34 protein-coding genes and 2 pseudogenes (1 of these 36 cut by a window edge) are annotated in these 57,671 nt (G+C 60.6%); 15 read left to right on the top strand and 21 right to left on the bottom strand.

Annotation, left to right across the window (positions count from 1 at the left end):
- From ACIQAL_RS03105 to ACIQAL_RS03085, 5 genes are all read right to left on the bottom strand, one after another.
- Positions 1-249, bottom strand: partial view of a DHA2 family efflux MFS transporter permease subunit gene (locus ACIQAL_RS03105; protein WP_401142233.1) — the beginning only. It extends 1,284 nt beyond the left edge of the window; only the first 249 of its 1,533 coding nucleotides appear in the window; its start codon is at positions 247-249; the stop codon falls past the left edge of the window.
- 76 nt (positions 250-325) lie between these two features.
- Positions 326-1,615, bottom strand: a complete 1,290-nt coding sequence (locus ACIQAL_RS03100; protein ID WP_401142231.1) for an HlyD family efflux transporter periplasmic adaptor subunit — start codon at positions 1,613-1,615, stop codon at positions 326-328.
- A 10-nt stretch (positions 1,616-1,625) separates the two neighbouring features.
- Complete coding sequence (locus tag ACIQAL_RS03095) at positions 1,626-3,122, bottom strand: efflux transporter outer membrane subunit (RefSeq protein ID WP_401142228.1); 1,497 nt, start codon at positions 3,120-3,122, stop codon at positions 1,626-1,628.
- Complete coding sequence (locus ACIQAL_RS03090) at positions 3,119-3,592, bottom strand: MarR family winged helix-turn-helix transcriptional regulator (protein WP_401142225.1); 474 nt, start codon at positions 3,590-3,592, stop codon at positions 3,119-3,121. Before ACIQAL_RS03090 ends, ACIQAL_RS03095 begins: the two co-directional genes overlap by 4 nt.
- Positions 3,593-3,741: 149 nt before the next feature.
- Positions 3,742-4,350 carry a tRNA-(ms[2]io[6]A)-hydroxylase gene (locus ACIQAL_RS03085; protein ID WP_401142406.1) on the bottom strand — a complete coding sequence of 203 codons (609 nt, stop codon included), beginning with the start codon at positions 4,348-4,350 and terminating at the stop codon, positions 3,742-3,744.
- Positions 4,351-4,544: 194 nt separating this feature from the next.
- On the opposite strand from ACIQAL_RS03085, the gene ACIQAL_RS03080 reads away from it, so the two are divergent.
- On the top strand, positions 4,545-5,420 hold the full coding sequence (locus ACIQAL_RS03080) for a universal stress protein (protein WP_401142222.1): 876 nt from the start codon (positions 4,545-4,547) through the stop codon (positions 5,418-5,420).
- 296 nt (positions 5,421-5,716) lie between these two features.
- On the opposite strand, the gene ACIQAL_RS03075 is transcribed toward ACIQAL_RS03080, so the two are convergent.
- Positions 5,717-6,190 carry a DUF1289 domain-containing protein gene (locus ACIQAL_RS03075; protein ID WP_401142220.1) on the bottom strand — a complete coding sequence of 158 codons (474 nt, stop codon included), beginning with the start codon at positions 6,188-6,190 and terminating at the stop codon, positions 5,717-5,719.
- 438 nt (positions 6,191-6,628) lie between these two features.
- Here ACIQAL_RS03075 and acnB point away from each other — a divergent pair, with 438 nt between their 5' ends.
- Entirely contained in the window at positions 6,629-9,229 is a 2,601-nt protein-coding gene (gene acnB / locus ACIQAL_RS03070; RefSeq protein ID WP_166593245.1) for a bifunctional aconitate hydratase 2/2-methylisocitrate dehydratase, read from the top strand.
- 190 nt (positions 9,230-9,419) lie between these two features.
- Here acnB and ACIQAL_RS03065 read toward each other — a convergent pair whose 3' ends face one another.
- A complete protein-coding gene (locus tag ACIQAL_RS03065) occupies positions 9,420-14,276 on the bottom strand; it encodes an NAD-glutamate dehydrogenase (RefSeq protein ID WP_401142216.1) in 4,857 nt (1,618 codons plus the stop codon).
- A gap of 605 nt (positions 14,277-14,881) precedes the next feature.
- On the opposite strand from ACIQAL_RS03065, the gene ACIQAL_RS03060 reads away from it, so the two are divergent.
- Entirely contained in the window at positions 14,882-15,241 is a 360-nt protein-coding gene (locus ACIQAL_RS03060; RefSeq protein WP_401142213.1) for a hypothetical protein, read from the top strand.
- Here the strand turns inward: ACIQAL_RS03060 and ACIQAL_RS03055 are convergent.
- The 4 genes from ACIQAL_RS03055 to ACIQAL_RS03040 all read right to left on the bottom strand — a co-directional run bounded on the left by ACIQAL_RS03055 (position 15,220) and on the right by ACIQAL_RS03040 (position 32,273).
- Positions 15,220-19,758: a neuraminidase-like domain-containing protein gene (locus tag ACIQAL_RS03055; RefSeq protein ID WP_401142211.1), complete on the bottom strand. Its 4,539-nt coding sequence runs from the start codon at positions 19,756-19,758 to the stop codon at positions 15,220-15,222. The genes ACIQAL_RS03060 and ACIQAL_RS03055 overlap by 22 nt on opposite strands.
- Positions 19,759-19,797: 39 nt before the next feature.
- Positions 19,798-24,003 carry a neuraminidase-like domain-containing protein gene (locus tag ACIQAL_RS03050; protein ID WP_401142208.1) on the bottom strand — a complete coding sequence of 1,402 codons (4,206 nt, stop codon included), beginning with the start codon at positions 24,001-24,003 and terminating at the stop codon, positions 19,798-19,800.
- A gap of 121 nt (positions 24,004-24,124) precedes the next feature.
- Positions 24,125-27,148, bottom strand: a complete 3,024-nt coding sequence (locus tag ACIQAL_RS03045; protein WP_401142206.1) for an Ig-like domain-containing protein — start codon at positions 27,146-27,148, stop codon at positions 24,125-24,127.
- 79 nt (positions 27,149-27,227) lie between these two features.
- Positions 27,228-32,273, bottom strand: a complete 5,046-nt coding sequence (locus ACIQAL_RS03040) for a Tc toxin subunit A (RefSeq protein WP_401142203.1) — start codon at positions 32,271-32,273, stop codon at positions 27,228-27,230.
- Positions 32,274-32,611: 338 nt separating this feature from the next.
- On the opposite strand from ACIQAL_RS03040, the gene ACIQAL_RS03035 reads away from it, so the two are divergent.
- The 8 genes and pseudogenes from ACIQAL_RS03035 to ACIQAL_RS03000 all read left to right on the top strand — a co-directional run.
- Complete coding sequence (locus tag ACIQAL_RS03035; RefSeq protein WP_074757176.1) at positions 32,612-33,571, top strand: MoxR family ATPase; 960 nt, start codon at positions 32,612-32,614, stop codon at positions 33,569-33,571.
- A gap of 4 nt (positions 33,572-33,575) precedes the next feature.
- Complete coding sequence (locus ACIQAL_RS03030) at positions 33,576-34,520, top strand: DUF58 domain-containing protein (protein ID WP_166593251.1); 945 nt, start codon at positions 33,576-33,578, stop codon at positions 34,518-34,520.
- Positions 34,517-35,011: a DUF4381 domain-containing protein gene (locus ACIQAL_RS03025; RefSeq protein ID WP_166593252.1), complete on the top strand. Its 495-nt coding sequence runs from the start codon at positions 34,517-34,519 to the stop codon at positions 35,009-35,011. Before ACIQAL_RS03030 ends, ACIQAL_RS03025 begins: the two co-directional genes overlap by 4 nt.
- Positions 35,004-36,071 (top strand): vWA domain-containing protein, encoded by a 1,068-nt coding sequence (locus ACIQAL_RS03020; protein ID WP_401142200.1) that lies wholly within the window; start codon positions 35,004-35,006, stop codon positions 36,069-36,071. The genes ACIQAL_RS03025 and ACIQAL_RS03020 overlap by 8 nt, the downstream gene beginning before the upstream one ends.
- 8 nt (positions 36,072-36,079) lie before the next feature.
- Positions 36,080-37,798, top strand: coding sequence for a VWA domain-containing protein (locus tag ACIQAL_RS03015; protein ID WP_401142403.1), 1,719 nt, complete (start codon positions 36,080-36,082; stop codon positions 37,796-37,798).
- Positions 37,795-39,480 carry a BatD family protein gene (locus tag ACIQAL_RS03010; protein ID WP_401142198.1) on the top strand — a complete coding sequence of 562 codons (1,686 nt, stop codon included), beginning with the start codon at positions 37,795-37,797 and terminating at the stop codon, positions 39,478-39,480. Before ACIQAL_RS03015 ends, ACIQAL_RS03010 begins: the two co-directional genes overlap by 4 nt.
- 111 nt (positions 39,481-39,591) lie before the next feature.
- Complete coding sequence (locus ACIQAL_RS03005) at positions 39,592-40,848, top strand: exonuclease SbcCD subunit D C-terminal domain-containing protein (protein ID WP_341959316.1); 1,257 nt, start codon at positions 39,592-39,594, stop codon at positions 40,846-40,848.
- A pseudogene (locus tag ACIQAL_RS03000) lies at positions 40,845-41,495 on the top strand (AAA family ATPase); the annotation flags it as partial. The gene ACIQAL_RS03005 and the pseudogene ACIQAL_RS03000, both read left to right, overlap by 4 nt.
- Before the next feature lie 712 nt (positions 41,496-42,207).
- Here the strand turns inward: ACIQAL_RS03000 and ACIQAL_RS02995 are convergent.
- A pseudogene (locus ACIQAL_RS02995) lies at positions 42,208-42,270 on the bottom strand (hypothetical protein); the annotation flags it as partial.
- 692 nt (positions 42,271-42,962) lie between these two features.
- Here ACIQAL_RS02995 and ACIQAL_RS02990 point away from each other — a divergent pair.
- Together ACIQAL_RS02990 and ACIQAL_RS02985 are read left to right on the top strand one after the other, a co-directional pair.
- On the top strand, positions 42,963-44,486 hold the full coding sequence (locus ACIQAL_RS02990; protein WP_401142400.1) for an SbcC/MukB-like Walker B domain-containing protein: 1,524 nt from the start codon (positions 42,963-42,965) through the stop codon (positions 44,484-44,486).
- The gene (locus tag ACIQAL_RS02985; RefSeq protein ID WP_401142195.1) at positions 44,486-45,100 is read left to right on the top strand and encodes a glutathione S-transferase; all 615 of its coding nucleotides are present in this window, start codon (positions 44,486-44,488) and stop codon (positions 45,098-45,100) included. The genes ACIQAL_RS02990 and ACIQAL_RS02985 overlap by 1 nt, the downstream gene beginning before the upstream one ends.
- A 271-nt stretch (positions 45,101-45,371) precedes the next feature.
- Here the strand turns inward: ACIQAL_RS02985 and ACIQAL_RS02980 are convergent, their stop codons facing one another.
- From ACIQAL_RS02980 to ACIQAL_RS02940, 9 genes are all read right to left on the bottom strand, one after another.
- On the bottom strand, positions 45,372-45,602 hold the full coding sequence (locus ACIQAL_RS02980; protein WP_401142192.1) for a hypothetical protein: 231 nt from the start codon (positions 45,600-45,602) through the stop codon (positions 45,372-45,374).
- On the bottom strand, positions 45,599-45,790 hold the full coding sequence (locus ACIQAL_RS02975; RefSeq protein WP_401142190.1) for a hypothetical protein: 192 nt from the start codon (positions 45,788-45,790) through the stop codon (positions 45,599-45,601). Before ACIQAL_RS02975 ends, ACIQAL_RS02980 begins: the two co-directional genes overlap by 4 nt.
- Positions 45,791-46,230: 440 nt before the next feature.
- Positions 46,231-46,413 (bottom strand): hypothetical protein, encoded by a 183-nt coding sequence (locus ACIQAL_RS02970; protein WP_166593263.1) that lies wholly within the window; start codon positions 46,411-46,413, stop codon positions 46,231-46,233.
- A gap of 189 nt (positions 46,414-46,602) precedes the next feature.
- Positions 46,603-47,769: a lactonase family protein gene (locus ACIQAL_RS02965; protein ID WP_401142187.1), complete on the bottom strand. Its 1,167-nt coding sequence runs from the start codon at positions 47,767-47,769 to the stop codon at positions 46,603-46,605.
- A gap of 256 nt (positions 47,770-48,025) precedes the next feature.
- Positions 48,026-48,316: a DUF5629 family protein gene (locus ACIQAL_RS02960; RefSeq protein WP_401142184.1), complete on the bottom strand. Its 291-nt coding sequence runs from the start codon at positions 48,314-48,316 to the stop codon at positions 48,026-48,028.
- Between the two features lie 230 nt (positions 48,317-48,546).
- Positions 48,547-49,872 carry an MFS transporter gene (locus ACIQAL_RS02955; protein WP_401142182.1) on the bottom strand — a complete coding sequence of 442 codons (1,326 nt, stop codon included), beginning with the start codon at positions 49,870-49,872 and terminating at the stop codon, positions 48,547-48,549.
- 340 nt (positions 49,873-50,212) lie between these two features.
- On the bottom strand, positions 50,213-51,793 hold the full coding sequence (locus tag ACIQAL_RS02950; RefSeq protein ID WP_401142179.1) for an aldehyde dehydrogenase (NADP(+)): 1,581 nt from the start codon (positions 51,791-51,793) through the stop codon (positions 50,213-50,215).
- 73 nt (positions 51,794-51,866) lie between these two features.
- A complete protein-coding gene (gene araD1, locus ACIQAL_RS02945; RefSeq protein ID WP_401142177.1) occupies positions 51,867-52,859 on the bottom strand; it encodes an AraD1 family protein in 993 nt (330 codons plus the stop codon).
- A gap of 12 nt (positions 52,860-52,871) precedes the next feature.
- The gene (locus ACIQAL_RS02940; protein ID WP_401142175.1) at positions 52,872-54,185 is read right to left on the bottom strand and encodes an MFS transporter; all 1,314 of its coding nucleotides are present in this window, start codon (positions 54,183-54,185) and stop codon (positions 52,872-52,874) included.
- A 220-nt stretch (positions 54,186-54,405) separates the two neighbouring features.
- On the opposite strand from ACIQAL_RS02940, the gene ACIQAL_RS02935 reads away from it, so the two are divergent.
- Together ACIQAL_RS02935 and ACIQAL_RS02930 are read left to right on the top strand one after the other, a co-directional pair.
- On the top strand, positions 54,406-56,160 hold the full coding sequence (locus tag ACIQAL_RS02935) for an IlvD/Edd family dehydratase (protein ID WP_341959350.1): 1,755 nt from the start codon (positions 54,406-54,408) through the stop codon (positions 56,158-56,160).
- 248 nt (positions 56,161-56,408) lie between these two features.
- The gene (locus tag ACIQAL_RS02930) at positions 56,409-57,131 is read left to right on the top strand and encodes a FadR/GntR family transcriptional regulator (protein WP_401142172.1); all 723 of its coding nucleotides are present in this window, start codon (positions 56,409-56,411) and stop codon (positions 57,129-57,131) included.
- Positions 57,132-57,671 lie beyond the last annotated feature (540 nt).

The following is a 57,671-nucleotide window of genomic DNA, read 5'->3' as shown; positions in this document are numbered from 1 at the left end:
GAGCTTCACTTCGCCGAAGCGACGGCTCAGCCAGCCGGTCAATGGCAGCGCGATGGCGTTACTGACCGCAAACGAGGTGATAACCCAAGTGCCCTGGTCCGAACTCACCCCCAGGTTGCCGGAAATCGTCGGCAACGCGACGTTGGCAATGGTGGTGTCCAGCACCTGCATGAACGTCGCCAGTGACAGGCCGATGGTGCTCAAGACCAGGCTGGGCGGCGTGAAAGAAGCGGGAGCGTTGTTACTCATCGCGAATCCTTTGACTCTTCAAAATGGTCCCGTCGCGAGAGATGCCTCCAAGGGATGGAACCAAGGGATTGGCGGGTCAGCGCTGGGCAGCCTTGTCCGGGCCGGAGGCGCTGTTCTCGTGAATCAGGCGCCCGATCAGGGTGTCGGCTTCGGCCAGTTGCTTGACGTACACGTCCGTGGTGAACGACGCCTGCTTCGGCGGCTGTTGCGCCAGCACCGGGCCGTTCTGGTCGTGCAGGTTCACGTCAACGACGGTGGACAGGCCGATACGCAGCGGGTTTTGCTTCAGTTCGTCAGGGTTGATGTGAATCCGCACCGGCACCCGTTGCACGATCTTGATCCAGTTACCCGTGGCGTTCTGCGCGGGCAGCAGGGCAAACGCGCTGCCGGTCCCGGCGCCGACGCTGTCCACGGTGCCGCTGTATTTCACGTCGCTGCCATAAAGGTCCGCTTCGATGTCCACCGGCTGGCCGATGCGCATCTTGCCCAATTGGGTTTCCTTGAAGTTGGCGTCGATCCACACCTGATCCAGCGGGATCACCGCCATCAGCGCCGTGCCCGGCTGGACGCGCTGGCCCAGCTGCACCGTGCGCTTGGCCACGTAACCGGTGACCGGCGCGATCAGCGTGCTGCGGGCGCTGTTCAGGTAAGCCTGACGGAACTGCGACGCAGCCGCTTTCACATCCGGGTGCGACGCCACGTTGGTGTCGTCCACCAGGGCCGTGCTGGTCACCAGTTGCTGCTGGATGTTGTTCAGGGCGTTTTGCGCACTGGTCAGGTCATCCTGCGCGTGGGACAGCTCTTCTTGGGAAATCGCCCCGCCCGCTGCCAGGTTGCGACGACGGTTGTAGTTGTCCTGAGCCCGTTTGACCTCGGCACGCTGGGCGGCCAATTGCGCCTTGATGCCGTCCACATTGCTGTAGAGACCGCGCACCTGACGCACGACCTTGCCCAGATTCGCTTCGGCGCTTTGCAGCGCGACTTCGGCATCGTTCGGGTCGAACTGCACCAGCACCTGCCCTTCGCGAACCAGATCGCCATCGTCGGCGCCGATACTGACCACCGTGCCTGTGGTTTGCGGAGTGATCTCCACCACGTTGCCGTTGACGTAGGCGTCGTCGGTGCTTTCGTACCATTGGCCGTAGATTTCATACCAGGCCCAGACGCCGATACCGGCGAGGATCACGATGATCAACAGGCCGAACATCAACAGCTTGCGTTTCCGCGGGTTTTTCTGCGGCTGACCCGGCGCGGCCTTCTGGTCTTTCTGATCCTTCTGACCGTTCTGGTTCTGCTGGTCGCCCGGCTTCTGAGCGTCGTTCTTTTGTTCGTTTGCAGTGTTGTTTTCGCTATCGGCGTTGGCCATGACGATTACCTTAATGGGTCAGCGATGCAGTTGACGGGACGGCCGGGGCGGCGTTTTCGCCGGGCTTGCTCTCTTCGAAGCCTCCCCCCAGTGCCTGCATCAACTGGATCGAAAGATCGATTCGTTCCGCGTTGAGATCAGCCAGTTGGCGTTGCGATTGCAGCAGTTGCTGCTCGACGCTCAACACATCGAGGTAGTTGCCGATCCCCGAGGAATAACGCTGAACGACGGTGTTGTAGGACTTCTGAATGACGTCGGTGGCCTGCTGACGGGCGTCGATCTGCCCGCTGATCGAACGCAATTGGCCGATGTTGTCGCTGACATCACCCAAGGCACGCACCAGGCTTTTGTTGTACTGCGCGACGGCCAGGTCGTAGTCGGCGTCTCGGGCGTCGAGGTCGGCGCGACGACGACCGCCGTCGAAGATCGGCAACGAGACGGTCGGCGCGACGTTGAAGAAGCGGCTCGCCGAACCGAACATCGCGTCACCCAGCAGCGACTCCACCCCCGCCGACGCACTGAGGTTCAGGTTCGGGTAGAAGTTGGTCTTGCTGACCGCGATGTCCTTGTTTGCCGCCTCGACCCGCCAGCGCGCGGCCACCAGATCGGGGCGACGGCCGAGCAATTCAGCCGGCACCACCGACGGCAAGGCAACGACCGCAGGTTTCAGCACGGTCGGACGGGCCAGCTCTTCGCCGCGATCCGGGCCTTTGCCCATCAGTACGGCCAGGGTGATTTTGGCGGTGCGCAGGCGCTTGTCGGCGTCGACCAAGGCTTCGCGGGAGCCGGCTTCCAGGCTCTCGGTCTGCTGGTATTGGTACTCGCTGTCGATGCCGGACTTGAAGCGACGGGCGCCCAACTCCAGCAATTGCCGCGTGCGTTTCAGGTCGTCGGCCGCCAGGTCGCGAACGATGTAGGCCTGACCCAGATCGCTGTAGGCGCGGGCGACGTCGGCCGCGAGGGTCAACTGCGCGGCGCGCTGGTCGATTTCAGAAGCGCGGGCCTGGCCCAACGCCGCTTCCCAGGCGGCACGCTGGCCGCCCCACAGGTCAAAGTTGTAATTAAAGCTCGCGCCCAAACTCCGCAGCGTGCTGTAACGGTCGCCGGTGCCGGTCGGGTCCTGATCCTTGGCCAGACGCGAACGGCTGACACTGGCATTGGCATCGACGGTCGGCATGCGCTCGGCGTCGGCGGCATAAGCGGCAGCACTGGCCTGATGGGTCCGCGCGGCGGCGATCTGCATGTCAGGGCTGTCGCGCAGGGCTTCCGTAATCAGGCCGTTGAGTTGAGGGTCGCCCAGGCTGGTCCACCAGTCGCGCTTCGGCCAGGCCGCTGGCGACAGGTTGATGCCATTGAGGCTGTTTCCGGCCTGCAAGCTGTTGGCGTCGATGCCGACGGCCTCGGTGTGTAAGCCTTTGGAGTTCGCGCAACCTGCCATGACCAGTGCGGCGAACACCAGACTGAGAGAGGTGCGAAGGGCCGAGCCCTGTGGGGATCGAATGTTCATTTGGCTGCAATCCGGGCGAGTGTGATCGGGTCCGCCGCCGCGACCAGCACCTTGGTGAGCAACTTTTCCAGCATGGCCAGTTCGTCCTTGTCCAGCACCCCGACCATTTCGTTCAGGGCCTCTGCGCCGATTTGCGGCAGCAGGTTCGACAGCGTTTTGCCGGCATCAGTCAGCACCAGACGCACCTGACGGCGATCCGATTCGGAGCGGGCACGGGTCAGCAGGTCTTTCTGTTCCAGACGGTCAAGCATGCGGGTCATGGAGCCGCTGTCCAGGCACAGCGAACGGCAGAGGTCAGCCGGTGTTTCGGCGCCATACAACGCGACGATGATCAGCACTTTGAATTGCTGAGCCGTCAGTTCGTAGGGTTCAAGCAGTTTGTCGAGGATGCGGTTTTTCAGTTGTTCGGCTCGGCCGATCAGCATGCCCAGCAGGCTGCATTGAAAACTCTCGGAAGTGAAATGTGCCATTGATAGCCACCCATTATCTGCCTAGGCAGTGATTTTGAGCCGATATTACTGCCTAAGCAGTAAACACACAATGAAACAATTTTCAGGATGCAGAGTTCCAGACGAATGTGCTCGTCGGATGAGAGGAAGTGTGCTGGGGCGGTTGGGAATTACAGCGCAGGCACGCCGCTGTGAAACCGGAAATCCTCGTCCGGGCTTTCGATAAGTTCGCGCTCCGCCAGGCGAATTTCTTCAATTTTGGCGTTAACGTCCGCCTCGTCGCCATAGGTGTAGGCCAGCTTCAGGTAATCCTGAAAATGCCGGGCCTCGGACTTGAGCAGGCTGGCGTAGAACTTCGAGAGGTCCGCGTCCAGGTGCGGGACCAGCGCGGCGAAACGTTCGCAGGAGCGCGCTTCGACAATGGCGCCGACGATCAGCGCGTCGGTCAATCGGTAGGGGTTGTGGGTGCGAACGAGCTTGCGCAACGACCCGGCATAACGCGCCGAGCTGATGTTGGCCATGGGGATGCCGCGCTTCTTGATGATGCCGATCACCTGCTCGAAGTGACGCAACTCTTCCCGTGCCAGACGCGACATTTTCGCCAAGAGGTCGAATTTGTCGTTGTACTGGAACATGAACTGGAACGCCGCACCGGCGGCTTTCTTTTCATTGTTCGCGTGGTCGATCAGCAGGATATCCAGGTTCTGCAAGGCGGCCTGAACCCAGGCGTCCGGGGTCGGGCAAAGCAGGAAGGCATCGATGTCTGGATAAAGCGGCATGGGTTCACGACTGGCAGAGTGGGAAAGGCGCAGCATTATACGGGCCTCGACGCGCAGAACCAGCCTCTTGGGCCGGAAATCCGATGACGCCGATCAACGCGTCGCGTCGTCTGGGCCAGCTATAGTCAACGGGCGAACCCCGACAGCTCAAGTAGGGTCGAAGGTTTCATGACGTCTTCATAGGAGATCCGCTCATGCACGCGATTCGCAGGATTCTGGTGGTCATTGAACCCAACGCTGACACCGATCAGGTCGCCAACCTCGCCATGCCTCGCGCTTGCCTGATCGCCCGTGCCACCGAGGCCAGCCTGCATCTGTTGGTGTGCGACAAAAGTGCGGATCACGGCGAACTGCTGTCGGACCTTCGCCATGTGCTGGAAGCCAAGGGGATCGAGGTCACCACCGAGCAGAACTGGCACGAAAGCACGCACCAGACCATCGTCCAGGCGCAACAGGCGCAGGGTGCGGACCTGGTCATCAAACAGCACTTTCCCGACAGCACTCTGAGAAGAGCCCTGCTTGCCCCGGCGGACTGGAAATTGCTGCGCCACTGCCCGTGCCCGGTGCTGATGGTGAACTCCGACAGGCCGTGGAAAGGCGGGGCGATCCTGGCGGCCGTCGATGTCGGCAATCCGGACGGCGAGCACACGGCCTTGCACTACAGCATCGTCCAGCACGGTTTTAGCCTGGCAGAGATGGCGGGCGGTGAACTCCACGTGATCGCGGCGCACCCCTCCCCCACGCTGTCGGCGGCAGAGCCGGTGTATCAACTGCCGACCCACGTCGAGGGGGAATATCGCGAACAGTGCAAGGCGTTTCAGACTGAGTTCGACATCGACGATGCTCACCTGCACATTGCCGAGGGACCGGCGGATGTGCTGATCCCGTTCACAGCACATCATTTACAGGCGGCGGTGACGGTCATTGGAACCGTGGCGCGGACGGGATTTTCGGGCGCGCTGATCGGGAACACGGCAGAAGTGGTGCTGGACTCGCTGGAAAGCGATGTGCTGGTGCTGAAGAGCGAGGAGATCGTGGCGCAGTTGAAGAAGCATCTGGCGCAGGCGTAGGGCGTTCGCACTCGCTTCTGCCGCAGACTAGGCTACGATGGTCGGCTTCTGCCGCAGGCGTGGGAGTGCCGGGGTGGCGCTCCACCTTGCCTACGATCTGGCGCGCAGCGGCAGTAAACTCTGCTCACGCGGTGTGTCTGGCAGAACGGGATGCCCGGTTTTGCTGCCGCTTCGGTCGAGCGCGACCCCGGGCCGATCGTAGGCAAGCCAACTCCCACGGCCTTCGGCCAGAATCAAATGCGATTCGCGCCAGCAGCCCCCCAGGCCTTCGGCCAGAATAAAAAGCCGGGCACGGATCAGCTTTGCCCCATCGCATCCTTCAAAAAGCCCGGCGCGATGTAACGTTCGTAATGCGCTTCGGACAGCAGGAAGAATTCCCGATCAATGGCATCGCGCAGTTCCGGCAGCGGCCAGTCGCGAAATTCGGGCATCAGCACCATGCCGTACGCTTCCACGTTGTTGATCACCCTCGCCCCGCGCGCGATCAACTGGTATGCCCAGCAATACTCCGATTGCTGCGGCACGAAGCGGATTTTGCGCTGTTCGAGCTGCTGACGCAGCAAACCGGGGTCGAACACTTCGACTTTCGCGGCCATTACCTGCACCAGCAATTGTTCGAGCCGCAGCCACACCGCGCGCTTTTCTTCCTCGTTGTAGCCATTCCAGTGAATGACTTCGTGGTGAAAACGCTTGCATCCCCGGCACACGAGGTCCCCGTAAACGGTGGAACACAGGCCGACACAGGGCGTTTTGATGATGTGGTTGGGCATGGCGGAAAAACACGGCAGCGGACGAAACAAGCCCGCATGTTAGCCCTTTGTCTAAATCGGTACACCCCCGAAGATGTAGGGGCTAACTTACCTTTCCCTTTTTTTTGCCGTAGAATCACCGGGCCTTTTAAGGCGCCAATGTCCGTTGGAAGCTGTTTTCAAAGCGTCACGAGCACAGTCCAGGATCTGTACGGAAAGTCGGCAAGCGCCACTTTCCCTATGGAGCCTTACCCCGCAGTACGGTTCGACGCAGGCGTAATCCTGCGTCCCCTCCCTCCCAGAGCCGTTCATGCAGGCGTAAAACTTTGAAAACAGCTTCTGTTGGAGATCGTCAGCTTCCTGCCTGAAAACTCAAAAAGTTTTGACATGCACGGTCGCGGACTTTTTCCGGATGAGCGTCCCGGACACCCATTTGGGACCACTGATGAGGGTAATACTGTGCTTGAAGCCTACCGTAAACACATCGAAGAGCGTGCCGCCCAGGGTATCGTGCCCCAGCCGCTTAACGCCGAACAAACCGCAGGCCTGGTCGAGCTGCTGAAGAACCCACCGGCTGGCGAAGAAGCTGTCCTCCTTGATCTGATCACCAACCGCGTTCCACCAGGCGTTGACGAAGCTGCCTACGTCAAAGCCGGTTTCCTCTCCGCTCTGGCCAAGGGCGAAGTCTCTTCCCCTCTGCTGGACAAGAAGCGCGCTGTTGAACTGCTCGGCACCATGCAGGGCGGCTATAACATCGTGACCATGGTTGACCTGCTGGACGATGCCGATCTGGCACCTGTCGCAGCCGAGCAACTGAAGCACACCCTGCTGATGTTCGACGCCTTCCACGACGTCGCTGAAAAAGCCAAGAACGGCAACGCACACGCTCAAGGCGTGCTGCAGTCCTGGGCTGACGGCGAGTGGTTCCAGAAGCGTCCGACCCTGGCTGAAAAGATCAGCCTGCGCGTCTTCAAGGTCACCGGCGAAACCAACACCGACGACCTGTCGCCTGCACCGGATGCCTGGTCCCGTCCTGACATCCCGCTGCACGCCCTGGCCATGCTGAAAATGGCACGCGACGGCATCGTGCCTGATGTGCAAGGCGCCATAGGCCCGATGAAGCAGATCGAAGAAATGCGCGGTCAAGGCTTCCCTATCGCCTACGTCGGTGACGTGGTCGGTACCGGTTCCTCGCGTAAATCCGCCACCAACTCGGTGCTGTGGTTCTTTGGTGACGACGTTCCTTACGTGCCGAACAAGCGCGCTGGCGGCTTCTGCTTCGGCAGCAAGATCGCTCCAATCTTCTACAACACCATGGAAGATGCCGGCGCACTGCCAATCGAATTCGATGTGACCAACATCAACATGGGTGACGTGATCGACGTTTACCCATATGAAGGCAAAGTCACCAAGCACGACAGCGACGAAGTGATCACCACTTTCGAACTGAAAACCCCTGTGCTGCTGGACGAAGTCCGCGCCGGTGGCCGTATTCCGTTGATCATCGGTCGTGGTCTGACTGGCAAGGCACGCACCGAGCTGGGTCTGCCACCATCGACCCTGTTCAAGCTGCCTGACGTTCCAGCGGCCAGCACCAAGGGTTTCACCCTGGCGCAGAAAATGGTCGGCAAGGCCTGCGGCACCGACGGCATCCGTCCAGGTACTTACTGCGAACCGAAGATGACCACCGTCGGTTCTCAGGACACCACCGGTCCGATGACCCGTGACGAGCTGAAAGACCTGGCGTGCCTGGGCTTCTCGACCGACCTGGTGATGCAGTCTTTCTGCCACACCGCGGCCTATCCAAAGCCGATCGACGTCAAGACCCACCACACCCTGCCTGATTTCATCATGACCCGTGGCGGCGTTTCGCTGCGTCCGGGCGACGGCATCATCCACAGCTGGCTGAACCGCATGCTGCTGCCGGACACCGTCGGCACCGGTGGTGACTCGCACACCCGTTTCCCGATCGGTATCTCGTTCCCGGCCGGTTCCGGTCTGGTCGCGTTCGCCGCTGCCACTGGCGTCATGCCGCTGGACATGCCGGAATCGATCCTGGTCCGTTTCAAAGGCAAGCTGCAACCGGGCGTCACCCTGCGTGACCTGGTTCACGCGATTCCTTACTACGCGATTCAGAAAGGCCTGCTGACCGTCGAGAAGAAAGGCAAGAAAAACGCCTTCTCGGGTCGCATCCTGGAAATCGAAGGTCTGGACAACCTGAGCATCGAACAGGCTTTCGAGCTGTCCGACGCCTCAGCCGAACGTTCGGCTGCCGGTTGCACCATCAAGCTCTCCAAAGAGCCGATCATCGAATACCTCAGCTCCAACATCACCCTGCTGCGCTGGATGATCGCGGAAGGCTACGGTGATCCACGTACGCTGGAGCGTCGTGCCCAGGCGATGGAAGCCTGGATTGCCAACCCTGAACTGCTGGAAGCCGATGCTGACGCTGAATACGCTGAAATCATCGAGATCGACCTGGCGGACGTCAAAGAGCCTGTGCTCTGCGCGCCGAACGACCCGGACGACGCCCGTCTGCTGTCCAGTGTTGCTGGCGAGAAGATCGACGAAGTGTTCATCGGTTCGTGCATGACCAACATCGGTCACTTCCGCGCTGCCGGTAAGTTGCTGGACCAAGTCAAAGGTCAGCTGCCAACCCGTCTGTGGCTGTCGCCGCCGACCAAAATGGACGCTCACCAACTGACCGAAGAAGGCTACTACGGCATCTACGGCAAGGCTGGCGCACGCATGGAAATGCCGGGCTGCTCGCTGTGCATGGGTAACCAGGCACGTGTGAACCCGAACGCCACCGTGGTCTCGACCTCGACCCGTAACTTCCCGAACCGTCTGGGCGACGGCGCGAACGTCTACCTGGCCTCGGCCGAGTTGGCGTCCGTTGCATCGATCCTGGGTCGCCTGCCGACCGTCGAGGAGTACATGGTGTACGCGGGCAAGATCGACAGCATGTCTGCCGATGTCTACCGCTACCTGAGCTTCGACCAGATCGCCGAGTTCCGTGAATCCGCTGCGAACGCCAACATCCCGGTTGTTCAAGCGTAAGATCGAAACACAGCGTTGAAAGAACCCCACTTCGGTGGGGTTTTTTTATGGGGATTGGTTTTGTTGATCGTTCCCACGCTCCGCGTGGGAATGCCTCACGTGACGCTCCACGTGAAGCAAAAAAAACCCCACATCTCTCGACGCAGGGCTTTTTCTTGCAGCTTGACGCTTACAACTTGAAGCTAGCGCCTCAAACCACCGTCGTCTGCCCACTCATGGCCAGGTCCAGCAGCTCGCGGTTGGCGACCGCGTACATCGCGTAGTCGTTACCACTCGCTGCACGCAGTTCGACCAGCATGGAGCGCCAACGCTCGACCATCGGCAGGTGTTGCTCCAGCCACAGGTTCAGGCGCTCTTCCACGTCCGCAGGGCCGTTGGCCATTTGCAGGACGGAGACGGTGATCGCCCGTTGCTGCCAGTCGATGTCGTCGCGGAACGCTTCGCGGGCCAGGGCCTGCCAGTTGTTTTCCACCGGCAATGCGCTGATCTGCTGCAAGTACCAGGTCACGTCCAGCGAGCTGCCCACGGCGAAGTAGACCTTGGCCACATCGGCGGCGTTCTGACCGGTGACGTCGGACGCTTCGATGATCGGCAGCAGCGTGTAGAGGTGCGTAGTGCCTGCCACCATCCGTGCCAACAACTCAGGTACGCCCGCTTCGACGTACTCCTGATAACGCGCCTGCCAGACTTCACGGGGCGGGCCTTCCAGCAGCTCGTCCAGTTTCAGGCCCAGTGCCGCGAGGTGCGGCCCGAAGTGCGCGACGTCACGTGCCGCGTCGAGTTCGTTGCGACGGCTGCGCAGGAACCAGCGAGTGGCGCGACGTCCCAGGCGCATCAGTTCATCCATCAGCGCCAGCTGAATTTCAGCGGGAACCTTGTAGTCCAGCGCCTCGATCTGACGGAACCAGTGCGGGAGGTGGAAGATGTCACGCACGATCACGTAGGCCCCGGCCACGTTGGCCGCGCTCATACCAGTCGACTCTTTGAGCCGCTGCACGAAGGTGATGCCCATGTGGTTGACCAGGTCGTTGGCGATCTGGGTGCTGACGATTTCACGCTTCAGACGGTGGCGACGCATGGACTCCGAGAACTTCGCACCGAGTGACGGCGGGAAAGCGGTTTCCATGTCGCGGGCCAGGTAGTCGTCGTCCGGGACGCGGGATTCCAGCAGCGCTTCCTTGAGGTCGATTTTGCTGTACGAGATCAATACCGACAGCTCGGCGCGGGTCAGGCCTTGTTTCTCGGCCACGCGCTCGGCGATCTGATCTTCGGCGGGCAGGAACTCGATGGCGCGGTCCAGCTTGCCACGGGATTCCAGGTCGCTCATCAGGCGCTTGTATTCGGCAATGCGCTCGTAGGCACGACGGGCCGCCAGGGACAGGGCTTGCGTCTGCTTGTAATTGTTGCCGAGCACCAGGTTGCCCACTTCGTCGGTCATGCTTTCGAGCAGCAGGTTGCGCTGCTTCTCGGTCATGTCACCGGCCTGCACCACTTCGTTGAGCAGGATCTTGATGTTCACTTCGTGGTCGGAGCAGTCCACACCACCGGCGTTGTCGATGAAGTCGGTGTTGGTCGCACCGCCCAGCAGGCCGAATTCGACGCGACCCAGTTGGGTCATGCCGAGGTTGCCGCCCTCGCCCACCACTTTGCAGCGCAGCTGGTTGCCGTTGACGCGCAATGCGTCGTTGGCCTTGTCGCCCACGTCGGCATGGCTCTCGGAGCTGGCCTTGACGTAGGTGCCGATGCCGCCGTTCCAAAGCAGGTCCACCGGCGCCTTGAGCAGTGCGTGCATCAGCTCGGTCGGGGTCAGTTTGTCGGCGCTGATGTCGAAGCGTGCTTTCATCTGCGGGGTGATGGTGATGCTCTTCAGGCTGCGCGGGAAGATACCGCCGCCTTCGGACATGATGCTGGTGTCGTAGTCGGTCCAGGCCGAACGCGGCAGGTCGAACAGACGCTGACGCTCGGCGAAGCTGGTGGCCGGGTCCGGATTCGGGTCGATGAAGATGTGCAGGTGGTTGAACGCGGCCACCAGTTGCAGCTTGTCGGACATCAACAAGCCGTTGCCGAACACGTCACCGGCCATGTCGCCGACGCCGATCACGCTGACGCTGTCTTGCTGGACGTTGATCCCACGCTCGCGGAAGTGGCGTTGCACGCCGACCCACGCGCCCTTGGCGGTGATGCCCATCTTCTTGTGGTCGTAACCGGCCGAACCACCGGAAGCGAACGCGTCGCCCAGCCAGAAGCCGTAGTCGATGGCGATGCCGTTGGCGATGTCGGAGAAGGTTGCGGTGCCCTTGTCCGCTGCGACGACCAGGTACGGGTCATCGTCGTCATGACGCACGACGTTGGCCGGTGGCACCAGTGCGCCTTCTTTCAGGTTGTCGGTGATGTCCAACAGACCGGAAATGAAGATGCGGTAGCAGGCGATGGCTTCGGCCTGAATTTCGTCGCGGGTGCCGGTCGTCGGCAGACGACGGGGCAGGAAGCCGCCCTTCGCGCCCACTGGCACGATGACCGAGTTTTTCACTTGCTGGGCTTTTACCAGGCCCAACACTTCGGTACGGAAGTCTTCTTCACGGTCCGACCAGCGCAGGCCGCCACGGGCGACGTTGCCGAAACGCAGGTGAACGCCCTCGACCCGTGGCGAGTAGACGAAGATTTCGAACTTCGGCACCGGTTTCGGCAGCTCGGGGATCAGACGCGGGTTGAACTTGAAGCTGAAGTAGCTCTTGTTCTGGCCGTTGGCGTCGGTCTGGTAGAAGTTGGTGCGCATGGTCGCCTTGATCAGGTCAAGGTAGCGACGCAGGATGCGGTCTTCGTTGAGCACCTGAACGTCGTCCAGCGCCGACAGGATCGCGGTTTCCAGACGCTGTTGCATGTCGTCCAGATCGCCACCGGACAGCTTGCGCGCCAGATAGAAGCGGGTCTTGAACAGACGGGTCAGCTCGCGGGCAATGTCGGCGTGGTTGTTCAGGGTGCTCGCGATGTAGCCCAGGTCGAAGCCCAGACGGATCTGTTTCAGATAACGGGCGTAAGCACGCAGCAGCGCCACGTCGCGCCATGGCAGCCCGGCCGTCAGCACCAGACGGTTGAACGCGTCGTTCTCCGCTTCGCCACGGACGATGTGGACGAACGCGTCCTGCAACGTGTCGTTGAGCTGTTGCAGGTCCAGGTTCAGCCCTTCGCCATAGGTGAAGGCGAAGTCGTGAATCCAGAATTCGCGGCCGTTGGTGTGACGCAGGCGATACGGGAATTCACCCAGCACACGCAGGCCAAGGTTTTCCAGAATCGGCAGCACGTCGGACAGCGCCAGCGGGGTGTCTGCGTGGTACAGCTTGCAGTGCAGCTGCGCTTTATCGCCCGACAGTGGCTGGTAGAAGCTCATCACCAGTGGATTGGCGTCGGACAGGTTCAGCAGGTGCTGCATATCCACGACTGCCGAATGCGCAGCGAACCGCTCGCGGTAACCGGCCGGGAAGCCTTTCGGGAAGTCGGCCAGGACGTTTGTGCCCTGGGCTTCGCCGAAGCTTTCGACGACCAGACTGGCGTAGTCGTCCTTCCACGAACGGCAGGCCTGAATGACTTCGTTTTCCAGCTGCTGCGGGTCGATGTCGAGGGTGACTTTCGGGTCCACGCGCAGGATCAGCTGCACACGGGCCAGCACGGACTCGGAGAAGAAGGTCCAGAACTCGCAGTCGCTGGCCTTCAGGCGCTCCATCAGCACCTGCTGGATCTTCTGGCGCACTTCGGTGGAGTAGACGTCACGCGGCACGTAGGCCAGGCAGTAGCAGAAGCGGCCGTACGGGTCTTTGCGCAGGAACACGCGAATCTTGTTGCGCTCCTGGATCTGCACGATGGACATGACGGTGGTGAACAGCTCGTCCACCGGGGTCTGGAACAGGTCGTCACGTGGCAGCACTTCGACGACTTGGGTCAGCTCTTTGCCCAAGTGGGCCTTGGCGTCGAAACCGGAACGGCGCTCGACTTCGGCCACCTTGCGGCGGATGTACGGAATGGCGCGCACGCTTTCGCCGTACACCGACGAGGTGTACAGGCCCATGAAGCGGCATTCCTTGATGACCTTGCCGTTGGCGTCGATCTGGCGGATCGACACATAGTCCGGGTACGCCGGACGGTGCACGCGGCTCGGCGCGGCGGCCTTGGCGAAGGACAGCAGAGTCGGCTCTTGCAGGTAATTCACTGCGTAGCCTTCAATGTGCAGCTCTTCGGCGGTCAGGCCCGCACGCAGCAGTTTGGTCAGGCCGAGGAAGGAGGACTGATCGTAGGTCAGTTGGCCACCTTCGGCGCCGCCCTCGACCGTGAACTCTTCGTAGCCCAGGAAGGTGAAATGGTTGTTCACCAGCCATTCGAGGAAGACCTTGACCTCGGCCTTCTCGTCCGGGTCGACGTTGTATTCGATGGCATCGACGCCCGCCAGCAGTTCGTGCAGCTTGGCTTTCATCGGTTCGAAGTCTTCGACCGCGACCCGCACTTCGCCCAGCACCTGCTCCAGTTCGCGCGCCAGTACGTTCAACTCGGCGGCATTGGCGCAACGGTCGATTTCCAGGTACATCAGCGATTCTTGCAGGACGTCGTCACCGGTCGTGCCTTTTGGCAGCAGTTCGACCAGTTGACCCTTCTCGTCACGGCGCACGCTCAGCACGGTGGTTTGCAGCGTGTGGATGCTGTAACCGCGACGGTTCAGCTCGGTGCGGACAGAATCGACCAGGAACGGCAGGTCGTGGTGCAACACTTCAACGGCGGTGTGGGTGGATTGCCAGCCATGACGCTCGTAATCAGGGTTGTAGACGCGCACTTGCGGGGTGCTGTGTTCGAAACGTTCGAGCAGACGCCATGCGGACAGGGTGCAGCCGGCAAGGTCGGACAGCCTGCGTTGGGTCAACTCGTCGAGGGAAATGATGCCGAAGAACTGGTCGGCGAACAGCGCCACTTGTGGCAGTGCCTGTTCACTGATGTGCTGAGCCAGTGCCGCTCGCAGTTGATGCTGAAAGTCGGACTTGCTGGCTGCGGTGAAGAACGCCATCTGTGGTACTCCGCTTGGCTTGGCTTTTATATAGGAGAGATGCGTGTTTCGGGGTCGTGCTGCATGTGTGTGCCACGCTTGCGCCTGTTCGATGATAGTCGGCAGATCGTGACAAGGCGCCGTTCGCGACCACATGCCCTAGTAGTAACGCTCGTCGTGTGTGCGTCGTCACATTCGATTGACCCGAATGACGGTCGATGTGCGTCTGCCCAGGCAGGCTCGGCCCATGTCCGTTCATCTGCTGCGCAGCTTAACGAGAGCGGGGCCCGCCCTGCTTGCGACGCTGCGACATATTCGGACATCGGGTTGTAGGGGAATGTTTCAGAGGGGGAATTGACGCGGTTGCTTCTGGCCGCAGGCCGTGGGAGCTGGCTTGCCTGCGATCTGGCGCGTAGCGACAGCAAAACCGGATACCTCGGTTGTGTCAGGTACGCCAATTGCACAGGAGCTACTGCCGATTCTCGGCAGATCGCAGGCAACCCAGCTCCCACGGCCTGTGGCCAGAAGCGGGGTGGCGTGCGGTTTGGAGATCAGGTGCAGGCAAATTTTCCGCAGGACTGGCAAAATCCCTCCCCTGCCCCGCGCCAAACCAGAGGAACACCGCCATGCAATTGACCACCGACAGCTTCATCTACAACCCCTGCGACGAGGAAGAAGATGACATGGCGCTGGCGTGCTGCCATGCCACCAACGGCGATCTGTTCCTGCTGGCGCGCTTTCCGGATGAGGACGAAGTCGATATCACGTTTCGCGACGACACCATTCACGTCGAGTCAAATCTGAAAGTCACCCTCTCCGCCACGCAGCTCAAGGTCGAAATCGATGCCGTCGACGCCAAGCCGTTTGGCGGCGACACCACGTATGAGATCGCCCACACCACCCCGGCCAGCGAACTGGCCGAGCTGGATGCCACGCTGAAGATCATCCTCAAGGACGTGGGCACTTACGTGAGCGAAGTGGCCTGACGCTCCGCGTCCACGCTTTCGACAGCCGCCACCAGCTTTTCCACGTCGGCGGCGAACGCCTTGCCGCCGTCTACTGCCAGGTAGCGGATGTGCAGAATGACGTCGGTGAGGGTGTCGAGCATGGCTTGCTGATCCTCCGCTTCGTGATGGGGGAAGCTCAGGGTCCAGCGTGAGATGGCCCCGGTGCCCTCGAACGGGAAGTAGCGTTCGTCACCGAAATCGAGCTGGAACATGCCGTGGTCGTCCACGCCCGTAGACAGGCCGATCTGCTGATTGGCGCGGGGGTTGGTCACCAACTGGTCATTGCGGACATCTTCATCGTCATCCTCCGGCAACTCGCCCGCCTGTTGATACAGGTATTTGACGTTGCCTATCTGCGGCTTGAGCAGGTAGGTGCTGGTCTGCTGGCTCAGGGTCGCGTGAACGTCTTGATAAGGCTTGAGCACCACCGGCAGCGAAACCGAGAGCCGGACCAGTTGCCGCAGATAGTGCCCTGGATAATCCGCGTCGAAGGTCGAGGATTTGAGCTGGAAGTCGATCTCGCCCTGAGTGCGCAAGGTTTCCAGCACACCGTCCCAACCGGTGACCGCGTCCGGCGCCTGGCCGGCATTGGGGTCGTACTCTTTCAGCAGCTCTTTGAGCGATAACGTTTTGGTCATTTCAAGACGACGCTCGTGGCGGCTCAAGAACGCCGATTCCATCTGCAATAACCCAAGCTTCAATGCCTCGCCAGCCGTCAAGCCGAAACGGTTGTCCACCCATGCCGACGCCGAAATGAACCGTGTATCTCGATCGCCAATTTCATACTGCCAGCAGGCTTCGGTGCTCAGGCACAGTGACAACACCGCATCGTAGGCCTGGAAGTACAGGGTCGACATCTGGCTGAGCAGCCATTGATACAAGCCGATGTTCGTCGCACGACCCTTGATGAAGGCATACAGCGCTTCGGCCTGCTCGCGAGAACGAGTGGCTTGAGCAAAGCTGGTTTGAGTGGAGGCCAGCGCCACTTTCTGAACGCTGATCTGCTCGTCCAGCGTGGCCAGTTCGAGTTCAGCCTGGCGAGCCTGGTTCTGCCACTCCTCGCGGCGACGGGTCTGCATGTCGCTGGTCAAAAGCTGTTGAGCCAGTTCCAGTTCAGTGGCCGCAGAGGACTCGAAGGCCTCGGACGCGGCGAATGCTGCCCCGCCGAGCGCCATCCCCCCGATGGCCCCACCGAAAAGATTCGGTGCCAGGTTCGCCAGGTGGCCAACCGCGCCCGAGGTCCTCGCTGCGGTTGACGCCCCGAGCGCATCCTGACGTGCCTGATGGGCAGATTTCTCCTGGGCACTGACATCCCGGCTGATCTGCTCGTCGTAGTAGCGTTTGCGCGCGTTCACGCCTTGGCGGTTCGCCTGCAGCACCTCAAGCCCCTTGGCCGCTTCATCGATCGCACTCTGTTGAAGTTTTTCGGCGAAGCTGGCCAGGTCCTCCAGCACATGGCCTTGTTGCAGCTCTTCCTGCTCGGCCCGCCCTTTGGCCTCCAGGTGATTGAGCACCTGCTGAGAGAAGCGGATCAGGGTTTCCACCGCATTCTGGGCGCGGGGCAGCATCGCCCGGAAGCGATACGGCGGCACGATGGACAGCGACCCCAGACGCCGCTGGCTCAGGCTGCTGCCGTTGAGTTGCGCACGCAGCAGATCCAGCGGGTTGGCCGGCACTTCATACAGCGCAAGGTGCATGGGTTTGCCGTCCAGCGTCAGGTTGTGGCGCAGGTTATGCAGCCGCTGATCAAGGGTGTCCCACAGATCGAGCAGTTGCGTATTGACCGGCAGGCGGAAGATCGTCTGGTCCAGCAAACGCTGCCAGGGCGCTTGCTCACTCTGTAGCGGCACCAGACCGGCGAAGGTTTCGCCGAGCGACTCCAGCGCAGCAAACGTGCCCTCTCCCTCTGTTGCGGCATCATCCAGCGTCACAGGCGCCCACCGACTGATGCTGCGACCCTTGCTCAAAGGCCCGAGCAGCGATAGAGCGCGCACATAAAGCAATTTGGCCTCGTTCAACGTATCGCGGGTCACCTGGCGGTAGAGCATGTCGCCCCAAGCGATCAGGTTGTTCAGGTACAGCATGAAAATCGCCTTTCGGTAATGCGAGGGCGCGCCGCGGGCGATGGCGTCGGGGTTGGCCAGGCCTTCCAGCTCCAGTGCCGGATTGTCCGGCAGCCCCAATGGCCGACAGCTCCAGTACGGCAGCCATTCAGTTTGCGAAGGCGGCGGGAATAGCGGTGCCACGCGCATCTGCGGGTTGAACAGCAACTCCAGCCATTGCTGTGCAGCACGGTAATCGAACTCCTGTTGCAGTCGGGTGGCAATCAGATGTGGCGCGTGGAAGAAGATTTCCCAGAAATACAGGCCATTGGCACCGGAGAAGTCGAGGTACACCGGCGCCGCCTGGCCGGTCAGCGGCGGCTCTTCAGTGTGCTGTGTTTCCCATGACAGCGCGCCTTGGAGTGACAAGCTGGCTTGGCGGACGAGGTCTTTGGCGCAGAGGGTATTAAGCCGAACGCGGACATCTCCCGCCCCGACAGGTTTATTCGTCAGATCCAGATACTGTGCGCCTTCAGCGTTCGTCGGTATCCAGGGAACCGACTGCGCCACGGGTTCGCGAATGACGGTGAAGCCGTTCAGGCCGAATTTCTGCATGTCTCCCGACGTGACATCGCCCCCCCACTGATAGGTTCGTTCAAGGCCCTCTCCATTGGGCCAGTCGTGATAAAGGGGCGCAGTCCTGGCGTCACCATTGAGCACAACTTTCTCACCTTGGCGAAGCCAATCTTTGGTGTAATGCGCGAACCCCGACGACATCACTGCGGGTTCGTAGTCGACGTCAATAAACTCCTCCTTAAGCCGCTGGTCGTCCCTCCTACCACTCGGCCACTTCAAAACAAAGGGAGTATCCGATGGATCAAACTCACCTGACACCCCGATGAACGCGCTCGTAAAATAACGATTCGCCCAAAAACCGCTCTCAACCAGGCTAAGGTCGCTATGAGAAAACGAATGAATTTTTTGATCGCGATGATAAAGATCTACACTATCCATAATAACCGGTAGCAAATTGTTTATAACTGTCTCCACTTCCCAATACGTTCCAGAGCCCGCGGTATGGACGGTCCACGTAAACGGCGTTGTTTGGGTTACTACGCTATAGGTAAACTTAAAACCCCTTAGCTTTTTTTCAAAGACTGGCTTTTTGCAGAAACCCTCCAATACCAAACGACCATTGAGCCATTGCGCATCTAACTCTAAATAGTTGTTACTAGCCTGTTCACCGTTGCCGGGGGTCGTTGGTGGGGTAGCGCTATTCCAGACGATCGATGCGATTCTCCATTGATTGATCTGCTCCAGGGCAAGCAAGTCTGCGGAGTACTGAACGCGTCTTACATCGGGCCCCGCCATGAAATCGAGAATGACACGAATCTCCTCGCTGCTATCAAGCGGTCTCAGGAACTGATTAAACGCAAGCGTGGCATTGAAGTTTTTGGAAAAACCCTTAGCCTCGAAACCGACCAAGAGTCGCGGATTGTTGCCATCACGATGATCAACACTGGCCCTCATGCGATAGCCTTTGGTCACATGAAATTCACTGTTGAGTATATTAGCCACCAACTCATCGGGCGCCTCACCCTTGTGCAACTCGATCGGTACACTCCAGCTGTCATCCAGCCGCCGATACGCCAGCTTGATGACAAACTCAAACGCCCCGTTTTTCTTCCCCTCGTCATCCAGAATCGCCTTGCCGCTTTGCGCCCACACTACATACAACCTGCCGTCCATGACCACGGGGCGGCAATGTTTGATATGCGCTCCGCCAATGGCGTCGATCGGTTTCCATTCGGTCCAGCCCGCCATCTGCGCTTTATCGGCCCCCTCACTTTTATACAGATGGGACTTGCGCCAGTAGAACGCGAACGGCTCGATGCGTTGTCGGCCGAGGAAGTAATAGTCGGCGTTGATGAACTTCGTGTCGTCGACGTAGCACGCGACCGTCTCCAGGTTACTGACCGTCTCGAACGCCTGTAGATAATTACCCAGCGCCTTTTGCACCGTGTCTTCGGTCAGCCGTGCCTGTGACAGTTCCGACTCGAAGGTCTTGAACATCGACGTCTTGTCCAGCCGCAATGCCGGTTGCAGGTAGTTTTCGGGGTAGTCCTCCAGCATCTGGTAACCGGCCCACTGGCTGTACTGGGCCATCCCGTCGCGCCACAGTGACAGGGTGTCATGACTGACGCTGCCGTAGCCCGGCTCCATGCCGTTGTAGATCGCATGAATGTGCTGTTGCACGCTGGCAATGCCTTGCGCAACTCGACTGGTGTCGACCTGAGCGGTGACCTGATTGTCGATCAGCAGGTACTCATACAGATCGTTTTCATTCACGACCCGCGTCTGCCGTTCCGCCTTGGACACCAGTTGCCCCAGGTACCAGGCGACCAGCGCGTCGCGCCGTTGTTGTTCCAGAACCCCGATGATTGACTGGTCCATGGTGCGTTCCTCATCATCCGTTGATGTGCGTAATCAGGCTCAGCTGGACGGCAGCGCCTTGCGCCGTGCGGCTGGCTTTGGTCTGTTCCCGGCATTCGGGATCAGGCCCTTGATCTGTTCGGCAAAGGGTTTTCCACCGTCCGTGGCGTAGTAGCGCACATGGAGAATGATGTCCTGCAACCCGTCGAACAGCGCCTGCTGCCGCGCGCTGGCATGGCGGGGAAAGGACAGCGACCAACTCGACACCGCGCCAGTACCCTCGAACGGCAGATAGCGCTCGTCTCCCGGCCGGGCATCCAGCATGCCGGCGCTTTCCAGATCGCCGGAGATCGCCACCTGTTGGTTGACCCGAGGGTTGGCCAGCACATAGCGCGGGTTCACGTCGTCATGCTGGCCCTCCAGCTCCTGCGCCTGCTGATACAGGTACTTGCTGCCGCCCATGTCCGGCTTGAGCAGGTAGCTGCTGCTCAATTGGCTGAGAGTCAGCCGGGCGTTTTCGTATGGCCCGAGCACACCCGGCAGCGACACCGACATCTGCGCCAGTTGCCGCAGGTAATGGCCGGGATAATCCTGATCGAACAGCGAAGGCTTGAGCTGGAAGTCGATATCCCCACGGCTGCGCAGGTCGGCAACCACGGCCGCCCATCCTTGCTGTCCACCCTCGCTTTGATAGCCCTGCAGCAAACGCCGCAGGGAGACGGTCTTGACCAGCGACAACCTGCGCTCGTTGCGCACCAGATACGCCGACTCCATCTGCAGCAGACCCAGGCTCAGGCTTTCGCCCGCAGTGAAGCCATGGCGGTTGTCGACCCAGGCATTCAACGGCACGAAAGAAGTCTGTGGTTCGCCGATTTCGTACTGCCAGCAAGCTTCGGCGGCCAGACACTGCGAGAGCACGGCGTCGTACGCCTGGAAGTACAACGTGGACATCTGGCTGAGCAGCCATTGATGCAAAGCGGCATTGGTCGCCCGGTTTTCCATAAAGGCATACAACGACTGAGCATGGGCGCGGGCCATCAGTGACCGTTCGCGCTTGATCTGCGCGGAGCTGATCTTGATCTGGTGCTGCTCGATCTGGCGCTCCACCGATTCGAGCTGGTGCTGCGCCTGATCCTTGAGCAGGGTCCATTCATCACGGCGCCGGGCGTGGGCATCGCTGCGCAGGTGCGCTTCAGCCGTGTCCGAAGAAGTAAGGCTTTTACCCTCCAGAATGGACGCCGCTGCCCAGGCTGGCCCGCCCCACTGCCAACCACCCGGCACAGGCACAGGCACCGGCCCAGGCGGGAACGTCACCGTATTGGGCGCCGTGCCCGCGGAGTGGCCCATTGCGCGGAACTCCCCCGCCACTACGCGAGAGCGGGCTGCCGTCCCGAACATCTCATCAGCGTCGCGCTCGGCCTGACTAACGTCTCTGGCCAACAAACGCTCGTAGTAGTCGATCTGATTCTGATGCTGCGCCTTCGTCGCGACGCTAACCTCCAGGCTGCGCTGGGCCTGCTCGACGGCCAGCGCATCGAGCTGTTCGACAAACGCCGACAGCTCCATCACATGGCCTTGCTGCAGGGTTTCCTGCTCGGCGCGATCGCGCATCTCCATCGCCTGGCGCACCTGCTCGCCGAAGCGAATCAAGACTTCCACGGCATCCCGGGCACGGGGCAACAGCACTGCGAAACGGTACGGCGGGATGCTGCCCTGAGCGCCCAGTCGCCGCAATGAAAGGCTGCTGCCATTGAGCTGTGCACGCAGCAGGTCCAGCGGATTGGCAGGTGCCTCATAAAGCGCGAGGGTCATGGCGCGGCCATCCAGCGTCAGGTTGTGACGCAGGTTGGACAGGCGCAGGTCGAGCTCATCCCAAAGATCCAGCAGCCGCGTATTGACCGGCAGGCGGAACCAGGGCGCATCGATCAGACGCACCCACGGCGCCCCTTCGTTGCCGCGAGGTGTGTCGTGTTGCAGCCCTTTGAATGTTGAAGCCTCAAACGATGAAAACGTTTTTTCCTCGTAGTCAGCGGCGTCTTCCAGCGTCATCGGCGCCCACTGGCTGATGCTGCGACCCTTGGACAACGGCCCCAGCAACGACAATGCGCGCACGTAGTGCAACTTCGCTTCGTTGAGTGCATCGCGGGTGACCTGCCGGTACAGCGAGTCGCCCATGGCGATGATGTTGTCCACATAGAGCATGAAAATCGCCTTGCGGTAGTGCGACGGCGCACCGTAGGCGATCGCGTCGGGATCGACCGGGGCGGCGACATCACGCTGCGGGTCATCGGCGAACGCCAGCGGTCTGCTGGTCCAGTACGGCTGCCACTGCACCTGATCAGGCGGCGGAAACAACGGCGCCACGCGCACCTGTGGGTTGAACAGGTAATTGAGCCACTGTTCGGCGCCCGAATAGTCGAACGACTGATAAAGACGCCAGGCCGCCAGGTGCGGCACGTGGAAAAAGATCTCCCAGAAATACAGGCCATTGGCACCGTTGAAATCCACGTTGGCTGGCGCGGCGCTGCCCGGGATCGGCGGCTCCTGCGTGTGTTGGGTTTCCCACCCCAATACACCCGCAAGCGAGCGCTCGGCCTTGCGCACCAATTCGCCAGCGAACGTCGTGTTCAGGCGTACATAGCGCAGCTTCGGCAGTGCAAGCCCTGCGAGGTCGAGGAACAGTCCGCCCTGGTCCGTCTTGACGAAAGCCGGGATCACATCGGCGCGTTTCTTGCGAACGATGTCGAATTCGCTGTACCCGATGTTGGTGGACGAATCGGGGTTGCCAACGCACAACCAATCCGTGTCCGGAATACCTGACTTGCCGACCCAGGCCGTTTCCACTCCGGGGGAACGTGCCGCCCCATTGAATATCACCGAATATTCAGCCCGCGGATTATTTCTCCACATGCCAACTTTACCGTTGGACGGTGCTCCACCTGCCCCTTCTGAGAAGTACCAAGGGGTACGACACACGGTCGTGCAATACATCAGCATTGTTTTGGCCGGCACGCAGACTGTTACCTCAAGCTCAAGAAAACGGCTAAGCGCGCCTTCCTGGTTTTCGCCCCCAGGGTTCCAAGCTACTTGTTGTACCCCCCACACATTGCCATCAGTATCCGCGCCCATAATGCGGAACTGCGCACCGCCAGGCCCACCTCTCAATTGATTTGTCAGGGACCGTTCGAGAGATTCCAAGCTGGCGACCAAGTTCACATTCTTCCAGTGCTGTGTGCGTACCTGATAAAGCTTGTAGTCGTCTTTTTGGGTATCGCCCTCCTTCATCAGGGCCACCACCAGCTTCGGCTCGGGGTAATGGCGACCATCCATTGCCGCGACCAGCACGTAGCCATTTGTCTCAAGGGTGGCAAATGAAGGCAGGGGCTTCTCATCCAGGCAGATCGCAGCAGTCCACCGCCCATCGGTTTTCAGATAACTGACGTTTAAGCGGTAGATGAAACTGTCTGCGATCAGTTTGTCATCTGCGTCCAGCGTCTCGCGCACCTGCTCCAGCCACACCAGATGCAGGCGCCCCGCTACCACGGCGGCTCGCACATGGGTCACTGTACCTGCAGCTTTTACATCGATTTTTTTCCACTCCGTCCAGGCCGAGGGTGGGACATGCGTGCTGCCATCGTCCAGATCCAGCGCCGCCTTGCGCCAGTAATACTGCGACGGATCGGCAGGAGATCGACCGATGAAGTAATAATCGGCCCGGCGAAAATTTTCGCCATCGATGTAGCAGCACACGGTGTCCAGATTGCTGACTTCCTCAAACCGGGTGAGGTAATGACCGAGCGCCTTCTGCACGTTATCCGGCGTCAACCGAGCCTGCCCCAGCGCTCCCTCGAATGCCTGAAACGTCTCGGTCTTGCCCAACCGCAACGTCGGATCGAGGTAGTTTTCCGGGTAATCCACCAACATCTGATACCCCGCCCAAGTGCTGTACTGACTCATCGCCTCCTGCCACTGCTGCTGAGAGTGCTGATGTTGCGCGGTATCCCCCAACTGCCCAAAGCCAGGTTCCATGCCGTTGTAGATGGCGTGGACGTGTTGTTGCACGCTGGCAATGCCCTGCGCCACGCGACTGGTGTCGACCTCGGCGCCGACCTGATTGTCGATCAGCAGGTATTCGTACAGGTCCTCGGGGGTAATGATGTTATCGGGCGCGTCGGAGTCTTCGTTGGGGACGAGTTGGCCGAGGTAATAGGCCACCAAAGCGTCGCGGTGGGGTTGGGCGAGTGCCGGGGTTGTGCTTGATTCCATGATCGTTACTCCGAGCGGCGAAGCCATCCAGTGTGCTGCTTGAGCTCATGTTCGACGCTTCTAATGAAGCTATCCGCTTTAGCAACTTTGCGACCTATTAATAAACAAATATATTATTTTTTTACTTAACCACAACTTCGCCTGCGAGCAAAACAACAAACTCATCAATGGAGGTATGGAACGGCGATAAAATCTTATCGCCTTTGTATACAATCAGACTCGGAAAGAATCGATCCGCAACAACAGTCTCTAGAGCAGCAAATACATACAAGCTACCGACCCAACCTCTGGCTGGAATGCGGAGCAGTATCGGAAGAAAGGGTGACTGCGGAGCGGGAAGATGCGTTGGGGAAACAGAATGATACCTAACGTTCAGCTGTTTCAACGACGCGGCATAGTGGGCTGATGCCGGCTCGTACAACCAACCCAGTTGATAGGTATGCGACCATTCCTGAACTGGCGTGCCCGCAAGCGTCAATTCCAGTAGCGCGGGTGACGTAGCGTATTCCGTCGTCATCGTATAATTCGTTCCCTCGCGCGTAGAAGTTTTTTCAACCCCCAAGCCGTCGATATGAATTCCATTTTGCTGAGCCTTACTATCCGCTGTGAGCCTGAAGCGGATCCCTTCAACGGGAGTACCTGCTGGGTCCAGGATCCTGACGTTGATCGCGTACCGATGGAGGCGAAATCTGAGGTTGGGTGTCAGCGGAATCAGCGCAGCATTATTCTCTGCACTCCATTTCACATCAAATATCAGCATAGACGCTCTTACGGTAAAGGACGTCGTTTGCCCCGACCTGCTGACTTTCGCCGTGACCAAATGTGTACCTGCTTCTTGAAACCCCTGTTTGAAGAGCACTTTTCCTTCGGCGTTAGAAGTGACTGTTATTGTCTTTCCTTCTATAGACCAATCAACGGCGATCCCCGGCAATAGCTTCCCCCCCGCCTTCAGCACGATCGAAAACTCAACCTCCGAGGATTGTCCGATGACATACTCGGTCGCACTGGACTTGGGGTCCGTAATCTCAATCTCAACCACCTTAACGGTCACCGCCGCCGACGTCCCGGTCACCACATCTTTTGCTTCTATCCTTCGATCGCCAATTTTTCCGAAACCTATAGTGTGTACGGCTTTACCTTCCGGATTCGTGAAGGTTTCATCGTGGCTCACGCCGTCCACCAACCATTGTATTTTTTTCCCCGCCAAGGGTTTATCACCCGCCTTCAAGACCACCCAAAACTCAACGTCTGGGGAATGCTTGAGCACGTATTCCGTCGTACTGGCGTGAGGAACTGTTATCTCCGCCACCGACGCTTTGACGGAAATACTCTTTGTTTTCCCCGACCTGGGATCTTTCGCCGTGATCGTATGATCTCCCGCAGTTTGAAAGCTTCTTTCAAAGTGAGACACACTGTCGGAATCGGTCTCCCTTGTTACCGTGTCCGCTCCCACCGTCCATTCAATCCTTCTTTTCGGCAAGAGTTCTCCATCGTCTTTAACCCTAAGCCGTACTGAGAACGTGATCGGAGGTGAATGTTGTATTGCAAACGCTGTGTCGCTGGCCTTGAGATCGATTAACTCCACCTCGCGGACTTTCACGGTGAAGTCAACTGAATGGTTCGAATGACCAATCTTTGCCGTCACCCGATGGTCGCCTGGCGTTGTAAATTCCAGTCTTTGCGTCGCCTTTCCAGCACTGTCCGAATTGCTCGGGTCTTTTTGTTCGCCGTCTACTAACCATTCGATGGCGGTGCTGGGCGGCGCCTTTCCGGCGGCCTCAAGCCAGACCGAGAAGGTAATCGGGTCGGTGTGGCCGATTATGAATTTTGGGGTAGCGGGCTCCTGACGCGTAATAACGACTGCATACACATTGACATCAAACGTGGTTTGCACCTGCGTATCCTTCACTCTCGCCTTGACCACCTGCTTGACATTCGCGCCCGGTGTGAACGTCAGCTCACGGACTGCTTTACCTGAGTCATCAGAGGTGCTCGTGGGTTTCGCGGTGTCGCCTATAAACCACTCGACGGTCAACCCGGATACGGGCTGTTCAGCAGCTTTGAGAGTGACTGAAAACTGTATCGGCTTCGAATGCCCCTCAATGTATTGGGAGGCGCTCGGCACAGGATCAACGATTACCAGCGGCCCCACCCCGACGGCTGCGCTGGTGCCTTTGATCATGCGCTGCGCCTTCGACAAAACCGTTACCGTCGCGGTCCCGGCCTCATTGGCGGTGCACTTCGTTTTTGCCACGCCTTCGGCGTTGGTCTTGTTCGCAACAGGGTCGAGTGTGCCGAAATTCGTCGCCCATTCAACATCCATGTTGGCTCTGGGCTTTTTGTCCAGCCCCATCAACTTGCATGATACTTCGGCGGGAACACCGACAATAACCGACGGCTTGGTAAACGCGACCGACTGAAAATAATACAAGTCAACATTATCTTCGCTGGAAGGAAGCACCGCCGTAAACCCATCGCTGGATAAACCGCCTTCGAATTGTATTTTGGCCCTGCTGACGCTGGAAAATCTGGACAGGTCAATTTCCGGCGCCGCCTGGAAACTGGCGTCGGTATTTCCGGTGAGTGATGTCGGTGCAGTACCGTCAATGGAATCCGCTACTTTGATTTTGCAGGTGTCGACCTTCTGACCCCAGTTCCATTTCGCACCGACCACGGACTCCTTACCCACCCGTTCTGTTTTAGTGGTAAATACCGCTTTGTCCGGGCTCGTTTTAACAGAGATACCCGGCCGCCCCCAACGCAAGAGGCGGCCCATTTTGATCGCTTGCGCTCCAGTCACCTTGTCTGCGTCATCCGTTACACACTCTACAGAAAACGCGTACTGCATCAATGTTAAATGAGCCTCTTCTGTCGCAACGGAACCTTCCAGATAGAAGTCATTACCCGACTCCGACGACGTGTAGGTGTTATCCATACCATCGAGAGTCACACGATGGTTACCATCATTGGTAGATGAAATTGAGTACTTGACACCTGAAACAGGCTTGCCGTCTTTATCTACCAGCTTGACGTTCAGCATGTACGGATTGTCACGACCCAGCAACATCGGGGCCGTCCCGTACACGTCACCGTTACTGATCGAAAATTTAAATGAACGTCCATTTTCATTTTGAGTACCCATCATGCACCTCTAAAGGGGGAAATCAGAAAACAAGAATCTCAACGGTCTTACATAGGTTGTCACTGTTGGAGGTAGCAAATTTCTATTCTTCAGAAATCCGACGTTTGTCCGCTCCAGACCGAACAGTGTCTTTCTTGGTCTTCTTGGTTCGTTGATCGACAAGCGCCACTTCGCCCGCCAACATGATCAGGTACCCGCCCAACGCCGAGACTCGATCAACTTTGGTGATATCGCCATTTCCAAGGTTGACAATGTTTTCCGCCGGCGTGCCGGACCAGGTCGGCGTACCGCCCTTGAGCCCGACAGGGAAGTTCGCTTTGATATCTTTCTCGGGAACGGAAAACGGTACATTCCCCACCGATGTTTCAGCGCCGTTAAAGGGTGGCGCCTTACCTTGCACACACACCCAGTTCACTGTCAGCTCGTCACCCGATTTAAGCGTCGCAGACTGGTACCTGAATATCCAACCCAGCTTGTACGTCTCGTCAGAATATTCCAGCGGGTATTCAGTGCCGATGCGCAATGTGAAATCCGTCGGAGCATCACCTGGGAAAGACCCTACATTGAACTTGACACCGTCTTTGGTGGATCTGTGTGGTTGACCAAACCCTTCTATGTCGAGGCCGTACATAGTCTGGTTGCCTTCCACAAGACTGACCGTGAACGACACATCTTCAAGAACGTTGCCGGGATTGACCGCACTGACCGCCTTGACCAGCAGTGTGTATGGGGCGATACGAGAAATCATCCGGGGAGTCGCGTCATCCATGAGTTCACCACTCAGTTCCAGGGAGAACTGCACACGCTCGCGAGCCAGTACGTTGAAGGTCTGGGTTACAGCGGTACCACTCACCGTCGCGGTCACTACATGCTTGCCCAAGGTAAACGTGGAGTTGAATGTCGCTTTGCCGTCTTTATCAGTTCGGGTGGTGCGGGTCGTTTCTGCTTTTTTACTGCGCGAACCCTGTTTGGTGACCTCCCAGGTGACCTGCGACCCCACTGCAACCTCGCCGCCAGCTTTGACCCATACCGAAAATACAATGGGCTCGCCATAGCCAATCACTAAGTCCTGACGGCTTTGATCAGAGTCGACGATTTCAGGAATCGGGTGGACGGTAGTCAGCTCGGTGGTTTTGTCGGTCGAACCCTCTGCCGGTTTGGCCGTCGCCGTGACCCTGACCTTGCCAAGCTCGCTCGCTGTAAAGGTGATGACCGCCACCCCTTGGGCGTCCGTTTTGGAAGTGGTTGCCGAGAGGCTGCCAAAGTCTTTGCCTGCTTCGTCCTTGGCCGCCCAAGTGATGGTCTCATCGGCACGCGGCGTTCCATCCAGATTCACCAGAGAACAAACGACCTTGACCGCAATGTCCTCGATAACCACGTCATCGAACCTCACGTATTGGAAGTACGGACGATTGAGGAATTTGACAGGGTTCAACACAATCTGATTGCCATTGCTGTAGGCGGCATAAAGCTGTGCGTCTCCCGCCGTAAGACTGCGCAGTTCTGCGACGGCAACGCCTTCGCGGTCGGTGTAGGTTTGAGGCCGCTGAAACTCGCCCAGGGTTGAGTACCAGGAAACCGCGCGATCAACTGCCTTGTTCTCATATTGGTCAACAAGCGTGACCTTACATTTGATGGCTTCCAGCCTGTTGGAGAGCGCCTCGGAGGGTTCAACCAAAGGTTCTGTGAAAACGATGCTCTCTTCGTCACAGTCGATCGTGACAGGAGGTGCCTTGAGTTGTTCGCCCAGACCAAACCTGGCGATGACCGTGGCAACCCCCATGTCGCGCCCGCTCTTGAGTGTCGTTGTAGCGATCCCCTCGGCGTTGGTGGGGCTTTCCAGAGAGGCCAGCTCACCCAAGTCGGTGGACCAGCGAATGGACACGTGAGCATAGGGAGCGTCCATCACATCACGCAGGGCAATGGTGTAGGTGGCTTCATCGCCGTCGCGACGCGCAACCAGATAATCCGGTGTGACCGTGATGGTGCTGGACACACTCTGGCCCGCTTCGTCACCGGCGACCGGCAACTGGTCGGTAAGGCAGCTCAACGCCAGCTCAGCCGCCTGGCGATAGGCAGCAACCGGGCTGGTGGGTGTCAGCGCGTGCAGGGCCAACAAGGCTTTGGCATCAAGTGTGGTGTGACGACTGAGCAAGCTGGTTCTGGCGACGGTATCCAGCTGCTTGAGGTTGAAGATGACTCCGTCGTCGTGGAGGTTGTACGCCAGCGCCAGGGCTTCGCGAATCCCCCAGTGCAGAAAGCCGGAGAGTTTATTCGCGGCGCTTTCCCTGAGCAGCCGCTGGTCACCGGGTGTAGCCCCGTCCCACAGGGTGTTGATCAAACGGAAATAATCGAGCAGGGTTTCCTCGTTTTGTTCACTCAGGCGCAGCAGCATGGCGTACTGAGTGCCCCAGTAGACCAGTTGCATCGACAGTTCGCTGTCCTGCAAGCCAAACCAGCCCGGTTGGGCTCGCAGCTGGGCAATGAAGGCCGGGCTCAGGTCAAGGTGATTGCCAAGCATCGCCCGTTTGGAGAGCCCCTCAAGTATGAGCAGGACGCTATCACCGATCGCAACTCTGACGGAGGCGCCGTCTCCGTAAACCCTCAACACTTCTGCCAACAGTTGATAGCGATTGCCCTCACTCCAGAACAGCAACGCCTTGGCGACATCTGCAGAAGTGCTCAAATAGCCCGCCAGCCCTTCCATCAATAAGGCTTCCTGAGCTCCCCGTGCGCGCATGATCATGTTGGTGATCTTGGGATGCAGTTCCTCCACAGGCATCGCTGCCTCTTCAAGAACGCTTCTGACCTCATCGCTCAGCCTCTGCTCGAACGATTCTTCGCTGTCCTCTCCGACGAAAAGCACCAGGCCTCTGGCATTGGCGTCCTTTTCACCGGTGTCGATAAATCTCTCCAGCGCCTTGAACCAGTCGAAGGGCGCAGTGACATACACCTCCTGCTCGTCATCATCGATGTCCAGCACCACCGACACATCCGGCGCCCCCACCTGAGCAAAACTGCTGTCGGTAATCAACGCCGACAGGAGACGCGTGTGCATCTGTTGCAACAGCGCTTGCTCGGCATCGCTGGCCACCGGCTGAGTTGTGGAAGGCAGCACCAGCCGGCATAGCTGCGCGACCGACCAGCGGTGCTCCTTTAACCAATAGGAGGCGTCCACCAACGCATGAATGACGCTCAAAGTGTCGGTGTTGGCAGAGGCGTAATACGAGGCGATCTGCGTGGTACCGGCCAGTTTGGCCACCAATCGGCTGCCGCCGTCGTCCAACAGCTCCAGCAGCGCCAGCGCTTCAATGGTGCTCAGACCCACATAACGCGGTAGGCGTACCAGCCGATAAAACGCCGACACCACCTCTCGCGACCAGCGCAGCGATCCGCCCGCGTAGGTTTGCTCCACGACCTTGGCGACGTAACGCCAGGTTTCGAAAGTCATGCCCAGCGCGGCGCACAAGTGATCGATTTTTTGCCGCTCGGCTTCGTTCCCCGGCAATGCGGTGAACGGCTTGTCGTCGAGACTGAGCGGGATGGAAAACAGCGCCTGGCTGTTGAACACACGGTCGAACTGCGAAGCCGTCTTGCCCCGTCCGTGGACGTTGAGCCCGTACAGCAGCGCCGCAAAGTCCTCGGCAGCCACGTCATGCTGCTGGCGCAGGATCTGGAACAACCCCAGCGCGCGCAGGGTGTTTTCAGTGATCAGCCAGGGATTGGCCGTTTCAGCGTTCGCCCGGCGGGTGGCCTGTGCCGAATGCTGCTCGCCTTGCATGGAGGCCACCAGCAACTGGTCCACCTCATCGAACGGCAGTTCCAGCCAGCGCGCCAGACGGATCATGCGGTTCATGCGGTCGATGCGATCGGGAGTCAGGTTGGTGATGCGATGGCTCGGCCCAGCGCTGGTTTCGTCACTTCCAGGCAGGGTTTCAATGGCCATGGCGGGCGTCTGGCCTGCGTTGATGTAGACAGAGCCAGACAGGCTGCCATCGACCGCCCCTTCACCCGACACGTTTTCGGATCGGGTCGGGGCATAGGCGCCGACGCTCAGCAGCGCATCCAACTCGTCAGTACTCAGGCCGGTTCGGAGGCAGAAAGTCTGGGTGTCTGCCAGCTCGATGAAACCGCTGAGCCCGAAATTATCGAGATAGAAGGTGGTTTCAGCGCCGGGGTCGTCTTCGGCCTTGGTCAGCACCCGCGTCCGTGGGTTGATTCGCCATGCCCCACTGGCCAGCGGATGGGCGTCGTCACCTGCCTCGGGAAAGTGCGGTGCCTCCAGCAAGAGGCCTTGCTGCACCGGACCGAAACCGGTGTCTTGAATCAATGCGGTGTCCGAGAGCAGGGAGTGGACGCCCGGCTCCTTGAAGTAAGGATAGGCCGGGTCGGCGGCGCGAATGACATCCCCCAGCGTGCGGTCCTTGCGACCAAGGGCGTAATTGATCTGGCTGGTATAGCGCTCGAACGGCAAGGTGTTGGGGTAGCGGGCTTCGAGCAGGGCATCATCGACCGCCTTGGCTTCCAGGCCGATGCCATCCAGATGGCTGCGGATCGATGTTTCCAGTATCTCGTTGACCAGCACGATGGTCGGTTCGATCCGGTTCAGCGCAGTGTGATCCAGCACCAGGTTCTTGAGGTCGGGGCGACGCTGATCGAGGGTGATCACTTCACCCTTGTTGCCCGTGGCTTCAAGCGCCTTCGCGTATCGATAGAGGTCGGCCAGGTAGGCGACGGGGGACGTGGTGGCCTCAATGGCGTCCGGCGGGCAGTGATTGGCCCAGTCCGGGTTGAACATGTCGGTGTAAGTCGGGCCATCCACCAGGCCTTTCACGCCGGTGGGCGGCCGATTGGCGTGACGCACCGAAGCCGTCAGGCGCTGCTCGCGGAACTGCCGGGCGATGACCACGGACATGGCCTGGGCCCGGGCGTGCAGATCGCGGGCTTCGCTGATGTGCATCCTCGGGTTCTGCTCCATCAGCCTGGGAATGCCGGCGTTGGCGAGGCTCATGACCGAGCTGAACTGTTCGGATAACGCAGAGGTGCTGGCGGTCTGCTGAGAGCCCTTGAGCAGGATGTCCAGAGCGGACACGGATTTGGGCTCAGTTTTACGGATTTTTTTGGCCATGGCAGTGACTCATCCTGAGGTGGTACTTCCTTGAAAAGGTCACTGCACAAGACCCTGTGAAAAGCTAAGCACGGCTTCAGGTAACCCGTGCCAGGGATCGGACCGACGGCCCACTCGAACGAGGCCCCCCGATTGAAGCAGCCGCTCACCGGCCATGCTGCGGCAGGCGGAAAACCCGCAACCTGTCAGACACTTCCGGTTTTTACCCGGTAAACGTCTCGAAACGCTGAAAAAACCCCTTGGCCGGTTAGTCGGCACCCCCTCCGATGCATTAAAGTAACGCCCCCAGCTTCAGTGCCGTTTTGGCGCTGCGCCTACCCTGCCAGGAACCGTCATCGATGGAACATCGTGAAGCGTTGATCGCGCTGCGAACCTTTCTCTCCACCCAGATTCTCGGGCAGGAGAAACTGGTCGAGCGCCTGCTGATCGCTCTGCTTGCCGATGGCCACATGCTCGTCGAGGGGGCACCGGGTCTGGCCAAGACCAAGGCGATCAAGGAGCTGGCCGAAGGCATCGAAGCCGAGTTCCATCGCATTCAGTTCACCCCCGACCTGCTGCCCGCCGACATCACTGGCACCGAGATTTATCGCCCGGAAACCGGCAGCTTCGTCTTCCAACAGGGTCCGATCTTCCACAACCTGGTGCTGGCGGACGAAATCAACCGCGCCCCGGCCAAGGTCCAGTCGGCGCTGCTGGAGGCCATGGCTGAACGTCAGGTCAGCGTCGGGCGCAGCACGTACGACCTCTCCCCACTGTTTCTGGTGATGGCCACGCAAAACCCCATAGAGCAGGAAGGCACCTATCCCCTGCCGGAAGCCCAGCTCGACCGCTTTCTGATGCACGTCAAGATCGGTTTCCCGGACGCCAACGTCGAACGCAAGATCCTGCAACAAGCGCGGGGCGAGGCGTTGAATGGCGAGACCAAACCGGAACGCCGCGTCACCCAGCAAGCGATTTTCGCCGCCCGCAAGGAAATTCTCGGGCTGTACATGGCCGACGCGGTGGAGGAGTACCTCGTTCAACTGGTCATGGCGACGCGCACCCCGGCCAAGTTCGACGCCGAGTTGGCCGAGTGGATCGGTTATGGCGCCAGCCCCCGTGGCTCGATTTCCCTGGACCGTTGCGCCCGTGCCCACGCCTGGCTGGCCGGTCGTGATTTCGTCAGCCCCGAAGACATTCAGGCGATGGTCTTCGACGTGCTGCGCCATCGCATCATTCTGTCGTTCGAAGCCGAGGCTGCGGGCATCGATCAGGACCGCGTGATTCAGCGCATTCTTGACGTCGTCGCCGTCGCCTGACCCCATGCAGCCCTATCTGATTTCCCAACCGGGCATCCGTATCAGCCTTGCCGAGCTGATCGAGATGCGTCATCGCGTGCGGGAAGTGCAGCTGTTTTCATCCCCCGGTCGACGCAGCCCTTTGATTGGCCTGCACCACTCAAAGTTGCGCGGGCGCGGCGTGGACTTCGATCAGGTGCGGGTCTATCAGGCGGGAGACGACGTACGCACCATCGATTGGCGGGTCACGGCGCGGACCCAGGAACCGCACACCAAGCTGTTTCATGAAGAACGCGAGCGGCCAATTTTCATCATGGTCGAGCAAAGCCGTCGGCTGTTTTTCGGCTCCGGCCTGATGTTCAAATCAGTGCTGGCGGCGCAGGCGGCGGCGTTGATCGGCTGGGCCGCACTGGGTCATAACGACCGGGTCGGCGGGCTGGTGTTCGGCGACAACGAGCACTACGAAATCAAGCCGCGACGCAGCAAACAGAGTCTGCTGCAACTGCTCAACCGGCTGGTGCGGGTCAATCAGTCCTTGCACGCGGAAGCCGTCGCCGACCGCGACACCTTCGGCGTGGCGCTGCGCAGGGCCCGGGAAGTGCTGCGGCCGGGCAGTCTGGTGTTCATCCTGTGTGACGAACGGGCCCTTTCCGAATCCGCCGAACAACAACTGTCGCTGCTGTCACGCCATTGCGACCTTCTGCTGCTCCCCCTCTCCGACCCGCTGGACCACGCGCTGCCAGCGGCGGGACTGCTGCGTTTCGCCGATCGCGGGGCGCAACTGGAGCTCGACACGCTCAACCCCGACCTGCGCCAGACCTACCGCGCTCAGGGCGAAGCCCGGCAGGCGCGCTGGGAACTGCTGGCGCAAAAGCTGCGGGTGCTGATGATTCCGCTGAGCACACAGCAGGGGATGGTCGACCAACTGCGCGACTACCTGAACGCCAACCAGCCGGTGAAACAGAAATGAGCCTGCTGGACCAGCTGCAACCGATGATCCTGCCCGCGCCGGTCAGCGCCTGGCCGCCCGCCCCCGGCTGGTGGATCGTACTGGCCCTGTTGCCTGCGCTGGGTTACGGCCTGTGGCGGGCGCGGGTCTTCCTGCCCAAACGAGCCCCCGGCGAAGCCGCCGAACAACCGCTGGACCCGCGTCGTCAGGCTGCGCTCATCGAACTGGCGCAGATGCCCAAACCCTATGACGGCGCGCCCGCTGGCGCCTGGCTGCAGCAGATCAACGGCCTGCTCAAACGCCTGTGCCGCAACGATTACCCCTACAGCCAGAGCCACACGCTCAATGGCCGCAAATGGCTGGCGTTTCTCGACAACCGCTGCCCGGCCGCCGGTCTTACCCGCTGGATGATTCTGGTGGAAGGCGCCTACAAGCCCGAATGCAAGCTCGACGACAAGGCGATCAACGGCCTGACCCAGTCGGTCGACACCTGGATTCGCAAACATGTTTGAACTGGCCTGGCCCTGGGTCTTCGCCCTGCTGCCGCTGCCGTGGGTGCTGCGCTTCGTGCTGCCGGTGGCGGACAGCGGCGAAGCAGCGCTCAAGGTGAGTTTTCTCAGTGAGCTGGAAGGCCTGGCCGGCCGTCGCGCACGCGCTCATTTGCCCGGCTGGCGGCGGCAATTGCCGTTCGTGCTGCTCTGGCTGTTGCTGTTGTTGGCCGCAGCGCGCCCGCAGTGGCTGGGCGAACCGTTGCCGGTCGCCGCCAGTGGCCGCGATCTGCTGGTGGCGGTGGACGTCTCCGGCTCGATGGATTACCCGGACATGGTCTGGCAGAGCGATGAAGTGAGCCGCCTGACACTGGTCAAACAGCTGCTGGGCGACTTCCTCGAACACCGCAAGGGCGACCGCGTCGGGTTGATCCTCTTCGGCAGTCAGGCCTACATGCAGGCGCCGCTGACCTTCGACCGCAAGACTGTGCGCGTCTGGCTGGATGAAGCGCGCATCGGCATCGCGGGCAAGAACACCGCCATCGGCGATGCTATTGGCCTGGCGTTGAAACGCCTGCGATTGCGCCCGGCCCAGAGTCGGGTGCTCATTCTGGTCACCGACGGCGCCAACAACGCCGGTCAGATCGATCCCGCCACGGCAGCGCGACTGGCCGCAGGCGAGGGCGTAAAGATCTACCCCATCGGCATCGGCGCTGACCCGGACAAAGGCGCCACCAGCATTCTCGGCCTGAACCCGAGCCTGGACCTCGACGAACCCGCCCTGCGGGAAATCGCCGACATCACCGGTGGCCAGTATTTCCGTGCCCGTGACGGCGCCCAACTGGAAAAGATCGGCAAGGCCCTCGACACCCTTGAACCCGTGACGCAGCAACCGACCCAGGCTCGTCCTGCCCACGCCCTGTATCACTGGCCGCTGGCGTTCGCGCTGGTGTTGAGTGTGCTGCTGGTGATTCACGAACGCTGGCCGCAAAACCCGCTGTACCGCTTTCTGGCCCGCCAGCCCGGTCTGAACCAAGGGCCACAATGGCGCCAGCGCTTCAAGCGTTTGCGGAGGCGCCGATGATCACGTCGTTGCTCGCCGTCTGGCCCCATTGGTTGCGCCCGTGGTGGCTGTTGCTGCTGCCGTTGCTCGGCTGGCTGATTTGGCGCCTGTGGAATCGGCAGAAACGCGTCGGCCGCTGGCAAATGATCTTGCCGAGCGCCTTCCACGCCACGCTGCTTCGCGGCGGCAGTGGTCGAGAAAGCAAGCTGCCGTGGATCGCGTTGAGCGTCGGTTGGCTGCTGGCCTTGCTCGCCCTGCTCGGGCCCAGTTGGCAGCGGGTCGAACAGACCAGCCAGAAACCGGTGGACCCGCTGGTGGTGTTGCTGGAGCTGACCCCGGAAATGCTCGCCGCCGACAGCCCACCCACGCGCCTCGAACAGGCCCGGCGCAAGCTGCTCGACTTGCTGCAAGCCCGTGGCGATTCGCAAACCGCGATCATCGTCTACGCCGGAAGCGCCCACACCTTGGTGCCGCTGTCCGACGACCTCGGCACCAGCAAAAACCTGCTGGACGCCCTCAAGCCGTCGATCATGCCCGAGAGCGGTCAGCGCGCCGATCTGGCAGTGAGCAAGGCGCTTGACCTGCTGAAGCAAGGCGACCTGGGCGTCGGGCGTCTGCTCTGGATCGGTTCGTCGCTGAACGACGGTGAGCGAATGGGGATTCGTCAGGCCATGACCGGGCACGCGCCGCAGCTCCTGCTGCTCGGTGTCGGCACCGCTGAAGGCGCGCCGGTGGCGCAAGAGAAAGGCGGCTTCCTCAAGGACGCCCAGGGCGGCATTCTGGTGCCACGACTGGACAGCGCCAGCCTCAAGGATTTCGCCGACGAACTGGGCGGCCATTTCACCTCGCTGCGCCTGACCGATGACGATTTGCACGAACTGGGCCTGCTGGACGCGCCCCATGACCTGCGCAGCCAGGGCCAGACCGTGCAGCTCGACAGCTGGGCCGATCAGGGTTACTGGCTGTTGCTACCGTTGTTGCTGCTCGCGGCCTGCGCCGGGCGTCGCGGTTGGGTCCTGTGCCTGCCGCTGCTGATGCTCATGCCGCAACACAGCTACGCGTTCGACGTCAAAGACCTGTTCCAGCGCCCCGACCAGCAGGGCCAGCACCTGCTTCAGCGCCATCGCCCCGCCGAAGCCGCGCAGCGCTTCGAAGACATTCAGTGGCAGGGCATCGCGCTCTATGAGGCCGGTGATTACACCGGTGCCGCTCAGCGTTTCGCCCAGGGCAACACCGCTGCCGACCACTACAATCGCGGTAATGCGCTGGCCAAGAGCGGCGAACTGGATGCGGCCCTCGACGCCTACGAACAGGCGCTGGAGCGCCAGCCCGATTTCCCGGCCGCCGCCGCGAACAAGGCGCTGATCCAAGAGATGCAGGAGCAGAACAAGCAAGCGGCCGCTGAAGACGCCAGCGAAGGCAAGACCGAGGGCGAAGACAACGCCGATAAGCCCCAGACCGGCAGCCCTGAACAGCAACCGTCGAACCCGCAATCCTCCACACCGGGGGACGAGGACAGCCAGAACAGCAACGCGCAATCGATGTCCGGCGCCAGCGACAACAACGCGCCGTCCCCGGACGACGATGAACCGGCCCACGCGCCCAGCCGTCCCGCCGATGGCCCGATCAACGGCGAACAGCGTCAGGCACTCGAACAGTGGTTGCGGCAGATCCCGGACGAACCCGGTGAACTGCTGCGACGTAAATTCTGGTACGAACAACAGCAGCATCAGGAAAAAGCTCGATGAGTCGTGTGCACACTGTGTTAATCGCGTGGCTGCTGTGCCTGTTCGCCCTGGTGACGCAGGCCGACACGCCCGCTGCGACGTTGCAGGCCAGCGTTGATCGCACGCGTGTGAACACCGGGGAAACCGTCGAACTGACGCTGGAGTCCGACGACGCCACGCTCTTCGGCAAACCTGACATGACCGCATTGCAAACCGACTTCGACGTGCGCGACACCCGCCAGCTCAACAGCCTGACGACCCTCGAAGGCAACGTCCACGCCACCACCCGCTGGCTGATCACGTTGATGCCGCGCCACAGCGGTTCGATCGAAATTCCGCCGCTGCAACTGGGCGAACTGATCAGTCAGCCGATTGCCTTGCAGGTGGTCGAGGTCGAGCCGTCCGCGCAAGCTCAGGAGCAGAAGCTTGCGCCGGTGTTCATGGAAGCGAGCCTCGATCAAGACACCGTCTATGTGCAGGCCCAGGCCGTGCTGACGGTGCGCATCTACCATTCGGTGTCGCTGTTCGACGACAGCAGCCTTTCTCCGCTGCAAGTGCCGGATGCACGGATCGAAAAACTGGGCGACACCCGCACCTATGAAAAGCAGATCAACGGCATTCGTCATGGCGTGATCGAAATGCGCTATGCGTTGTACCCCCAGCAAAGCGGCGACCTGACCATCCCCGCGCAAGAGTTCAGCGCAACCATGGTGCAGGACATTCCGGAAGTCAGCACCGCCGCCGCGACCAGCCAGCCTGCCGTTGCCACCAGCCCGAAGCCGGGCAAGCTGATGCGCGTGACGTCTGCCCCGCTGCCCCTGAAGGTGAAACCGCAACCTGCGAATTACCCCGCCAACACGCCGTGGCTGCCCGCTCGCAGCATTAGCCTGAGCGAGAACTGGAGCCCTGATCCAGCGCACACGCAGATTGGCGATTCGCTGACCCGCACGTTGGTTATCAAGGCTGAGGGGCTGTCGAGCGCGCAATTGCCGCCGCTGCCCGCCACCGATGTGAGCGCCTTGCGGCGCTATCCCGACCAACCGCAGCTGAACAATCAGGTCAACGAGCGCGGGTTGGTGGGCAGCCGTGAAGAACGTGAAGCGCTGGTGCCGAACCGTCCGGGGGCCATCGAGATTCCGGCGGTAGACGTGGTGTGGTGGAACACGCTGGAAGATCATCTTGAGCACAGCGCCCTGCCCGCCCGCACGTTGCAGGTCAGCACTAACCCGGCATTGTCGGTGGACACGCCGGTGAGCGATACCACGGGGGTGACCGTGATCGGCCCGCCCGTGTGGCCATGGCAGCTGAGTACCGTAATCCTCAGTTTCACCACGCTGTTGGGCTTCGGCCTGTGGTGGCGCGGCCGGTGGCAACCGGCGTTGACCCGCGCCGCGCAGACCGGGCCAAGCCCGCGCACCGTGCTCGATGACCTGAAACGCGCCAGCCTGGCCAACGATCCCCACGCCACCCGTCAGGCGCTGGATGCCTGGGCGCGTCAGCAACCGGAAACCCTCGCTGACATGGCAGCGCGCTTCGTACCTTTGTCCGATGCACTGGACGGTCTGAACGGCGCGCTGTACAGCGAGACCGGCAAACTGTGGCTGGGTGAAGATTTGTGGAAGGCCGTGAAAGCACTGCCCGCCATTGAAAAACCGATTGACCCGAACGGCGCAGACAGCCTGCCGCCGTTGTATCCGAAATGAATGCCATCGCGCACCTGATGCATCGCGCGATTGCCGGGTATGCACGACCTCCTGTGGGAGCGGCGAAACCGGCTTCTGCGGCATACAACTAATTCGAATCAAGGTAACCCCATGCGTCTGTTCCACACCTCCGACTGGCACTTGGGCCAGAACCTCCACGGCCAGGAGCGGGACTTCGAACACCAGTGTTTTCTGACCTGGCTGCTGGCCCGTCTGGCCGAGCGCAAACCTGATGCGCTGCTGATCGCGGGCGACATCTTCGACACCGTCAACCCGTCGGTCAAAGCCCAGGAACAGCTCTACGATTTCATCGTCAGCGCCCACGACCAGAACCCGCAACTGACCATCGTGATGATCGCGGGCAACCATGACTCCGGCTCGCGCATCGAACTGCCCGGCCCGCTGATGCGCCGTCTGCGCACCCATGCATTGGGGCGTGTGCTGTGGCTGGACGACGGCGTGCTCGACGTCGACCGCCTGTTGTTGCCGCTGACCAACGCCAAGGGCAAGGTTCTCGGCTGGTGCCTGGCGTTGCCGTTCCTGCGACCCGCCGAAGTCACCGGCCCCGCGTTGGGCGACAACTACTTGCGCGGCATCGGTCAGGTGCACGAAATGCTCATCGCCGCCGCCAACCAGAAACGCAAGAAAGGCCAGGCCCTGATCGCCATCAGCCACGCGCACATGGCCGGCGGCTCGGTCTCGGAAGACTCCGAACGCAGCCTGATCATCGGCAACGCCGAAGCCCTGCCCGCCAGCCTGTTCGGCGAGACCATCACCTATGTCGCCCTCGGCCATCTGCACAAGCCGCAAAAGGTCAACGGCGAAACGCGCATTCGCTACAGCGGCTCGCCGATTCCTCTGTCGTTTTCGGAAATCGGTTATCAGCATCAGATCCTCGAAGTCGATTGCGAAGCGGGAAAACTCGCCAGCGTCACGCCGCTGCTGATTCCCCGCGCCGTCAACCTGCAACGGGTCGGCCCGGCGCCGCTGGCGGACCTGCTGCTGCAACTCAAGGACCTGCCGGACATCGACCTGCTGGCCGACGTTGATCGTCAACCGTGGCTCGAAGTGCGGGTGAAGCTGGACGAACCCCAACCGGACCTGCGCAACCAGATCGAATCGGCGCTGGAAAACAAGGCCGTGCGCCTGGTGCGCATCGCCGCCGAATACGCAGGCAAAGGTGCGCGGGACGACGAAGACGACCGCGACCTGATCGAACTGGACCAGCTCAGCCCGCAAGAATTATTCAGCCGTGCATGGCGCGACAGCTACGGCAGCGAGGTCGATGAACAAACGTTGCAGGACTTCGCCACCCTGCTTCAGGACGTGCAACTGGCAGACGGACAACCGGAGGGCGAACAGCCATGAAAATCCTCGCCATTCGCCTGAAAAACCTGGCCTCGCTTGCCGGTCCGTTCGAGCTGGATTTCACCGCTGAACCGCTGGCCAGCGCCGGTCTGTTCGCGATCACCGGCCCCACGGGCGCGGGCAAAAGCACGCTGCTGGATGCGCTGTGCCTGGCGCTGTTCGGCGCCATTCCCCGGCTGAACAACATCGGCCAGTCACGGGTGCCCGAGATCGACGGCGACATTAGCACCGCCGATCCGCGCAACCTGCTGCGTCGCGGCACGGGCAGTGGCTATGCCGAGGTGGATTTCGTCGGCATCGACAAACGCCGCTATCGCGCCCGCTGGGAGACCAACCGCGCCCGCGACAACGCCACCAAAAAGCTGCAAAACAGCCGCCAGACCCTGACCGATCTGGACAGCGAACAGATCCTCAGCACCCAAAACAAGACCGAATACAAAACCCTGCTCGAAGCGCGGCTCGGCCTGAATTTCGAACAGTTCACCCGCGCCGTGATGCTGGCGCAAAGCGAGTTCAGCGCCTTCCTCAAAGCCGACGACAAAGAGCGCAGCGAGCTGCTGGAAAAACTCACCGACACGGCGATCTACAGCCAGTTGGGCCGTCGCGCCTACGTCAAAAGCAAAGAGGCCGAAGAGGCGCTGAAAACCCTCAACGCCCAGGCCGGGAACCTGACGCCCCTTGAACCCGAGCCGCGCGCCGAGTTGGAACAGCGTTTCACCGACGCGCAGCAACAGCTGAAGTTGGGTCAGGCGCAACTGCGTCAGCTGGAACTCAAGCAGCAGTGGTTCGCCGAATTGAATCGCCTGCGCGACAGTCATCTGGCGGCCAATGAACAACTGGCCAGCGCGCAACAGACCTGGGATCAACAAGCCAGCGAGCGCCTGCAATCGGGCCAACTGGAGCGACTAACACCTCAGCGGCACCTGTTCGCTCAGCGTAAAAAGCTCGACGATCAACTGGCCCCGCTGGCGGCGCGCATTCAGGCGCAGACCGAAAAGTTGGATCAAACGCAAGCGATGCTGACGGCCCTCGACGCGCAACTGACCACCGCACACGCAGCCCTGCAACAGGCACAGGACGCCCAACAAAACGCCAGGCCTTCACTGAACGAAGCCTTCCAGCAACAGGTGCAGCTCAATCACCTGAACACCGAGTTGCAGCAGGTGAGCGAACAGGCGCAGACCGCTCAACTGGCCAGCAACGAAGGTCAGGCGGCGCTGGATCAATGGATCGAGCAGCAGCGTCAGGTTGAAGCCCGTTTGCAATCCTTCGCCGAACAGCTGCAAAACAGCGCGGTGCTGGATGCGCTGAGCCAGTCGTGGGCGGCCTATCGCCCGCGACTGCAACAGCTCGTGCTGGTCAGTTCCCGCCTGAACAAAGGCCGCGAAGAGTTGCCCGCGTTGGAACAGGCTTCGACCCGCGCCGAACAAGCGTTGAGCGCGCGGCGAAGTGCGTTGCAGGCGCTGTACGACGACGCCGAGGTCAAGGCCGACGCGGTGAGCCAAGAGATCGAACGCCTTGGGCAACTGTTGCAAGACAATCGCCAGCAGCACAGCGCCAGCGATTCATTGGAACGCCTGTGGCAGCGGCATCAGGACATCGCCAGCCGTCTGCAAGACGTGCAGACCCAACAGCAACACGCCACCGAACGCCGCGCGCAAAGCATCGCCAAAGGCCTGCAACTCAAGGGCGAGCACGAAGCCGCGCAACAGGCCTTGAACGTCACGGTCGAGTTGCTGCAACGGCAGCGCCTGGCCCGTAGCGCCAGCGTCGAGCAACTGCGCGATCAACTGGTCGATCAGCAGCCCTGCCCGGTGTGCGGCAGCGAAGATCACCCGTATCACCAGTCCGATGCCTTGCTGCAAGCGCTGTCCGGCCATGACGACGGCGAAGAAGCGGCGGCGCGCCTGAAGGTGAGCCAGCTCAGCGAAACCCTGGCCGAACTGCGCGCCGAAGTGCTGGAGCTGAACAACCAGCTCAAGCAGTCCAAACCTCAACTGGATCAGCTCGGCGAACAGCTTCAGAAACTGGCACCCGAGCTGGAAGCCCACCCGCTGCATCCGCGTCTGCTGGAGCAACCCGAGGCCCAGCGCAGCGACTGGCTGAGCGAGCGAATGCACCAATTGGCGCAGGACATCCTCGCCGCCGAGCAGCGCCAGACCCGTTTGCTGAAAGTGCAGCGCGACGCCGAATCCCTTCAACATCAAGTTCAGGAAGCGCGGGACGCCAGTCAGCAGGCGATGAAACTGCTGGACGATCAACAACGGAATATCTCGCTCGACAACCAGACCTTCGAAACGGCGTTGCAGGAGTTCGAACCGCTGCTGCCTGCCGAGAGCCTGCCGCTGTGGCGTGAATCTGCGACCGAATCGTTTATCCAGCTGGACAACGACATCGCCTCGCGCGTCCAGCAACTCGACCAGCAAAAGGACGAGCAGCAGGAACACAGTGAGCGCACGCAGAAAATCGAGCGTGAACAGTTCGCCCAGCAGGGCCGCCTGCAACAGCATCAACAGCTGCAACAACGGCTCGACGCCAGCCAGCAGCAACAGCAGGCCGTCCAGCAACGTTTGCAGGAAATCCTTGGCGAACAGGCCAGTGCTGAAGCATGGCAACAGCATCTGGAACAGACCGTCGAACAGGCGCGCCAGACCCAGGCGACCACCACAGACGCCCTGCAGCAGGCCCGTGCCGAGTCGATCAAACTGACCGCCGAACGGGACAGCGAGCAGCAACGCTTGCAGACGCTGGAGCAGGAAGTGACGGATCTGGCGCGTCAGATCGGCGAGTGGCGCAATCAGCACACGGAACTGGACGATGCGGCGCTCGACACCCTGCTGGGCCTGAGCGACGAGGCGGTCAGCCAGTTGCGCCAACGCTTGCAACAGAGCGAGAAAGCGCTGGAACAGAGCAAGGTGCTGGTGCAGGAACGCGAGGCGCAGTGGCAGCAACATCAGGCGCAGCACAGCGACATCAGCGATGCCGAACAACTGGCGACGGCACTGGCCGAAGCGCAGGCCCAAACGGCCACCCATGACCAACTGTGCGCCGACCTTCGTGCGCAGATCAGCGAAGACGAACGTCGCCGCACTGCCAACAGCGAGTTGCAAGCACGTATTAAGTCAGCCCACGACGAATACCTGCGCTGGGGCCGTCTGGCGACGCTGATCGGCTCGGCGGAGGGCGACAAATTCCGCAAGATCGCCCAGGCCTACAACCTCGATTTGCTGGTCCATCACGCCAACGCCCAGCTCAAGCAACTGGTGCGTCGCTACCGCCTCAAGCGCGGCGGCAGCATGCTCGGCCTGCTGGTGATGGACACGGAAATGGGCGACGAACTGCGCTCGGTGCATTCGTTGTCAGGGGGCGAGACGTTCCTCGTCTCGCTGGCGTTGGCCCTTGGATTGGCGTCTATGGCGTCGAGCACGTTGAAGATCGAGTCGCTGTTCATCGACGAAGGCTTCGGCAGCCTGGACCCTGAATCGCTGCAATTGGCGATGGATGCGCTGGATGGCTTGCAGGCCCAAGGCCGTAAGGTCGGGGTGATTTCCCACGTGCAGGAAATGCACGAACGGATTCCAGTGCAGATCCAAGTGCGTCGTCAGGGCAACGGCCTCAGCACTATTGAGGTCACCTGATGGCCGCCCTGCTCTACTCCTTCCGCCGCTGCCCCTACGCCATGCGAGCGCGCATGGCCGTGGCGTATGCCGGCGTATCGGTCGAAACCGTGGAAGTCAGCCTCAAGGCCAAACCGCCGGAAATGCTCGAACGCTCGCCGAAAGGCACCGTACCGGTTCTGGTGCTGGACGATCAGGTGCTGGAACAAAGCCTGGACATCATGCGCTGGGCGCTGGCGCAGAACGACCCGGACGATTGGTCGATGGCGTCCGATCCCGAGGCGCAGCGACAGATCGCTGAGTTGATCGCGGAAAACGACGGCTCGTTCAAGACTGATCTGGATCGCTACAAATACGCCGTGCGTTATCCCGAGTTCACTCAGGCCGAATACCGCGCTCGGGGGGAGGTGTTTCTGGAGAGGCTTGAGGAGTTGTTAGCGGAGCGGGACTTTTTGGTCGCCGACCATTTGACCTTGGCCGACACCGCCCTGGCACCGTTCGTGCGGCAGTTTTGCTACGTCGATCCAGAGTGGTTCTGGCAAAGTCATTATCCGAAGTTGCAGGGGTGGCTGAAGCGGTTTCTGGAATCGGCGTTGTTTGTGAACGCGATGGCAAAACACACTGCGCTGCCGTAACGCCATTCCCGGTTCTGGCCGGAGGCCGTGGGAGTGCCGGGGTGGCGCTCCCACACCGTTGGCAGAAGCAGAGTGCAGCGGGGCTCCAGCTTTTGATTCTGGCTAGGGGCCGTGGGAGTTGGCTTGCCTACGATCTGGCGCGCAGCGCCAGCAAAACCTGCACATGCGGTGGGTCAGGCGTTCCAAGCCGTCAGGTTTCACGACTGCTACGCAGCCGATCGTAGGCAAGCCAACTCTCACGCCGTCGGTAGAAGCCGATCGGTGTGAATGCCTACACCACCAACCACTCAAAAATCGTCGAAAACAGCTCGCCATGCTTCGGCGGCGGGTTGCCTGCGTTGAGCTTCTGCGACCGAAGCATTTCGATGTCCTGCGCGACTTCGGTCTTGAACTCGATGCTCCGCGCCACGCCGCCCACTGACCCGTCGCCGAATCCCAGCAGCGAGCAACCGTTGTTGATCACGGCAAAAAACACGATCACCCAGAAATTCGCGCCTCTCACGACGCACGCCCCTTCGCCTGATCTGTCGCACGCTCAAGTGCAACGGCAGACGATTGCGCAGACGCTGCAGAGGGCGTGTTCAATTGAGGGTTCAGGCTGACGATTGTGACCACTGCGATGAAAACTACATACAGCGCGATGGCGGTATAAGCGCCTTGTTTAAGTGAATGAAGAATGGCAGTGGCCATGACAGTAAGCTCCGGGATGTCTCTTTTCAGGCGGCCAGAATGCCCGGAGTTGTTATTAATGAAAAACGATGTACAGCGATTCAAAAGATCAGGCGGGTTAATGATTTAGCGATTTAATCAGCGTGATAGTTTTCGACGTGCGGTGTAGGAGCGCGGGGTTAAAATCCGGCATAAAAAAATCCCCATCGCTTATTCAGCAGACGGGGACCAAGGGAGGGAATTCAACGCTTTCGCGAGCAAGCTCGCCGGCATTTAATGCATGGCCTGACACGCAGTGGTCAGTGGGTCGCATCAACCTGTTAACGGCGAAGTTGCTCGCGAAAGCGTTCTTTCAATGTCGAGCAATGTGAAGCGGTACAGCGGTGTTTCTTACAAATCCATTCCCCGGCATTGAATATTTTCTTCATTAACGGGGAATGGATTTACGTCGAGAGTTCTATTCATTGCTGGGTCTTATGATCCAGAGCTGCGTAGAAGTTGGCGCTTTGTTGCAGGTATTTCGGGGTGTAGCTCTGGGTCGAACTGATTTTTTTCTCTGTCACTTCGGCACTGGCACTGGCTGGCAATGCAACGGTGGCGGAGATGGCGGACGCGGCGATGATGGAGAAGAGATTGAAGTTCATGATGTGTACCTCGGTGTTGATGTTTCGTTTCAAGTCTTGACCGTCTTGGCCGTGGAATGAAAGTTACGCCCGAGGAGCTTTCAGAAAAAATCTTTTCTGCCACTAGCCCTTATCAATTCAATTAATAGATGGCTCCAGCCCTTGATTTCAAAGGGCTGGAGGGTGCGTCAAGGTGTCACTTGCGCGAGGTCAATGCGTGAGAAAGCGGAAATCGGAGGGGGAATCGAAGTCGACTTTCTGCACGGTATCGCCCAGAACGCCGGTTTTCGGGTCGACGCGGACGGTGACGATCTGGTTGCTTTTCTGGTTGGCGATCAGCAGGAAGCGGCCGCTGGGGTCGAAGGCGAATTCACGGGGTTCCTTGCCTTCCACAGAACGGCGCTGGATTTCCTTGAGCTGACCATTACCGGCGTTAATGCTGAAGACCAGCAGTTCGTTGATGTCGCCGCGGTTGGCAACGTAGAGGAATTTGCCGTCCGGCGAGGTGTGCAGGCCACCGGCGGCGCGGTATTGCTGGCCGTCCTGCTTGGCAAGGTCGACCAGTTGCGTACGTTTAAAGGCGCCGTCGTGGTAGTCGAATACCGCGACCTGACCGCTCATTTCCATGGTCAGCCACGCGTGTTTGCCGTCCTTGCTGAACAACAGATGGCGCGGGCCGCTGCCCGGTGGCAGGTCAACAGACGAGGTTTTCGCGGGTTTGAGAGGCTGGGACTGTTTGCCGTCGTAGTTGAAGACGAAGATCTTGTCGGCGCCCAGGTCCATGGCGATCAGGTATTTGCCATCAGGCGTGGGCACGGCCGAGTGGACGTGGGACGAGGCCTGGCGCTCAGGGTTGACCTTGCTGGCTTCGTGGGTGGCGGTCTGCACCACGGGAGACAACTTGCCATCCTTGCCGACCGGAACTACGGCCAGCGAGCCGCCGGGATCAGGGTGCACGGCGTAGTTGGCGACGAACAGGAAACGGCCATCGGCGCTGAGGTTCGAATGGGTCGGCTCGTCGCTCTTGCTGTCGATCTGGTTGATGAACGAGACGGCATGAGTTTTGGGGTCAATGGCGAAACTGCTGACCTTGCCAACCACGTCGGTCTGGCCGGGGCCGTTTTCGTTGACGGCGAACAGGTGGCGCTGGTCTTTGGACAGGGTCAGCCATGAGGGGTTTTCGCTCTTGATGACCTGCCGAGGCTTGGCGTCGAGTTGGCCAGTCTGGGTATTGAAGCCATAACGGTAGATGCCTTCACTCGCGCCGGCGGTGTAAGCGCCCACCAGCACGTCGTAATCGGTCATGGGTTTGGCCTGAACGGTGAAGACAGTGAGGCTGCTGGCGAGGGCCAGCCAGGGCAGGATTCTGGGTGTCATGTGGGCTGATCTCTTGTTGGCATTATTGGCGCGTGGTTTACGCGAGAATCAGGTCTATGACAGCGGTTGAGTGGCGGGAGTTGCTCAGGGCCCGGCAACTTGAACACAACTGACAGGAAGAATGCGGACCTACTGTGGGAGCGAATTCATTCTGGGTGGCATTCCGACGAAAAAACGCTCAGGCAACAGATATGTACCGCCTGTTCCGGCCTCTCGCGAATGAATTCGCTCCCACAGGTGTCCGTAGCGTCAGGCGTTACTCGTCTTCTTCATCATCGCCGGCCGCGAACGCCTCAAGCACCAGAATGCGATGGTCGGCGTTGCCGTCGTTGATCACCCAGCTTTGCAGGGCGGCGTCGAATTCGGCGGAGTCGACCTGAGCCAGTGAGAAACGCCAGACCTTGCGCTCGCGGCCGTCCATGCTTTCGATCTGCAGCATTTCATCCAGGGTGAATTCAAAGGCGTGCAGGCCGTCGACCTCCAGCATGCCGTGGGACGTCAGGGCCGATTGCAGGGCGGCGCGCAGGGTTTGGGGTGTGGTGGTCATGGCAAGGGTTCGCTTCGGATGAAAGCGCGAATGATAGGTCAAAAGGCGTCAGGGTGGGCGAATCAGGGATCAGGGGTTGCGCCACTTCCCTGTGGGAGCGAATTCATTCGCGATGAGGCCGGTACAGGCGATGCATCTCTGTTGCCTGATCCACCTTCGCGAATGAATTCGCTCCCACAGGTTCAGCATGCAGCCAGCACAATCGAGGCGACTGCTCGCTTGCAGCTCAATCACTCCTGCTGCGCATCCTTGGCGTAATACCGCGCCGGAATGCCCCAGACGATCAACGCAATCGCCAATACGCTCACGGCAAACAACGCGAACAGCGCCGGGGTTGCAGTGCCGGTGAGGTCTTTGATCCGACCGACCATGAACGGCGCGATGACACCGCCCAACTGACCGAGCGAGTTGATCAGGGCGATCCCCGCCGCAGCGGCGATGCCACTCAGGAAGCGCGGCGGGATGGTCCAGAAGATCGGCATCCAGGCGATGATGCCGGTCATGATCAGGGTCATGCCGATCATCAGCGGCGTGAGTTGACCGGGGAACAGCGCGCAGACCAGATAGCCCAGTGCCGTCAACGTGGCGCACCCCGCCATGTGCCAGCGGCGCTCGCGGTGACGGTCGGAACTGGCGCCGATCAGCAGGTTGCCGATGACCGCGCCTACGTAGGGGATGACCGTCAGCAGGCCGATGTCCATCGTGTCCAGCACACCCGCGCTCTTGATCAGTTGCGGCATCCAGAACAGCAGGCCGGTCAGGGCCATGACCAGGCACAGGTAGATCCCCGACATCACGTACGTGGTCGGGTGTTTCCAGATGTCTTTGACCTTCTGCGCCCCGGCGGGCTTGGGCTCGCTGGCCATGCGTGACAGGACGATTTGCTTCTCCTGAGCGCTGAGCCACGGGGCGTCTTCGATACGGTCCTTGACCAGCCAGAACACCACGCCGCCGAGGATCACCGAAGGAATGCCTTCCAGCAAAAACAGCCAGCGCCAGCCGGCCAGGCCCATGACGCCGTCGAAGTGGCCGAGGATCAACCCGGCAATCGGACCGCCGACGATGCCGCACAGGCAAATGGAGCTTTTGAAGTAGGAATTGACCCGCGCCCGACGTGTGCCGGGATACCACTGGGTGAAGAAATACAGCACGCCGGGGACGAAGCCCGCTTCCATCACGCCAATCAGAAACCGCAGGGTGTAGAACCAGAATTCGGTCTGCACGAACATCATGCAGGCAGAGGCGATCCCCCACGACACCATGATCCGGGCGATCCAGATGCGCGCGCCGATCTTGTGCAAGAGCACGTTGCTAGGCACTTCGAACAGGAAATAGCCGACGAAGAACAGGCTCGCGCCCAAGCCATAGACGGTTTCGCTGAAGCCCAGATCGCTGGCCATCTGCAGCTTGGCGAAGCTGATGTTGACGCGGTCCAGGTAGGCAAACAGGAAGCAGCAGATAAACAGCGGCACGATGCGCCAGCTGACCTTGCGGTAAATGCTGTCTTCCAGCGCGTCGGTGTCGAGCTGTTCCAGCGGGATGGCGTTGGCGGTCATGGGGCGCACCTCGTTTGTTTTTATGGGGGTGTCGGGATTGTCGAGCCGAACGGTCTGTCAGGGTGGGCACGATCCTGTGCAAGCGAATTCATTCGCGAACAGCCGGTACTGGCAATACATCCCGTTGCCTGACCCACCTTCGCGAATGAATTCGCTCCCACTGGTTCAGCATGCAACCAGCAAAATCGGAGGCGACTGCTCGCTTGCAGCTCAAACAATCGTGCTGCGTACACCGCCTCACTGTAGGAGCGAATTCATTAGCGAAAGCGGTACTGGCAATACATCTCCGTTGCCCGACCCACCTTCGCGAATGAATTCGCTCCCACAGGTTCAAGCCACGCTAAATGGCAGCGGTGGTACTCACTCCATCCACCAACCGCTGAATCCCCAGCGGGTTGGCGTTTTTCAGGGCGTCGGGCAAGGCGCTGTCGGGGTAGTTCTGGAAACACACCGGGCGCAAATAACGGTCGATGGCGAGGGTGCCGACCGAGGTGCCGCGGGCATCCGAGGTGGCGGGGTACGGGCCGCCGTGCACCATCGAATCCACCACTTCCACGCCGGTCGGGTAGCCGTTGATGAGAATCCGGCCGACTTTCTGCTCCAGCAACGCAGTGAGTTCACTGAAGCGCTGCATGTCGTCACCATCGACCAGCAGCGTCGCGGTGAGTTGGCCGTGAAGCCCGCGCAAGGCGCCGTTGAGCTGCGCTTGATCGGCCACTTCCACCACAATCGATGTCGGGCCGAAGACTTCTTCTTGCAGCAGCGCGTCGCCTTCGAGCAACAGGCGGACGTCGGCCTTGAACAGCTGCGGATGGGCCTGGTCGCCCTTTTGCTCGCTGCCTGCCAGGTGCGTGATGCCCGCGTGGGCGCGCAAGGCTTTCAGGCCCCGGCTGTAGCTGCCCAGCGTGCCGGTGTTGAGCATGGTCTGCGGCGGCTGATCGTTAATCTGTGCGGCCAGGCGTTTCTGAAATTCAGTAAAAGCCGGAGAGCGCAGGCCGATGATCAGGCCGGGGTTGGTGCAGAACTGCCCGCAGCCCTGAACGATGGACGCCGCCAGTTCCGAGGCGATGCGTTCGCTGCGCAGGCCCAGCGCTTGAGGGAGGATGATCACCGGGTTGATGCTCGACATTTCAGCGAACACCGGAATCGGTTGCGGACGCGCAGCCGCCATGTCGCACAGCGCACGACCGCCCTTGAGCGAGCCGGTGAAGCCGACAGCCTGAATCGCCGGGTGCTTGACCAGCCACTCGCCCACGCCCCCGCCGTAGATCATGTTGAACACACCTTTGGGCATGGCGGTTTTGTCGGCGGCGCGCAGGATGGCCTCGGCGACGAGTTCGGCGGTGGCCATGTGGCCGCTGTGAGCCTTGAACACCACCGGGCAACCGGCGGCCAGTGCCGACGCGGTGTCGCCGCCTGCGGTGGAGAACGCCAGGGGGAAGTTGCTGGCGCCGAATACGGCGACCGGGCCAAGGCCGATGCGGTATTGACGAAGGTCCGGACGAGGCGCCGGTTTGCGTTCTGGCAGCGGCAGGTCGATCCGTGCGCCGTAGAAATCGCCGCGACGCAGGACCTTGGCGAACAGGCGCATCTGGCCCGTTACACGTCCGCGTTCGCCTTGAATGCGGGCGGGCGGCAACGCGGTTTCGCGGCAAACGGTAGCGATGAAGTCGTCGTCCAGCGCGTCGATTTCATCGGCGATGGCGTCGAGGAAGTGCGCGCGTTTTTCGGCGCTCAGCGAACGATACGCCGGGTAGGCAGAGGCGGCGGCGTTGGCAGCGGCATCGACCTCTTCAACCGTGGCCTGATAGAAATCGTGAGGCAGCGTTTCGCCGGTGCTGGCGTCGACGCTGTAGACGATGACCGTGCCTGCGGCGCTGCGAGTGCCGTTGATGAAATTGTGGCCGAGGATGTGAGGCATGTTGAGACTCCTTCAGGGATGCGGAGCGTCCGGAGAGGCATTCCCACGCGGAGCGTGGGAACGATCAGTGTGATCAGAGCTGAGTGATGCCACCCGGCTGAAACACCGCCTCGGTCGCGGCGATTCCGTTGACCAACGGCGCGCCGAACTCCCGTTGGCTGATCTCGAAATGGTCGCCCGGCTGGGTCTTGATGCCGTCGGCAAACGACAGGGTCGCGGTGCCGAAAAAGTGCACGTGCACGTCGCCAGGCCGCAGGAACTGGCGGTATTTGAAGTGGTGGTATTCGAGGTTTTCCAGGCTGTGACACATGTTGGCCTCGCCGCTCAGGAATTCCTTCTCCCACAGCACCTTGCCGTCGCGCAGGATGCGGCTGGTGCCCGCCAGGTTTTGCGGCAAATCGCCGACGCGCAACTCAGGGCCGAACGAGCAGGCACGCAGTTTCGAGTGGGCCAGGTACAGGTAATTCTTGCGTTCCATGACGTGGTCGGAGAACTCGTTGCCGATGGCAAAACCCAGTCGGTACGGCTTGCCATCGTTGCCGATCACGTACAGGCCGCTCAGCTCAGGCTCTTCGCCCGCGTCTTCGGAAAACGGTGGCTGCGGGAAGGCTTCGCCCGGACGGATGACGATGCTGCCGTCGCCCTTGTAGAACCATTCCGGTTGCACGCCCGCTTCACCGACTGCGGGTTTGCCGCCTTCGATGCCCCATTTGAAGATGCGCATGGTGTCGGTCATCGCAGATTCGTCGTTGCCGTGCTGGTGCATCTTGTCGCGAGCCGAAGCGCTGCCCAGATGCGTCAGGCCGGTGCCGCTGACCAGCAGATGGGCAGGGTCCGGGTGATCGAGTGGCGGCAGGATGCGAAGGTCGGCGCGCAGCTGCGAATAATCGTGGCTATCACCCAGGCCGTGGCTGTCGACCTGTTCGGCGAGAGAGATTTTCTTGTCGATGGCTGCCAGCGCCAGGTCGCGGGTACTGGTCGCGCCCTGCACTTCCCGCACCAGCGCGCCGTCCACCAGACCGACGCGACGCTGGCCGTTACCCAGTTCGAATTGAACCAAATGCATGAGTTTCTCCTTTTAGCGTGAACGGGCGCTGGCCGCGAATTTGGATTCCGGCAGCACGTGTTTGCGTTCCAGCACGCGGTACACGATGCCGGTCAGAATCAATCCGAAGACCATCACGCCCGAGAGGAAGTACAGGCCGCTGGCCAGATTGCCGGTCAGTTCTTTCAGCCAGCCAATGACGAACGGCCCGATGTAGCCGCCGAGGTTGCCCACCGAGTTGATCAACGCGATACCGGCTGCCGCGCTGGCACCGGCGAAGAAGCGGCCCGGCAAGGTCCAGAAAATCGCGGTGCAGGAAAACAGCGAGAACGCCACCAGGCACAGCGCCGCCAGTTGCAGCACCGGCACGCTGAGGAAGGCGCTGAAGAACAGCCCGATCGCACCGATCACATAAAGGAAGGCCAGATGGCCGTAGCGGTCGTTCAAACGGTCGGAGCTGCGCGGGATGATCAGCAAGCCGATGATGCCGAAGATGTAAGGCACGGCCGACACGAACCCGGTGACCAGGTCGCTGCCACCGAACTGTTTGATCAGCGTCGGCAGCCACAGGCCAAGGCCGTAAATGCTCAGGGTCACCGGCAAGTAGAACAGCGCCAGCAGCAGGACGCGTTTGTCCTTGAGGGCGTGCAACGGGTTGCCGTGACGGGTCTGTCCGTATTCTTCGAGGTCTTTTTTCAACTCGCCGGTCAGCCATTCCTTCTCGACCGGGTCCATCCATTTCACGTCTTTCGGGCCGTCCGGCAGCCAGCGCAATACCGGCCAGGTCAGCAGGATCGCAGGCGCGCCAATGCACAGGAACAGCCATTGCCAGCCGTGCAGACCGCCGACGCCTTCCATGCCCAGCAGGCCGCCGGAAATCGGGCCGGTGATCATCATGGCGATGGGTTGCGAAAGGATGAACAGGCCAAGGATTTTGCCGCGATGGCGCACCGGGAACCACTGGGTGATGTAGTACAGCACGCCAGGAAAGAAGCCCGCCTCCGCCGCGCCGAGCAGGAAACGCATCACGTAGAAACTGGTCGGGCCCTGTACGAAGGCCATGCCCATGGTGATCGCGCCCCACGTGACCATGATCCGCGCAAACCAGCGCCGCGCGCCGAAGCGTTCGAGCATCAGGTTGCTGGGGATTTCCAGGAGGAAGTAGCCGATGAAGAACAGGCCCGCACCGAGGCCATAAGCCGCATCGCCGATGCCGACGTCCGCGCCCATGTGCAGCTTGGCGAAGCCCACGGCGGAACGGTCTACATACGCGATCAGGTACAGGAGGATCAGAAACGGGATGAGTTTCAGGGTGATGCGACGAATAAGCCTGAGTTCCTGGCTCATGTAAGCGGTCTCCACGTTGTTTTTGTTATGGAAGCGTCGGAGATCGCCTCTGCCTTCGTGTGTGCCAGGTGGTTGAGTACGCGGCGGGCAGGGTCGTCTCTCGATGGGAAACGACTATATAGTAATACTATTTAAAGTGACAAGACTTCCACTCAGGGCTTTTTAGGCCTATTTTAATCAGCACGTGACGTTTTAAGTCTTACAATAAGAGTGCTGATTTATGTCTGATTCCCCTTCCAATACCCACAAGAAACCTGTCCTGCGTTCGGCCCAATGGTTCGGGACCGCTGACAAGAACGGCTTCATGTACCGCAGCTGGATGAAGAACCAGGGCATCGCCGACCACCAGTTTCAGGGCAAGCCGATCATTGGCATCTGCAACACCTGGTCTGAACTCACCCCGTGCAACGCGCACTTCCGCACCATCGCCGAACACGTCAAACGTGGCGTGATCGAGGCCGGTGGTTTCCCCGTTGAATTCCCGGTCTTCTCCAACGGCGAATCGAACCTGCGCCCCACCGCCATGCTCACGCGCAACCTGGCGAGCATGGATGTGGAAGAGGCGATTCGCGGCAACCCCATCGACGGCGTGGTGCTGTTGACCGGTTGCGACAAAACCACCCCTGCGTTGCTGATGGGCGCGGCCAGTTGCGACGTGCCGGCCATCGTCGTCACGGGCGGGCCGATGCTGAACGGCAAGCACAAGGGCAAGGACATCGGCGCCGGGACCATCGTCTGGCAGATGCACGAGTCCTATAAGGCAGGCCAGATCAGCCTCGACGAATTCCTCTCCGCCGAAGCCGGGATGTCGCGCTCGGCGGGCACCTGCAACACCATGGGCACGGCCTCGACCATGGCCTGCATGGCCGAAGCGCTGGGCACGTCCTTGCCGCACAACGCAGCGATTCCGGCAGTGGATTCGCGGCGTTACGTGTTGGCCCACATGTCCGGCATGCGCGCGGTGCAGATGGTCAATGAAGACCTGCGACTGTCGAAAATCCTCACCCGCGAGGCGTTCGAAAATGCCATTCGCGTCAACGCGGCGATTGGCGGTTCGACCAATGCAGTGATTCACCTCAAGGCCATCGCCGGGCGCATCGGCGTCGATCTGGAACTGGACGACTGGACTCGCATAGGTCGCGGCACCCCGACGCTGGTGGACTTGCAGCCTTCAGGGCGCTTCTTGATGGAAGAGTTTTATTACGCGGGCGGCCTGCCTGCGGTACTGCGCCGCCTGGGCGAGAACAACCTGATTCCCAACCCTGAAGCCTTGACCGTGAACGGCAAGTCGCTGTGGGAAAACGTGAAAAATTCGCCGATCTATGGCGACGACGAAGTCATCCGCGCCATCGACAACCCGCTGGTGGCTGACGGTGGCATCTGCGTACTGCGCGGCAACCTTGCGCCGCTGGGCGCAGTGCTCAAACCTTCCGCCGCGACGCCTGCACTGATGAAGCATCGCGGTCGCGCCGTGGTGTTCGAGAACTTCGACATGTACAAGGCGCGGATCAACGACCCGGAGCTGGACGTCGATGCCAGCAGCATTCTGGTGATGAAGAACTGCGGGCCGAAGGGTTATCCGGGCATGGCGGAGGTCGGCAACATGGGCCTGCCCGCCAAGCTGTTGGCTCAGGGCGTGACCGACATGGTGCGGATTTCTGATGCGCGCATGAGCGGCACAGCCTACGGCACGGTGGTCTTGCACGTGGCGCCGGAAGCAGCGGCGGGCGGGCCGTTGGCGGTGGTGCAGGAAGGCGATTACATCGAGCTGGACTGCGCGACCGGGCGTCTGCATCTGGACATTCCACAACAGGAACTGGATGCCCGCCTCGCCGACTGGCAAGCGCCGCAAAACAAGCTGATCGGTGGCTATCGCCAGTTGTACATCGACCATGTGATGCAGGCTGACCAGGGGTGTGATTTTGATTTCCTGGTCGGGATGCGTGGGTCGGAAGTGCCTCGGCATTCGCATTGACAGGCGTCACCGGTAGCGGTTGCCGGTGATGCCTCCTGTAGGAGCGATTCATTCGCGAGACGTCGGGGCTGACGATAGAAATTCATCGACTGTACCCACGTCTCGCGAATGAATTCGCTCCTACAGAATTGCGCTCGCCAGTGACATCACCGGTATCCGTGAGCCCTCCGACATCTGCACCCGCGCCCTCCCGATCCCGCCAATGCTATGATGCGCGGCATTCACCGTTCAGGATTGCCCCGCGCCCCATGGATTACCGTAAGCCCTCCGACCGCAAGAGCATGCATTCGCGCATTGTCCAGGACATCGGCATGCAGATCGTTTCAGGCCGCTTCAAACCTGACGACAAGCTCCCCGCCGAAGCCCTGCTCTGTGAGGAATACGCGGTCAGTCGGCCGGTGTTGCGGGAGGCAACGCGGGTGTTGGTGGCGAAGGGATTGGTGTATTCACGGCCTCGCGTCGGCACGGTAGTCAAGCCTCGTCGCGAGTGGCACATCCTCGACCCGGACGTGCTCCATTGGCTGATGCAAAGCTCGCCGCAGAATGAATTCTTCGCCCTGTTGACCAGCGTGCGCAGCATCATCGAACCGGCCGCCGCCGCCCTTGCCGCACAACATGCCACACCGGATGAAGTCGCCGGGATCAGCGAGGCCTACGAACGCATGGCCGGCGCGCCTACCGTCGAAGAGGTGTTGCAGCCCGACCTGGATTTCCACAGCCGCATCGCCGACGCCACCCACAACGACCTGCTCGCGCACCTGTGCAACATGCTGTCGCTGGCGTTGCGTGAAGCGTTGAAGCATTCCAACAAGCGCCCGAACCTGCACGAACTGGCGTTGCCGCGACACAAGGCCATTCTCACCGCCATCGAAAACCGCGACGCCCTCGGCGCCCACCACGCGACACTGGTGCAACTGGACGATGCGCGCAACGCGCTGAATGTAGTGTTGGGGCAAGGGGTGAAGTTGTAGGGCCGGCGGCTTGTACCGAAGACGTAGGCGCGCCGCGATCCGCTTCTGCCGAAGGCGTGGGAGTTGGCTTGCCTACGATCTGCCGCGAAGCGGCAGCAACTCCTGTGCACGCGGTGGGTCAGGTAATTCCGAGTCGCCAGGTTTTACGACTGCTGCGCAGCCGATCGCAGGCAAGCCAGCTGCTACGGCCTACGGCCAGAATCAAAAACCTCAACCGCGCCGCGATCCGCTTCTGCCGAAGGCGTAGGAGTTGGCTAGCCTACGATCTGCCGCGAAGCGGCAGCAACTCCTGTGTAGGCGGTAGGTTAGATAATTCCGAGTCGCCAGGTTTTACGACTGCTGCGCAGCCGATCGCAGGCAAGCCAGCTCCTTCGGCCTACGGCCAGAATCAAAAACCTCAACCGCGCCGCGATCCGCTTCTGCCAAAGGCGTGGGAGTTGGCTTGCCTACGATCTGCCGCGAAGCGGCAGCAACTCCTGTGTAGGCGGTAGGTTAGATAATTCCGAGTCGCCAGGTTTTACGACTGCTGCGCAGCCGATC

It is taken from the genome of Pseudomonas sp. NPDC088368, assembly GCF_044753445.1.
Classification (GTDB): Bacteria; Pseudomonadota; Gammaproteobacteria; order Pseudomonadales; family Pseudomonadaceae; genus Aquipseudomonas; species Aquipseudomonas bambusae.
Note: the sequence above shows the minus strand (reverse complement) of the source record. Positions and strands in the feature narration are given on the sequence as shown.

Excerpts from the sequence above, each read along its gene's own strand:
- ACIQAL_RS02955 (WP_401142182.1), bottom strand. The coding sequence starts at position 49,872 with ATGACCGCCAACGCCATCCCGCTGGAACAGCTCGACACCGACGCGCTG.
- ACIQAL_RS03045 (WP_401142206.1), bottom strand. The coding sequence starts at position 27,148 with ATGATGGGTACTCAAAATGAAAATGGACGTTCATTTAAATTTTCGATC.
- ACIQAL_RS03055 (WP_401142211.1), bottom strand. The coding sequence starts at position 19,758 with ATGGACCAGTCAATCATCGGGGTTCTGGAACAACAACGGCGCGACGCG.
- ACIQAL_RS03025 (WP_166593252.1), top strand. The coding sequence starts at position 34,517 with ATGAGCCTGCTGGACCAGCTGCAACCGATGATCCTGCCCGCGCCGGTC.
- ACIQAL_RS03020 (WP_401142200.1), top strand. The coding sequence starts at position 35,004 with ATGTTTGAACTGGCCTGGCCCTGGGTCTTCGCCCTGCTGCCGCTGCCG.
- ACIQAL_RS02975 (WP_401142190.1), bottom strand. The coding sequence starts at position 45,790 with ATGGCCACTGCCATTCTTCATTCACTTAAACAAGGCGCTTATACCGCC.
- ACIQAL_RS02990 (WP_401142400.1), top strand. The coding sequence starts at position 42,963 with ATGCACCAATTGGCGCAGGACATCCTCGCCGCCGAGCAGCGCCAGACC.
- ACIQAL_RS03065 (WP_401142216.1), bottom strand. The coding sequence starts at position 14,276 with ATGGCGTTCTTCACCGCAGCCAGCAAGTCCGACTTTCAGCATCAACTG.
- ACIQAL_RS03075 (WP_401142220.1), bottom strand. The coding sequence starts at position 6,190 with ATGCCCAACCACATCATCAAAACGCCCTGTGTCGGCCTGTGTTCCACC.
- ACIQAL_RS03080 (WP_401142222.1), top strand. The coding sequence starts at position 4,545 with ATGCACGCGATTCGCAGGATTCTGGTGGTCATTGAACCCAACGCTGAC.
- ACIQAL_RS03030 (WP_166593251.1), top strand. The coding sequence starts at position 33,576 with ATGCAGCCCTATCTGATTTCCCAACCGGGCATCCGTATCAGCCTTGCC.
- ACIQAL_RS03060 (WP_401142213.1), top strand. The coding sequence starts at position 14,882 with ATGCAATTGACCACCGACAGCTTCATCTACAACCCCTGCGACGAGGAA.
- ACIQAL_RS02985 (WP_401142195.1), top strand. The coding sequence starts at position 44,486 with ATGGCCGCCCTGCTCTACTCCTTCCGCCGCTGCCCCTACGCCATGCGA.
- ACIQAL_RS02965 (WP_401142187.1), bottom strand. The coding sequence starts at position 47,769 with ATGACACCCAGAATCCTGCCCTGGCTGGCCCTCGCCAGCAGCCTCACT.
- ACIQAL_RS02960 (WP_401142184.1), bottom strand. The coding sequence starts at position 48,316 with ATGACCACCACACCCCAAACCCTGCGCGCCGCCCTGCAATCGGCCCTG.
- ACIQAL_RS03005 (WP_341959316.1), top strand. The coding sequence starts at position 39,592 with ATGCGTCTGTTCCACACCTCCGACTGGCACTTGGGCCAGAACCTCCAC.
- ACIQAL_RS03095 (WP_401142228.1), bottom strand. The coding sequence starts at position 3,122 with ATGAACATTCGATCCCCACAGGGCTCGGCCCTTCGCACCTCTCTCAGT.
- ACIQAL_RS03050 (WP_401142208.1), bottom strand. The coding sequence starts at position 24,003 with ATGGAATCAAGCACAACCCCGGCACTCGCCCAACCCCACCGCGACGCT.
- ACIQAL_RS02970 (WP_166593263.1), bottom strand. The coding sequence starts at position 46,413 with ATGAACTTCAATCTCTTCTCCATCATCGCCGCGTCCGCCATCTCCGCC.
- ACIQAL_RS03090 (WP_401142225.1), bottom strand. The coding sequence starts at position 3,592 with ATGGCACATTTCACTTCCGAGAGTTTTCAATGCAGCCTGCTGGGCATG.
- ACIQAL_RS03040 (WP_401142203.1), bottom strand. The coding sequence starts at position 32,273 with ATGGCCAAAAAAATCCGTAAAACTGAGCCCAAATCCGTGTCCGCTCTG.
- ACIQAL_RS02950 (WP_401142179.1), bottom strand. The coding sequence starts at position 51,793 with ATGCCTCACATCCTCGGCCACAATTTCATCAACGGCACTCGCAGCGCC.
- ACIQAL_RS03010 (WP_401142198.1), top strand. The coding sequence starts at position 37,795 with ATGAGTCGTGTGCACACTGTGTTAATCGCGTGGCTGCTGTGCCTGTTC.
- ACIQAL_RS03035 (WP_074757176.1), top strand. The coding sequence starts at position 32,612 with ATGGAACATCGTGAAGCGTTGATCGCGCTGCGAACCTTTCTCTCCACC.
- ACIQAL_RS02940 (WP_401142175.1), bottom strand. The coding sequence starts at position 54,185 with ATGAGCCAGGAACTCAGGCTTATTCGTCGCATCACCCTGAAACTCATC.
- ACIQAL_RS03100 (WP_401142231.1), bottom strand. The coding sequence starts at position 1,615 with ATGGCCAACGCCGATAGCGAAAACAACACTGCAAACGAACAAAAGAAC.
- ACIQAL_RS02930 (WP_401142172.1), top strand. The coding sequence starts at position 56,409 with ATGGATTACCGTAAGCCCTCCGACCGCAAGAGCATGCATTCGCGCATT.
- araD1 (WP_401142177.1), bottom strand. The coding sequence starts at position 52,859 with ATGCATTTGGTTCAATTCGAACTGGGTAACGGCCAGCGTCGCGTCGGT.
- ACIQAL_RS02935 (WP_341959350.1), top strand. The coding sequence starts at position 54,406 with ATGTCTGATTCCCCTTCCAATACCCACAAGAAACCTGTCCTGCGTTCG.
- ACIQAL_RS03085 (WP_401142406.1), bottom strand. The coding sequence starts at position 4,350 with ATGCCGCTTTATCCAGACATCGATGCCTTCCTGCTTTGCCCGACCCCG.